Source organism: Acinetobacter sp. 1424608 (assembly GCF_000588255.1).
GTDB classification, from domain to species: Bacteria; Pseudomonadota; Gammaproteobacteria; order Pseudomonadales; family Moraxellaceae; genus Acinetobacter; species Acinetobacter nosocomialis.
Genome location: NZ_JFXL01000010.1, coordinates 57,672 through 115,342 on the forward strand (window position 1 = coordinate 57,672; position 57,671 = coordinate 115,342).

The 57,671-nt window shown below is 40.7% G+C and carries 46 protein-coding genes and 2 tRNA genes (2 of these 48 cut by a window edge); 20 read left to right on the forward strand and 28 right to left on the reverse strand.

Annotated features, from left to right (window positions below):
• The 6 genes from J678_RS14935 to J678_RS14960 all read left to right on the forward strand — a co-directional run.
• Positions 1–29: transfer RNA gene (locus J678_RS14935), tRNA-Met, on the forward strand (it extends 48 nt beyond the left edge of the window).
• Between the two features lie 88 nt (positions 30–117).
• Positions 118–194, forward strand: a tRNA-Met gene (locus tag J678_RS14940).
• A gap of 215 nt (positions 195–409) precedes the next feature.
• Positions 410–934, forward strand: coding sequence for a ribosome maturation factor RimP (rimP, locus tag J678_RS14945; protein ID WP_002157009.1), 525 nt, complete (start codon positions 410–412; stop codon positions 932–934).
• A gap of 37 nt (positions 935–971) precedes the next feature.
• Complete coding sequence (gene nusA / locus J678_RS14950) at positions 972–2,456, forward strand: transcription termination factor NusA (RefSeq protein WP_002156952.1); 1,485 nt, start codon at positions 972–974, stop codon at positions 2,454–2,456.
• Positions 2,457–2,466: 10 nt separating this feature from the next.
• Positions 2,467–5,166, forward strand: a complete 2,700-nt coding sequence (gene infB / locus J678_RS14955; RefSeq protein WP_031996735.1) for a translation initiation factor IF-2 — start codon at positions 2,467–2,469, stop codon at positions 5,164–5,166.
• The gene (locus J678_RS14960) at positions 5,166–5,567 is read left to right on the forward strand and encodes a ribosome-binding factor A (protein WP_002157043.1); all 402 of its coding nucleotides are present in this window, start codon (positions 5,166–5,168) and stop codon (positions 5,565–5,567) included. The genes infB and J678_RS14960 overlap by 1 nt, the downstream gene beginning before the upstream one ends.
• 56 nt (positions 5,568–5,623) lie before the next feature.
• Here J678_RS14960 and J678_RS14965 read toward each other — a convergent pair whose 3' ends face one another.
• From J678_RS14965 to J678_RS15035, 15 genes are all read right to left on the reverse strand, one after another.
• Positions 5,624–6,028 (reverse strand): Na+/H+ antiporter subunit G, encoded by a 405-nt coding sequence (locus tag J678_RS14965; protein WP_031955882.1) that lies wholly within the window; start codon positions 6,026–6,028, stop codon positions 5,624–5,626.
• A 12-nt stretch (positions 6,029–6,040) separates the two neighbouring features.
• Positions 6,041–6,316, reverse strand: a complete 276-nt coding sequence (locus J678_RS14970) for a monovalent cation/H+ antiporter subunit F (RefSeq protein ID WP_002053531.1) — start codon at positions 6,314–6,316, stop codon at positions 6,041–6,043.
• Positions 6,313–6,840, reverse strand: a complete 528-nt coding sequence (locus tag J678_RS14975) for a Na+/H+ antiporter subunit E (protein WP_002156972.1) — start codon at positions 6,838–6,840, stop codon at positions 6,313–6,315. The genes J678_RS14970 and J678_RS14975 overlap by 4 nt, the downstream gene beginning before the upstream one ends.
• 2 nt (positions 6,841–6,842) lie before the next feature.
• A complete protein-coding gene (locus tag J678_RS14980) occupies positions 6,843–8,654 on the reverse strand; it encodes a monovalent cation/H+ antiporter subunit D (protein WP_031959257.1) in 1,812 nt (603 codons plus the stop codon).
• On the reverse strand, positions 8,654–9,022 hold the full coding sequence (locus J678_RS14985) for a Na+/H+ antiporter subunit C (protein ID WP_000624229.1): 369 nt from the start codon (positions 9,020–9,022) through the stop codon (positions 8,654–8,656). Before J678_RS14985 ends, J678_RS14980 begins: the two co-directional genes overlap by 1 nt.
• Entirely contained in the window at positions 9,019–11,868 is a 2,850-nt protein-coding gene (locus tag J678_RS14990; protein WP_031955883.1) for a monovalent cation/H+ antiporter subunit A, read from the reverse strand. Before J678_RS14990 ends, J678_RS14985 begins: the two co-directional genes overlap by 4 nt.
• A gap of 314 nt (positions 11,869–12,182) precedes the next feature.
• Positions 12,183–13,565, reverse strand: coding sequence for an AAA family ATPase (locus J678_RS14995; RefSeq protein WP_006580954.1), 1,383 nt, complete (start codon positions 13,563–13,565; stop codon positions 12,183–12,185).
• Between the two features lie 23 nt (positions 13,566–13,588).
• On the reverse strand, positions 13,589–15,091 hold the full coding sequence (locus J678_RS15000) for a UvrD-helicase domain-containing protein (RefSeq protein WP_031955884.1): 1,503 nt from the start codon (positions 15,089–15,091) through the stop codon (positions 13,589–13,591).
• 9 nt (positions 15,092–15,100) lie between these two features.
• Positions 15,101–15,874 carry a bifunctional phosphoribosyl-AMP cyclohydrolase/phosphoribosyl-ATP diphosphatase HisIE gene (gene hisIE / locus J678_RS15005; protein ID WP_031955885.1) on the reverse strand — a complete coding sequence of 258 codons (774 nt, stop codon included), beginning with the start codon at positions 15,872–15,874 and terminating at the stop codon, positions 15,101–15,103.
• Between the two features lie 162 nt (positions 15,875–16,036).
• A complete protein-coding gene (locus J678_RS15010) occupies positions 16,037–16,435 on the reverse strand; it encodes a VOC family protein (RefSeq protein ID WP_031955886.1) in 399 nt (132 codons plus the stop codon).
• Between the two features lie 26 nt (positions 16,436–16,461).
• Positions 16,462–17,775 carry an FAD-dependent oxidoreductase gene (locus J678_RS15015; RefSeq protein ID WP_031955888.1) on the reverse strand — a complete coding sequence of 438 codons (1,314 nt, stop codon included), beginning with the start codon at positions 17,773–17,775 and terminating at the stop codon, positions 16,462–16,464.
• A 121-nt stretch (positions 17,776–17,896) separates the two neighbouring features.
• Positions 17,897–19,516 (reverse strand): ABC1 kinase family protein, encoded by a 1,620-nt coding sequence (locus J678_RS15020; RefSeq protein WP_002156982.1) that lies wholly within the window; start codon positions 19,514–19,516, stop codon positions 17,897–17,899.
• Positions 19,517–19,528: 12 nt separating this feature from the next.
• Positions 19,529–20,197, reverse strand: coding sequence for a ubiquinone biosynthesis accessory factor UbiJ (locus J678_RS15025; RefSeq protein ID WP_031955890.1), 669 nt, complete (start codon positions 20,195–20,197; stop codon positions 19,529–19,531).
• Between the two features lie 10 nt (positions 20,198–20,207).
• Positions 20,208–21,155: a bifunctional demethylmenaquinone methyltransferase/2-methoxy-6-polyprenyl-1,4-benzoquinol methylase UbiE gene (gene ubiE, locus J678_RS15030; RefSeq protein WP_002156970.1), complete on the reverse strand. Its 948-nt coding sequence runs from the start codon at positions 21,153–21,155 to the stop codon at positions 20,208–20,210.
• A 148-nt stretch (positions 21,156–21,303) separates the two neighbouring features.
• Complete coding sequence (locus J678_RS15035) at positions 21,304–22,011, reverse strand: FFLEELY motif protein (protein ID WP_002157018.1); 708 nt, start codon at positions 22,009–22,011, stop codon at positions 21,304–21,306.
• Positions 22,012–22,220: 209 nt separating this feature from the next.
• Between J678_RS15035 and J678_RS15040 the strand changes: the two genes are divergently transcribed.
• Positions 22,221–23,639: a polyphosphate--AMP phosphotransferase gene (locus J678_RS15040; RefSeq protein ID WP_002157012.1), complete on the forward strand. Its 1,419-nt coding sequence runs from the start codon at positions 22,221–22,223 to the stop codon at positions 23,637–23,639.
• Positions 23,640–23,662: 23 nt separating this feature from the next.
• On the opposite strand, the gene J678_RS15045 is transcribed toward J678_RS15040, so the two are convergent.
• Positions 23,663–24,982 carry an MFS transporter gene (locus J678_RS15045; protein WP_016803963.1) on the reverse strand — a complete coding sequence of 440 codons (1,320 nt, stop codon included), beginning with the start codon at positions 24,980–24,982 and terminating at the stop codon, positions 23,663–23,665.
• Positions 24,983–25,161: 179 nt separating this feature from the next.
• Positions 25,162–25,674 carry a hypothetical protein gene (locus J678_RS15050; protein WP_017393997.1) on the reverse strand — a complete coding sequence of 171 codons (513 nt, stop codon included), beginning with the start codon at positions 25,672–25,674 and terminating at the stop codon, positions 25,162–25,164.
• A gap of 170 nt (positions 25,675–25,844) precedes the next feature.
• Here J678_RS15050 and J678_RS15055 point away from each other — a divergent pair, with 170 nt between their 5' ends.
• From J678_RS15055 to recD, 3 genes are all read left to right on the forward strand, one after another.
• Positions 25,845–29,480, forward strand: coding sequence for an exodeoxyribonuclease V subunit gamma (locus tag J678_RS15055; protein ID WP_017393996.1), 3,636 nt, complete (start codon positions 25,845–25,847; stop codon positions 29,478–29,480).
• A gap of 3 nt (positions 29,481–29,483) precedes the next feature.
• Positions 29,484–33,182: a UvrD-helicase domain-containing protein gene (locus J678_RS15060; protein ID WP_017393995.1), complete on the forward strand. Its 3,699-nt coding sequence runs from the start codon at positions 29,484–29,486 to the stop codon at positions 33,180–33,182.
• A gap of 108 nt (positions 33,183–33,290) precedes the next feature.
• Entirely contained in the window at positions 33,291–35,042 is a 1,752-nt protein-coding gene (gene recD / locus J678_RS15065; protein ID WP_017393994.1) for an exodeoxyribonuclease V subunit alpha, read from the forward strand.
• Positions 35,043–35,759: 717 nt separating this feature from the next.
• Here the strand turns inward: recD and J678_RS15070 are convergent.
• Entirely contained in the window at positions 35,760–37,058 is a 1,299-nt protein-coding gene (locus J678_RS15070) for an EstA family serine hydrolase (protein ID WP_017393993.1), read from the reverse strand.
• A gap of 212 nt (positions 37,059–37,270) precedes the next feature.
• Between J678_RS15070 and rpsO the strand changes: the two genes are divergently transcribed.
• From rpsO to J678_RS15085, 3 genes are all read left to right on the forward strand, one after another.
• Positions 37,271–37,540 (forward strand): 30S ribosomal protein S15, encoded by a 270-nt coding sequence (rpsO, locus tag J678_RS15075; protein ID WP_001229357.1) that lies wholly within the window; start codon positions 37,271–37,273, stop codon positions 37,538–37,540.
• A gap of 257 nt (positions 37,541–37,797) precedes the next feature.
• On the forward strand, positions 37,798–39,885 hold the full coding sequence (gene pnp, locus J678_RS15080; RefSeq protein WP_171057491.1) for a polyribonucleotide nucleotidyltransferase: 2,088 nt from the start codon (positions 37,798–37,800) through the stop codon (positions 39,883–39,885).
• Between the two features lie 84 nt (positions 39,886–39,969).
• Positions 39,970–41,181 carry a magnesium transporter CorA family protein gene (locus J678_RS15085; protein WP_004710786.1) on the forward strand — a complete coding sequence of 404 codons (1,212 nt, stop codon included), beginning with the start codon at positions 39,970–39,972 and terminating at the stop codon, positions 41,179–41,181.
• 230 nt (positions 41,182–41,411) lie between these two features.
• Here J678_RS15085 and J678_RS15090 read toward each other — a convergent pair whose 3' ends face one another.
• From J678_RS15090 to J678_RS15115, 6 genes are all read right to left on the reverse strand, one after another.
• Positions 41,412–41,741, reverse strand: a complete 330-nt coding sequence (locus J678_RS15090) for a chaperone modulator CbpM (RefSeq protein WP_017393992.1) — start codon at positions 41,739–41,741, stop codon at positions 41,412–41,414.
• Between the two features lie 11 nt (positions 41,742–41,752).
• The gene (locus J678_RS15095; protein WP_017393991.1) at positions 41,753–42,715 is read right to left on the reverse strand and encodes a DnaJ C-terminal domain-containing protein; all 963 of its coding nucleotides are present in this window, start codon (positions 42,713–42,715) and stop codon (positions 41,753–41,755) included.
• 149 nt (positions 42,716–42,864) lie between these two features.
• Entirely contained in the window at positions 42,865–43,476 is a 612-nt protein-coding gene (locus tag J678_RS15100; protein ID WP_017393990.1) for a LysE family translocator, read from the reverse strand.
• Positions 43,477–43,612: 136 nt separating this feature from the next.
• A complete protein-coding gene (locus J678_RS15105; RefSeq protein WP_004710781.1) occupies positions 43,613–44,488 on the reverse strand; it encodes an Hsp33 family molecular chaperone HslO in 876 nt (291 codons plus the stop codon).
• Positions 44,489–44,653: 165 nt separating this feature from the next.
• On the reverse strand, positions 44,654–46,495 hold the full coding sequence (locus J678_RS15110; RefSeq protein WP_000008979.1) for a monovalent cation:proton antiporter-2 (CPA2) family protein: 1,842 nt from the start codon (positions 46,493–46,495) through the stop codon (positions 44,654–44,656).
• Positions 46,496–46,571: 76 nt separating this feature from the next.
• Positions 46,572–48,800: a primosomal protein N' gene (locus J678_RS15115; protein WP_017393989.1), complete on the reverse strand. Its 2,229-nt coding sequence runs from the start codon at positions 48,798–48,800 to the stop codon at positions 46,572–46,574.
• Between the two features lie 148 nt (positions 48,801–48,948).
• On the opposite strand from J678_RS15115, the gene gspF reads away from it, so the two are divergent.
• The 3 genes from gspF (at position 48,949) to J678_RS15130 (ending at position 51,303) form a co-directional block, all read left to right on the forward strand.
• Positions 48,949–50,154, forward strand: coding sequence for a type II secretion system inner membrane protein GspF (gene gspF / locus J678_RS15120; protein ID WP_017393988.1), 1,206 nt, complete (start codon positions 48,949–48,951; stop codon positions 50,152–50,154).
• Positions 50,155–50,177: 23 nt separating this feature from the next.
• Entirely contained in the window at positions 50,178–50,693 is a 516-nt protein-coding gene (gspG, locus tag J678_RS15125; RefSeq protein ID WP_017393987.1) for a type II secretion system major pseudopilin GspG, read from the forward strand.
• Positions 50,694–50,958: 265 nt separating this feature from the next.
• Complete coding sequence (locus tag J678_RS15130; RefSeq protein WP_004698999.1) at positions 50,959–51,303, forward strand: hypothetical protein; 345 nt, start codon at positions 50,959–50,961, stop codon at positions 51,301–51,303.
• A gap of 60 nt (positions 51,304–51,363) precedes the next feature.
• Here J678_RS15130 and J678_RS15135 read toward each other — a convergent pair whose 3' ends face one another.
• Positions 51,364–51,624, reverse strand: coding sequence for a DUF2798 domain-containing protein (locus J678_RS15135; protein WP_004710772.1), 261 nt, complete (start codon positions 51,622–51,624; stop codon positions 51,364–51,366).
• Between the two features lie 240 nt (positions 51,625–51,864).
• On the opposite strand from J678_RS15135, the gene J678_RS15140 reads away from it, so the two are divergent.
• Complete coding sequence (locus J678_RS15140) at positions 51,865–52,203, forward strand: tRNA-binding protein (protein ID WP_002156976.1); 339 nt, start codon at positions 51,865–51,867, stop codon at positions 52,201–52,203.
• A gap of 1 nt (position 52,204) precedes the next feature.
• Here J678_RS15140 and lnt read toward each other — a convergent pair whose 3' ends face one another.
• Together lnt and J678_RS15150 are read right to left on the reverse strand one after the other, a co-directional pair.
• Positions 52,205–53,764, reverse strand: coding sequence for an apolipoprotein N-acyltransferase (gene lnt, locus J678_RS15145; protein ID WP_002156963.1), 1,560 nt, complete (start codon positions 53,762–53,764; stop codon positions 52,205–52,207).
• Positions 53,761–54,600 (reverse strand): HlyC/CorC family transporter, encoded by an 840-nt coding sequence (locus J678_RS15150; RefSeq protein WP_017393986.1) that lies wholly within the window; start codon positions 54,598–54,600, stop codon positions 53,761–53,763. The genes lnt and J678_RS15150 overlap by 4 nt, the downstream gene beginning before the upstream one ends.
• Before the next feature lie 184 nt (positions 54,601–54,784).
• On the opposite strand from J678_RS15150, the gene tusA reads away from it, so the two are divergent.
• Both tusA and J678_RS15160 read left to right on the forward strand, forming a co-directional pair.
• Positions 54,785–55,042, forward strand: coding sequence for a sulfurtransferase TusA (gene tusA / locus J678_RS15155; protein WP_002053527.1), 258 nt, complete (start codon positions 54,785–54,787; stop codon positions 55,040–55,042).
• An 84-nt stretch (positions 55,043–55,126) separates the two neighbouring features.
• Complete coding sequence (locus J678_RS15160; RefSeq protein ID WP_017393985.1) at positions 55,127–55,654, forward strand: hypothetical protein; 528 nt, start codon at positions 55,127–55,129, stop codon at positions 55,652–55,654.
• A gap of 41 nt (positions 55,655–55,695) precedes the next feature.
• On the opposite strand, the gene J678_RS15165 is transcribed toward J678_RS15160, so the two are convergent.
• A complete protein-coding gene (locus tag J678_RS15165) occupies positions 55,696–57,408 on the reverse strand; it encodes an electron transfer flavoprotein-ubiquinone oxidoreductase (RefSeq protein WP_017393984.1) in 1,713 nt (570 codons plus the stop codon).
• Positions 57,409–57,592: 184 nt separating this feature from the next.
• Between J678_RS15165 and J678_RS15170 the strand changes: the two genes are divergently transcribed.
• A protein-coding gene (locus J678_RS15170) for a DUF1285 domain-containing protein (RefSeq protein ID WP_002053462.1) crosses the window boundary here: on the forward strand, positions 57,593–57,671 show its start. It continues 533 nt past the right edge of the window; 79 of the gene's 612 nt are visible here — the first part of the coding sequence; its start codon is at positions 57,593–57,595; its stop codon lies off the right edge, out of view.

Below are 57,671 nucleotides of genomic sequence, written 5' to 3' on the forward strand. Positions count from 1 at the left end.
CGTTGGTTCAAATCCAGCTCCCGCTACCAATTTGATTAAGGTGCAACTTAATCAAGCGAATATTGTAAAGTTTACATTGACTTTTTTCGATATTTGTATATAATTTTTGCACGTTGATGCGGGATGGAGCAGTCTGGTAGCTCGTCGGGCTCATAACCCGAAGGTCGTTGGTTCAAATCCAGCTCCCGCTACCAAGTTTCTTAAAAGAGGCTCACAGACAGGTGGGCCTTTTTGCACAGTGGACTATTGTTTTCTGTGCTACATAGGGGCGATTAACGCCCTTTTTTATTGGTTATCGTATCGCTATCGTGTAGTGTCGACATCAATTGGTCAAATAGTCATGCTTCACTATAGTAGGTCTGTGTCGGTTAAAACAACCGATTGAATCGCACGAGAATGACGAGAGTAAATGAAATTATCAAATAAATCCCAAGCATTGTATGACATGATTGCTCCAGCAGTGCAGGCATGTGGTGTTGACCTGTGGGGAATCGAATTCCTTCCACAAGGTAAACGTTCATTATTGCGTATTTATATCGATAGACCGGTTGATGAAAACGCTGAACCAGTGATTAATGAAGATGGTGAAGTAGAACAAGGTCGTGGTATTGGCGTACAAGATTGTGTACGTGTTACACAACAAGTCGGCGCGATGTTGGATGTTCATGATCCGATTTCAGGTGAATATTCTTTAGAAGTTTCTTCACCAGGTTGGGATCGCCCATTTTTTCAACTTGAACAGTTGCAAAGCTATATTGGACAACAAGTTGCTTTGCGTTTAATTGCAGCAGTAGAAAATCGCCGTAAATTTCAAGCAAAACTCCTTGCTGTAGACCTTGAAAATGAAGAGATTAAGGTTGAAGTTGAAGGAAAGCATGTGCTTGATATCGACAGCAACAATATCGATAAAGCAAACTTGATCTATCAAGATTAAATTTATTTAAATTATATAAGAAATCGGTAGGTGACTTATGGGCCGCGAAATTCTTACCGTTGTAGAAACGGTTAGTAATGAAAAAGGTGTTAGTCGTGAAGCGATCTTCGAGGCTTTAGAACAAGCTCTAGTTGCTGCAACGAAGAAAAGATTTTACGAAGGTACGCATGCTGAAGAAGCTCAGCTTCGTGTAGAGATTGATCGTAAAACTGGTGATTACCGTACATTCCGTCAATGGACTGTAGTGGCGGATGAAGATCATGAAATGCCAGCTTGCCAAGATGCGATCTCTGATGTTGATCCATCGAAATGGTCAATTGGTGATGTGCGTGAACTTGAAGTTGAATCTATCGAGTTTGGCCGTATTGCTGCGCAAATTGCAAAACAGGTTATCGTACAAAAAATCCGTGAAGCTGAGCGTGCTTTAGTTGCTGATGCATACGAATCTAAAGTGGGTGAGTTAATCTACGGTGAAGTGAAAAAACAAACCAAAGATGGTTTCATCATTGATTTAGGCGACAACGCAGAAGCTTATCTTGCTCGCGAAGAAATGATTCCTAAAGAAATTCTTCGTCCAAAGCAACGTGTAAACGCTATCTTATATAATGTTAACCGTGAAGGCCGCGGCGCTCAGTTATTGTTATCACGCGCTAAGCCTGAAATGTTAATCGCTTTAATGAAAAAAGAAATTCCTGAAATTTCTGAAGAGATTATCGAAATTAAAGCAGCGGCACGCCAACCAGGTGTCCGTGCTAAAATTGCAGTTAAAACAAATGATCACCGTATCGACCCTGTAGGTGCATGTATTGGTATGCGTGGAACACGTATCCAAGCTGTACAGCAGGAGTTAAACGGTGAACGTATTGATGTAGTGGTTTGGTCTGATGATCCAGCTCAATACATTGCTAGCGCATTAGAACCAGCTGATGTTTCAGGCATCGTGCTTGATGAAGATGCAAGAAGTGCCGATATTATTTTTGCAACCAGCGATCAATTAGCTCGTGCGATTGGCTCACAAGGTCAAAACGTTCGCTTAGCTTCTGATTTAACTGGCTACAAACTCGACATGATGCTTGAAGAAGAGTATCGTGCTCGTCAGCAAAATGAAGCTCAACAATATCTCGACATGTTTGTATCACGTTTAGATATTGAAGAAGATTTAGCAATGGCATTGGTAGAAATGGGCTTCACTTCTTTAGAAGAGATTGCTTATGTTCCTGCTGAAACTTTTGACGAAATTGAGCTTGATGCTGAATTGGTTGAGTTATTGCAAAGTCGTGCAAAAGAAGCAGCCCTTACTGATGCTTTGAAACAGCAAGAAAATATTCAAGAACCGAGCGCAGACCTTCTCACAATGGAAGGCATGACTTCTGAGATCGCTTACTCGCTTGCCGCTCGCGGTATTATTACCGTTGATGATTTGGCAGATCAGGCTACTGACGATATCTCTGATATTGAAGGTCTTGATCATGAAAAAGCAGGTCAATTGATCATGAAAGCTCGCGAATCATGGTTTAACTAGGAGATGAAATATGACGGACAAGTCGATTAAAGAGTTAGCTCTCAGTGTAGGACGTCCTGTTGAGAAGCTCCTAGAACAGGCTCCCGAAGCAGGGTTGCCTCAACGTACAGCAGACGACATTATTACCACTGAACAACAGGACACTTTAGTCAATCATTTGAAAAAAGTGCATGGTCAGGAAAGTGGTAACACAGGAAAAATTGCGTTGAAACGTAAAACAACCAGTACCGCTAAAGTTGCAAGTACTTCAGGTAAAGCAAAAACAATTAACGTAGAAGTACGTAAAAAACAGGTTTTTGCTAAACCAAACCCAGAACAAATTGCAGCAGAAGCTAAAGCGCGTGCAGAAGCAGAAGCTAAAGCACGTGCAGATCAACAAGCGCGTGAAACTGCAGAGCAAAAAGCGCGTCTTCAAACAGAGCAAAAAGCAAAAGCAACTTTAGATGCAATGCGTGCTGCTCATCAACAAGATAGCGCTGCACAGTCAGCTCCTAAAGCTGCCGTTGTAGTGAAAAAACGTGGTGGCGGTACAGTAAAACCTGCACCAAAACCAGCAGAAACATTAGAGCAAAAGAAAGCGCGTGAAGCTCAAACAGCTCAGTTAAAAGCAACTGAAGAAGCTGCACGTCGTAAAGCGGCTGAAGAAGCTCAGCAACGTACGCTTGAACAAATGCGCAAAATGGCATCTAAGTACTCAAATGACGATGCTACTACCACAATTCGTGTAATTGATGATTCTCCACTTGCTTCAGGTCTTGTTGGCCAAGCGTATGAAGATTCATTTAAGCAAGAAGACCGTGAAATTAAACGCGGTGGCGCAACTACTAACCCGCGTGCGGGTAAGAAAGGCGGTCGTCGTGGTCAAGAAGAGCAAAGCTTCGTTAACCATAATAAACGTGGTTTAAAATCAAGCCAAGCAAACAAGCATGGATTTGAAAAGCCAGTTAAAAAGCAAGTCTATGACGTAGAAATCGGTTCAAGTATTGTTGTTGCCGATCTTGCTCAAAAGATGGCGATTAAAGTACGTGAAGTTATCAAAACACTTATGAAAATGGGTGAGTTGGTTAATCAAGATCAAGCTATTGACCAAGATACAGCTGCACTTGTTGTAGAAGAAATGGGACACAACCCTGTTCTAGTTTCTGATACACAGGCGGAAGATAACTTGCTTGAAGCGGCTGAAGAAGCACGTGGTGAGCAAACAACTCGTCCACCAGTTGTTACGATTATGGGTCACGTTGACCATGGTAAAACATCATTGCTTGACCGTATCCGTCGTTCGAAAGTTGCGGCTGGTGAAGCAGGTGGTATTACCCAGCACATTGGTGCGTATCACGTTGAAACAGACAAAGGGATTATTACATTCCTTGATACACCGGGACATGCTGCGTTTACTTCAATGCGTGCACGTGGTGCTAAAGCAACAGATATCGTGGTATTGGTTGTTGCGGCAGATGACGGTGTAATGCCACAAACTGCAGAAGCAATTGACCATGCTCGTGCAGCAGGTACTCCAATTATTGTTGCAATCAACAAGATGGATAAAGAATCTGCTGATCCAGACCGTGTGTTAAATGAATTAACAACGAAACAAATCGTTCCAGAAGAATGGGGTGGTGATGTTCCGATTGCTAAAGTTTCAGCACATACTGGACAAGGTATTGATGAACTTCTTGATTTAATTCTTATTCAATCAGAATTGATGGAATTAAAAGCATCTGCTGAAGGTGCTGCGCAAGGTGTTGTTATTGAAGCGCGTGTTGATAAAGGCCGTGGTGCAGTAACTTCTATTCTTGTTCAAAACGGTACATTAAATATTGGTGACCTTGTTCTTGCAGGTTCATCTTATGGTCGTGTCCGCGCAATGTCTGACGAAAACGGTAAGCCAATTAAATCAGCAGGACCATCTATTCCGGTAGAAATTCTGGGTCTTCCAGATGCTCCAATGGCAGGTGACGAAGTTCTTGTTGTAAATGACGAGAAAAAAGCACGTGAAGTTGCCGATGCTCGTGCTGACCGTGAGCGTCAAAAACGTATTGAGCGTCAAAGTGCAATGCGTCTTGAAAATATCATGTCGTCAATGGGCAAAAAAGATGTTCCTACAGTGAACGTTGTTTTAAGAACTGACGTACGTGGTACTTTAGAAGCATTGAATGCAGCTTTATATGAACTCTCTACTGATGAAGTAAAAGTTCGTGTAATTAGTTCTGGTGTTGGTGCGATTACTGAATCTGATGTAATTCTTGCTGAATCTTCAGAAGCAGTATTGTTAGGCTTCAACGTTCGTGCTGATACAGCTGCGCGTCAGAGAAGTGACCAAGACGGTATCGATATTCGTTACTACAGCATCATCTATGAATTGATTGATGATGTGAAAGATGCCATGAGCGGTAAACTTGCTCCTGAACACCGTGAAACAATCTTGGGTGTTGCTGAAGTACGTGAAGTATTCCACTCAAGTAAGTTTGGTGCAGCAGCAGGCTGTATGGTACTTGAAGGTACATTACACCGTAATAAACCGATTCGCGTATTACGTGATGACGTGGTTGTGTTCCAAGGTGAACTTGAATCATTACGTCGTTATAAAGATGTAGTTGATGAAGTTCGTGCTGGTATGGAATGTGGTCTTGCGGTTAAAGGTTATAAAGACATCAAAGTACAAGATAAGATCGAAGTATATGATGTTCAATTGATTAAACGGAGTCTTTAATGGCGGGTAGCCAACGCTTAAAGCGAATGGCGGATTCAGTACAGCGTGAGCTGTCTGATCTAATCCGTCAGGAGTTAAAAGATCCGCGTCTGGGTGGTCTAGTGACCATCTCAGCCGTGAAAGTCAGTGCGGATATGGGATACGCTGAAGTTTACGTTACTGTTATGGGGCGTGAGCTAGGTGATGAGCAGAGTGAAGCAGCAAATAAAGAAACTTTAGATGTATTAAATAAAGCTTCTGGTTTCTTGCGTCATGAACTCAGTCGTCGTATCAAAACACGTATTACGCCTCGCTTACGTTTCCATTACGATAAGACGAATGCATATGGTAATTATATGTTTGGTCTTATTGAAAAAGCGGTACAAGATTTACCGGAACGTAAGTCAGATGACGAAGAGTAATTTATACTCAAAATAAAAAAGCCACCTTTGGGTGGCTTTTTTATTTGTTCACATTTTTATTCCTGAGGAGGCTCCATCGGAGATTTGTTTTGTGAAAAGCGTTGTCCGATTTTATAGCGATCCCATGGTAATGGACGTTCGATTGCTTCAGGAACTTCACCACTTAATGAGCGTAAACGCAGATGTAGTGCTGCTTGTGCAATTAAATTGGCTGAAACAGGTGCCGTAATGAAAGCTAACAGAGTAATGAGAAGTTCAGCAAAGCCAAAACGACCTTGAAAAGCAAAAAAGATCATTGAAGCAATTAAAAAGCTACCTAGTCCTAATGTACTCGATTTGGTAGGCGCATGTAGTCGCATAAATAAATCGGGTAGGCGTACCATGCCGATAGAACCAACTAACATAAAGAACGAACCAAAAACTAGAAAGATCGAAACAATAATTTCCATTGTAATTTGCATTTTGACCTCCCTCTAATCGATTACATGACCGGTTGTAAAATAACGAGCCAAAGCAGCTGTCGATACAAACCCTAGCATGGCAACTAATAATGCCCCTTCAAATAAAGAGGTGGTTGTCCAATAAATACCTAATACAACAATGAGACAAGTTGCATTTAGAAAAAGGGTATCAAGTGCTAAAAGGCGATCTACAATTGATGGTCCCATCACCATGCGAAACAGACAGAGCAACATAGAGATCGTGATGGCAATCAAGCTAATGCCAAGTGCATAAGGTAGGATGGTCATGTGTTGTCCTCCGATTTGCTTTTCACATCAAAAATTTCCATGAGTGGAGCCTCATAGCGTTGTTTGATGTCTTGCACATCACTTTCAGTATTTTCTGTACTGAGCGAGTGTACCAAAATGTCACCACGCTCTTGATCAATACCAGCAGAGACCGTACCTGGTGTTGTAGTAATAATCATTGCGAGTAAAGAATTTACTTGTTCATGTTCTGTTTCTAATGGAACACGGTACCATTTGGGATGTAATTTTTTAGGTGACCCTAATACCAGTTTAGCAACGCGAAAATTGGAAACAATAATATCCCACAGTACAACAAAGCATAGTTTTACTGCTGGTTGCCAATGAATGTGCGGTGTTCTAGTAATAAAAGGTCGAACCAATCGAGGAATCACAAGCCCCAAAATTACAGCCATAAGCAGGTCACTTGCATCAAGACTATGCGAGAGCATTAACCAAAAAACGATAATTAAAAAAGAAACAAATGGATGCGGAAACCAGCGGTCAAGCAATTTAGATAGCTGCATTGTTATGGCTCCATAGGTTTCAGTTGACTTTCATCAGCAATGGTTGGCGTTTGCAATTTTTCTTGCTGCTGAATTTGGCGGTGTTTGTATTCGGAAATATGTACACCGTTGTATGTGTCTTTAGAAATAATGTCAGGTATCAGATAGGCATTATGATCTTCAACTTCTCCACCATATTTTGTTTCTGGTAAATAAGTTGAATCATAAGGCTGCACACTAATGATTTCGCCATTTTGATCAGTTTTAAGAATAGATTGCTGATATAAGGCGTGATTTTGAATTTGCTGAGCAGTGCTTGTGGTGTAGTGCAACACAGGTGAAGCAAATACGACATAAGCCACTAAACCTGCAAGCAAAATATAAATCACTGAATCATTACGTGGTGGTGCACGTTCAGGTAAAGCCCGATAAATAATATAAGCAGGATTGATCGGATCTTCTTCTGGTGCTGAGGCACGCCAGAATAAAATAAATCCGACACGTGTTAACGCAATAATGCTTAATAGACTGACCACAAGCACAATACCAATTACCCAGCCTTGATATGCTGTTTCAACAGTTGCTTGTAAAATAAACCCCTTTCCAAAGAAGCCACTAAAAGGTGGTAAACCAGCGAGCATCATGGCAATTAAGAAATAAGTCAGCATGGCTGCTTTTTCTTGCTTAATTCTTGGTGCGATTTTTAAGTGATCTTTGAAATCACCGCGTTGCGAAGTCATCCAACCACAGAACAAGTAAAATGCAGCACCGATCAGTGTACTGTGGACTAAATAGAATAGTGCCCCTGACCAAGCTTGCGTATTTGACATAGCAATTGCAGTCAATAATGTACCAATCGAAGACAGCACCATAAAACCAACAAAACGTCTAAGGCGATCTGCACCGATTGCTCCAACCACACCGTATAGAGACGTAATTAAGCCAATTGGAAGAAGCCAACTTTTAAAGATTTCTTGGCTAAGTACATCATTAAATACAGTTCCATTTACACGCAAAATGGCATAGATACCCACTTTAGTCATAATGGTAAAGATCGCTGCGACAGGTGTACTTGCAACGGCATAAGTTTTTGGTAGCCAAAAACCCACTGGTAGCATGGCTGCTTTAATACCAAACACGACAAATAACAGTAGGGCACCAGCGACTGCTAATTTATGTTGATCTGCATCTAAAGTTGGTAAAAGGCGTGAAACGTCAGTCATATTTAGACTGCCTACACTGCCATAAATCATACCAAGGCCAATTAAGAATAGGGCAGAGGCTAAGAGATTGATAATGACATAGTGTACGCCAAGCTGAAAACGTGGTTTGCCTTGTCCATGCAACAGCAAAACATAGGACGCCATAAGCAAGATTTCAAAGAAAACGAACAGGTTGAATAAGTCACCTGTAAGAAATGCTCCGCATAGGCCCATTAAAAGAAAATGGAATATAGCGTGGAAATAGCGACCTCTCGTATCCCAATTCTCACTTGCATACCATAAAACCGGGACTGCTAAGGCATAGGTTAAAACCAGCATAAATGCTGAAAGTCGATCAAGTACCAGCACAATACCAAATGGTGCTGACCACTCGCTCAACTGGTAAACAGTAATTTGGCCTGTATTAGCAACAATCAGATAACTAACAGCAGTGACTAAACCTGCGATTGCTGAGAGCAAGCTAATGCCACGTCGCCAAGGTTGACGCCAGTCTTCTTTTAATGCACCAGCGCCAGGATTGCCTAGAAGCAGTAAAATAAAACCAGTAAATGCCGGGATGAGGATGCTGAAAATTGGTGTATTTGCTTGCCAAAAAGATAAAAAATCAAACATCACGGCTCATCCTCACGTGGGTCGTATGTTGGAGAAATATCTTCTTTTGCATCAACGTGGTCACTACCTGATTCATAACGGCTGCGTAAAGCCAGTTGCACAATAAACGCTGTGGTTGCGAAACCGATAACGATCGCAGTTAAAACAAGCGCTTGTGGAAGCGGATCTGTAATATTGGTAGTCTCCGTTAGGATAGCTGGCGAGCTGACTTGCAGACGGCCCATCGCAAACAAAAATAAGTTAACCGCATAACCTAGTACGGCTAAACCCAACACAACAGGAAAGGTACGCGCACGCAAAATAAGATAGATGCCTGTAGCAACAAGTAGCCCAATGGCAGAGGCCAGTAAGAATTCTAAACTGATCATGATGATTTCTCCCCATGAGGTACAGGACCAGACATACTCGAGTGGCGAGAGTCTCCTAATACAGAAATGAGTAGCATAGTGGCGCCTACCACGGTGATATACACACCCAAATCAAAGCTTGCTGCTGAAGCCAGATGTAGTTTTCCTAAAATTGGTAACTCAACATAGACATGAGCACTAGTTAAGAATGGACGTGCCCAGAACCATGCGGCAATACCAGTTAAGCCCGCAATTGTTAAACCAGAACCAATCCAGATTTCATAAAGACGACCAGATTGTGCTTTTAACATTTGTTCTGCTTGATCTTGACCTAAAGCAATGTATTGAATAATGAGTGCCATTGAGGTAATTAAACCTGCAATGAAGCCACCGCCAGGGTAGTTATGTCCGCGCATAAAGATATAGACACTTACCACTAACGCTAAAGGTAAAACCCAAGAGGCCGTAATACGGAACATAAGCGGAGATGGGTTAAAGCGGTAGGTGAGGCCTTGTGTCATGGTAGTACCGTGTACGCGCATGCCATCCATAAGACATAGCGCACCAATCGCAGCAATGCCTAATACGGTAATTTCACCAAAGGTATCGAAACCACGGAAGTCCACCAAAATAACATTCACGATGTTAGAACCACCGCCAAGTGGTAAAGATTGCTGAGCAAAGAACCATGAAATCGAATTATGGTTACGCGTTAAAATGAGCCACGTAATCCAGCCGATACCTAAACCACCAATAATTGCTAAAAATGCATCTCTTAAACGTCTTGAGCGAGTAGATTCATAAGGTGTCAGCTGTGGTAGTAAAGACAAACTCATCAACAAAAGAACAGTCGTAACCACATCTACCGTAATTTGAGTAAGTGCTAAGTCAGGTGCAGACATCGTAACAAACACCATGGTCACCACGAGACCAATTGCACCGCTAATGAGTACAGCTTTGATGCGTTCATGGTGAAACCAGAGCATCATCCAGCAACCTGAGAATAAGGTTAGCCAAAGCACAACTGCAATCCATGGGGCATGAGTAAGCTCGCGTGTACCAGTGGTAAGCCCTTGATTGAGCAAAGGCATGGTCACCATGATGATGCTAAAAGCAATGATTAAAAACAGGTAGCTTTGCAAAGAACCATTTTCGGTTTTTTGTTTGATTTTTCGGCTCGTTAATAATAAATGCTTTAAGAATAAATCAAATAAAATACGGCCTTGTAAGCGACCGAGCCTTGGATCAAGGTCGATCTTACGAATCATGCCATCTTTTGCTAGGGCAAAATAGAAAAGCGTACCTCCAGCCAAGGCAATAATACTCATGACTAATGGCGCATTGAATCCATGCCAAATTGCAAGATGAGTTCCTGCAAAATCAGGCTGCATAAGACTTGCGCGTGTCACACTGTTAACTAAAGGCTCGACCAGTAGGGCAGGGAAAATACCGACCAAAATACATAGTGCCGCGAGCAATATAGCTGGTGCTCTCATGCCGATAGGTGGCTCGTGGGCATTTTTATTTGGAACTTGTTTACCCAATGGGCCATCAAAAAATACGCCGTGAACTAACCGAATTGAATAACTCACTGCAAAAATACCGGCAAGGGTCGCAATAATACTGGCAAAAATAACAGCCGATCCTGAAAGGTTCGCTAACAGTTCGGTAAAGAACATTTCTTTAGAAATAAAGCCATTGGTAAGAGGAACACCTGCCATTGAGGCTGCAGTGATCATAGTGAGCGTTGCGGTAAACGGCAGTAGCTGCCAAACGCCACTTAATTTTCTAAGATCACGTGTACCTGTTTCATGGTCAATAATCCCTGCAATCATAAACAGGGCAGCTTTAAAGGTTGCGTGGTTAATAATGTGAAAAATTGCAGCGGCAACCGCTAAAGGTGAACCAATACCTAACAAGCAGACAATAAGACCTAAATGACTAATAGTGGAATAGGCTAATAATCCTTTTAAATCTTCTTTGAAGATAGCAAAGCATGCCGCCATACAAAGCGTGAATAGGCCGACAAACGTGACAATGTTGTGATAAAGCGCCGCACCAATAAAGATAGGTGCAAGACGTGCTAATAAGAAAATACCTGCCTTAACCATGGTGGCAGAGTGCAAATAGGCTGACACCGGGGTGGGTGCTGCCATTGCATTGGGTAACCAAAAATGAAAAGGGAACTGAGCACTTTTAGTAAAAGCACCAAGTAGGATAAGCAAAAGCATCGGAACAAAAAGATGATGACTTTGAATGAGCTCTTTCATTCCGACAATATCATTAATTTCATAGGTTCCTGTGATTTGCCCTAATAAGACAAATCCACCTAGCATGGCGAGTCCACCCATTCCTGTAATGGTAAGTGCCATGCGCGAGCCACGTTGAGCAGCTTCGTAATGACTCCAGTAACCCACTAATAAGAAAGATGAGATACTGGTAAGTTCCCAAAACACTAATAAAATAATTAAATTGTTTGAAAGGGAAATACCCAGCATTGCTGCCATAAACAGCATGAGTAATAAATATAATTTACTTAATGAATTTTTAGGGCCTAAATAATAATAGGCATAAATATAAATGAGTGTACCGATACCGGTAATAAGAAGAGAAAATAATAAACCAAGGGCATCAAGTCTAAAGCTCAGATTAATTCCTAATTGCGGTAACCAATCCCAACTTTGTTGAATGCTTGCACCACCAAGCACAGTTTTAGCCTGAGTCAGTAATAAACCAAAACTGGTTAAACTGACTCCGATCGCCCCTAAAGCCGTTACTCCACGTGAAAACCGTTGAAGCAATGAAACAAGGGTGGTGCCTAATATTAACGGTAATAAGATAATTATCGGTAGCACACTCGTATCCATATATAATTTAGACCGAAGCCTAAAGGTGAAATTTTCATTTCAGAATAGATAGGAATTCAAAGAGATTTCCAAAGCTTATATTCTGAAAACCCGACCAAATTAGAAAAATAAAGCGAGAAACAAGTTGTATTGCGCAACTTGAATAATAAAAACGCAAAATGAAATTTATTGTACACTAAAAAATCATTAAAAATCTGATGTTATTACATGTGGTAACAACATCTAGTGATTTTTCAGCTCAAAAAACAGATTTCATCGTATATTTAGCGAATCCGGTTTTTATTATAAAAATTGAGCTATATGGATAATAACGTCTACAGAGATGAGGTTTCTTCCGAAGTATCTCCTGCATGAATCATACGTAATAATTCATTTTTTTGTTGTTCATTTAAGTTTTGAATTTGTTGGTACAAATTGTCGATCTGGGCTGTTGTAGGTTCAGTATCAGGTGGCAAAGTATCTATATGTGGTGCTAAAGCTTCATCTCGATGCAAGAGGGTATAAAGGTGTTCGAGCTGCTGCTGAGTCGTATTTAAATCAAGTTGACCTACTTTGCCATGTTCTAATTTAAAACATTGATAAGCAGTCGCATGCTCAAGTAATTCTTCACGGCTCCCAGTCACTATGATTTGTAAACGCGGAAATGCTTGATGAAGTCGATTTAAAATTTCTGAACAATGTTGAGCATCTAGTTGTGAATCGATCTGGTCAATTAATAAAATTCCTTCGCCTTCAAGGCAAGGATCTAAGCTGAGTGGGTTGAGCAAACAAAGTCTGCGTACAACATCCCCTACGAGTGCGATCCATGTTTTTGTGGTATTGGAAAGTTGTTGAAATGCTAAAGCTTCACCTTTGTAATGTACCATGAGTTGAAGCCGTGGATGATATTGTAGGTAAAGGTCTTCAAGTTCTGGAAATATAATCTTTAACGCTGATTTAAGCGCATATAGATTTGGTGAAGGAAGCTGTTTAGGTTGCCCTGCCAATTCGATTTGAAGCTGATGTAAAAGTTCTTCCTGATTTTGTGGATTAGATTGTTTTGAAATAATTCGTTGTACAACCTGCGCTGCTTGCGCATTTTCAATATCGCTAATTTCACGTAACCATTCAAAAAAGCGAGTAAAAGTTGTAAACGGGATTAAACTAATTTCATAAGCAGAAATAGACTGAGTAATACCTGGAAGGTTTTTATTGAGTAAATTTATATCGTTAACAAATCGTTCAGATGGGTAATAGGCAAGTAGAGGAAGTCCTTGAAGCGGGTCTTTTCTGGTGACTTGATGATAAAGCGTAACAGTTTGATCGAGCTGCTGAGTTTCAACTTGACTAATACCCACACCAGTTGCATTTAAGGTCTTAAATAGTTTCCAACTACAAACGGATGTGTCGGTTTGCTGTGCAGATGTAGTTTCAGGTAATTGCCCGAACTCTGAAGGAATATGGATACTCACTTCTATTTTAGATTGTAAACGAGAATGAGTAATGTCTTGATCGGGCATGACAACACCCGGAGTGCGGACATCTTTAAGACGCGCAGGAAACCACGTTAAAGCATGGTAAATATGCTTGAGTAGCATACTTTTACCGGTTGCCTGCTCACCTAAAATTAAAGTAATCGGTTGCTTATCATATTGAAACTGGATCTTTAGGTCATGAAACAGAGCAACATGTTTAAATTGGATGGATTGAAGTCTCATAGGCTCACCTAATTATGAGCGCTTCAACCAACCGACTTACGAAGACTTAAAGGCGCCCTTACTTTTAATTGTTGTATCAGATCATAAAGATGATGGATGTTTAGACTTACTTTAGCACGAGTACAGGCCACGTAAAGTAATCTTAATTCCTCATCTGTAATCTTGTGTTCTAAGCCATTAATTTTAAATTGATAATCATCTTCAATATGGACGCGGTTCCACTCTAGTCCTTTTGCTTTATGGGCAGTCGAGATGACATAGTCAGCTTGCTCAAGTGGGGTAATCTTTGCAAGTGCTTTTTTCAGTGGGTCGGTACCGTGATCATCCACCAGTTTAACCAATGGTTTAATATCACTTCCCTCATTGGTTTCACAGTATTCATGAACATCATGCCATGAGTTAAACCATGCTAACTCGGGGACGTCAGTAACTCGTTTTCCTTGCTTCAAGAGGCTTGCAGCATCTACAAAACGGTTTAGCTTTTGATGGTCAGCTTGCAAACTCACTTTATCGCCGTGAACTAAGCCTGCCAATAACAGCTCCATTGCGCGAGCATTAGTACGACATAAAATCGCATCACGCATTTTTGTATGCGGTTTATTGACTACGCTTGATTTTTGGTTCGGATTACCAAGTAAAGGAACTGTCTCATTTAAGCCACCTAATAACGCATTGGCAACATCGGCAATTGCCTCTCCAAAACGAAAAGAAGTGGTGAGGCGAGACTCAGGCAAAGGCAGTTGTTGCATGGCATTTACTGCACCACGCCACGCGTAGATTTGCTGATGAGCATCACCTACATAAATAACCTGCGTACTTTTTTGACGTAGCAAAATACCCAACATTAAAGGGTCAGCATCTTGGGCTTCATCAAATAAGACATAATCTGCCGGAATGTTAGGTTCAGACAATGCCCAAAGCTTGAGATAAATATCATGACCAATTCCCGCTTGATGGTTTGGGTCGATGGACTCAAGCCAGCGGCGTTCAACAGCAGGGTAAAGGTGGGTCTGTAGCTCAGTAATATCGTCTGGATGTAACCAGTTTGGCGCCTGAATATGTCGAGGCGCTGGATATTGAGAACTGGTCGAACAGAAATAGCTTACTGCATTTGCGACAAGACTCGCTAATCGACTTGGCATTAAGACGTATTTTTCATAACGTCCACCCATCATGCGTCGTAAGGTAATCGGTTCTAGTCGATATTCTTTGGCAATAAAACTTGGACTTAAGCGAGGTAAGCGTAATTTATCAGTCACACCACGTGGCACACTACGAAACGCGAGTGAGTGAAAAGTACGGCAGTCTACATTGCGATGAAATTTGTTCTGAGCTTCGCCTGCAATGGCTTTGTTAAATGCTAAATACATACCACGCCGTTCAGGCATGGCATCACTAATCATTTGTAACGTAGTAGTTTTACCTGTGCCCGCATAGGCAATCACTTTAAATGATTGCCCAAGACGTGCGTTATCTATGGCAATTACTTGCTCATAGGTGGCTTTAGGTTTTTCGATATTCGACACTGAGTGATTTTAAACCTTATTGCGGTTAGCTTTTTCAACTAAACCAGATAAACCCTGACGACGACCTAACTCGTCAATAATAAGCTGTGGATTAAGATCGAAATAACCCAACATGACAATACTATGGAACCACAAATCGGCAGTTTCATAAATCAAGTCATTTAAATTGCTTTCTGTATTTTGAGCAGCGTAGTCTTTCGCAGCAATAATAGTTTCTACGCTTTCTTCGCCAACTTTTTCTAAGATTTTATTAATGCCTTTTTTGTAGAGGCTTGCAACATATGAAGTGTCTGCTTCTGCTTGCTTACGCTCTTGCATCAATTGCCCTAAGTGAGCAAGCACATCAACTTGTTCAGTCGTGTGAGCATGATCGTGGCTTTCAGTTTTAGCATTATCACCATAAATTGCAGTAGGGTCTTTTAACTGTGCATCGACAATTTCCCAGCCCTGTGGGGTGAGTTTACGGTAGAAACAAGACTCACGACCTGTATGACATGCGATACCGCCATGTTGCTCAACTTGTAATACAATCACGTCGCCATCGCAGTCTAAACGAATTTCATAAACCGTTTGGAAATGGCCTGATTCTTCACCCTTGTGCCAGAGTTTTTGGCGAGAGCGAGAGAAGTATACAGCCTGATTTTTTTCTGCTGTGAGCGCAAGTGCTTCACGGTTCATCCACGCTACCATCAAAATACGTCTGGTTTGATGATGTTGAGCAATGGCAGGGATAAGACCTTGTTCGTTAAATTTTACTTCATCGAGCCATTGCGTGTTATTCATGAGGAATCACCAAAGAAATATGAACTATAAATTGATTTCTGTCAGATGCTAAAAAATAGCTTGTATAGTGTACGGCATCAACGCCACTTTGCGGAAAAATTCTTTGTTCTTTTTGTCTTTGTCAACGTAATGAATAGCTTGCACTTCTTACTTATGAAGAGCCTATTTAGGTGGCTGAGTCGTTATAATATTTGAAATCTCAATCAAATTTTGATCTGGATCGCGAATATAAACTGAAAGGATAGGGTGTATTGCACCAGTACGTTCAACAGGACCTTCTTCAATTTGAATATTTAACTGATTAAGGTGTGCAATCACTTCTGAAATGGGAGTATCTGAAATAAAACATAGGTCGGCAGATCCGGGAGTTGGCTGTAATGCCTTAGGTTCAAACTCGTTACCTTGCTGGTGTAAATTTATTTTTTGATTTCCAAACTGTAGAGCCTTTCTATCACCTTTAAAAGTAATGACCTCAAATCCTAATACGGTTTGATAGAAATTACATGTATTCTCAATACTGGCAACAGTTAAAACAAGATGATCAAGATGGCTGATTTTCATATGCTATTCACTATCATTTGGATGGGTTAATAGTCAGACAAGGATTCATTTTTTAAATGAAACGCACTGCTTTCTTTAGTTAATTGAGCGACTTGATCATAATTAAGTTGTCGAAATGGACCAGTCTTTAAGCCTGAAATCGTAATTGCCATTTCTTTTCGAAAATAAGGAATTTGATACATCCAAGGGAAAACTAGATCTCTTAAACTTCCCGCCCACCAATGGTCAGATTGATATAGTGGTGTTAGTAAGCGACTAAGAAATTGATAAAACTGGATGGATGAACGGCGAAGCTGGTGATAATGCTGCCAGAGCAAGGACCAATCAATATTCTGGTTTTTTTGAGCTTGCCGCAATGATTGAGAAAAAGCCCAAGCATCTAATAATGCCATATTCGCACCTTGTCCTAACTGAGGACTCATTGCATGAGCTGCATCTCCAATTACCCCAATTCGACCTTGACCAAATTGGGTCATGACGACATCACGATAGTTTGCAGATAACCATTTAGGCTGAGTTTGACTGTTATACAAAATTTCTTTGAGCCACTCTGCAACATTGGGCCAACGCTCAGAGACTTGCTTTAACCAGGCTTGTTTCGCCTGCTCATCTTGCAAAAAGTTTTGTAATTGTGTGGTAGGTAAGCTCCAAAATATACTCGAAAGGCGCTGTTGAGGTTCGGTTGGAATCGCTCCGGTAGGAAGAATTCCCATCATAATTTTCGAGCGATCATAAAATTGATGCAGAATTTCAGAATCGAGTACTTTACACTCAGGCACGATACTCCATGCCGCACCCCATGGATAAGCTTGATCAACTTTTACCCATGCTTTAGGGCGTAATTGACTACGAGCACCATTGGCAATGAGTAGGCCATCAAAACAAGCATCAAACTTTTGGTTTTGATGACTGCCGAATAGCCGAACCTCTTCGTTATGTTCTTCAAATTTTTCAACAGAATGGTTCATATGCCAAGTAATCTGGCTTGAATACTCGCTAAGCTTTTGAGTGAGTACATGACACAAAGTGGCACGGTGTATACCTAAACCATAAAGATTTGCTGATGCTTCGTGATAGTGACTGTTAACTAAAAGACGCTTGTCCGGAAGTTGCCCTTCTAGGCCTGTGACTCTTGCACCTAATGTTAAGGCTTTGTCGAGTACACCTAAGTATTCAAAGACTGCTAAACCCGCAGGTTGTAGCAGTAAACCGGCCCCTACTGGAGATAAATCATCAACTTGTTCAAAAATAGTAACGTGGTTGCCTTCACGGGCGAGCAAAATGGCAGTTGCTAAACCTGCTGTACCTGCACCAACAATGGCAAAATGAGGTGTTTTCATTGTTTGTTCTTTTCAAGCATTTACAGCTTCAATTTAGCAATGAACGAATAAACGATCTATATTTTTTTAAAATTAAAGTTTAGGCATAAAAAAATCCCTTGCGAGGCAAGGGATTTAGAATTTATTTCAACACACGCCAAAGCGCTAATAAACTACTCAGCACAATTAAAATAATGGAAACAAACCAAGGGCTAATAATGGCAATGGTTAGTAAAATCAGCATGGTACTGCCAAACATCCAGCTACGACGCTGTTGATGTTCCATTTGCAAACGGAGTTGCTGAATTTCACGTAACTGACGGTCCTGCCAAGCAGACTGATTCTTTAAACCATTTAAGCTATCAATAATTAAGCTTGGGAAATCTTGAGCGCCTAAAAGCAGGTCAGGTAATTGCTGGCCAAGTTCTTTTACATTTTTGACTGGGTTCATGTTGGATTTAACCCATTCTGTCAAAATAGGTTTTGCCAATTTCCAGATGTCGAGTTGCGGATAAAGGTCCGTACCTAAGCCTTCTACATGCACTAAAGTTTTGAGCAGCAGCATGAGCTGTGGTGGAATCTCAAGATGGAAGCGACGGGCAATGTCCATCACTTGAATTAAGATACCTGCAAAATCAAGTTGATCCATTGGTTTAGACACCATTGGCCCAACAGTACGGCGCATCTCACGTGCTAAAGCGTCTTGATCGGTACCCGGTGGAATCCAGCCAGCTTGATGCACAATTTGAATAAGCTGCATAAAGTTGCTGTTCATTACGGCAAGTAACATGCGGGCAACCGTCATCTGGTCATGCTTAGAAAGCTCACCCATGATCGCACAATCCAGTGCAATAAAGCGTGGATTGCTTGGGTTGATGGTTTCTACAAAGACATTGCCAGGGTGCATGTCGGCATGGAAAAAGTTATCGCGGAATACTTGTGTAAAGAAAATAGTTAAGCCTTTTTCTGCAAGTTGTGCGCGGTCCATGCCTAAACGATCAAAGGTTGCCGTGTCTGAAATAGGTACACCAGTAATACGTTCAGCCACCATAACATCTTTGGTGTCCATGTAGACTTCTGGCACATACATCATGGTTGAGCCAGTAAAGTAATGGCGCATACGACGAGTGTTATCTGCCTCAATACTCAAGTCCAGCTCATTTAAAATGATCTGGCGGTAGTCTTGAATAATTTCAGATAAATGTAATGCACGAGCAGCTTCAAGGCGGCTTTCTAGTGTATTTCCTAGCCATGCCAAAATTTCAAAGTCTTGTAAAATCTGGCTACGAATATCTGGACGAGTGACTTTAACAACAACTTCTCGGCCATCATGTAGTGCCGCTGTATGAACTTGTGCAATTGAGGCAGCAGCAAGGGGTTGGTCATCAAAGCGAGCAAATAGTGTATTTACGTCTGCTTTTAAAGAATCTTGAATACGTTGTTTGGCAACATTGCTATCAAACGGTTTCACCTGATCTTGAAGTAAAACCAATTGAGCGAGTATTTCAGGTGGAATTAGGTCGCGTCGAGTTGACAGTAACTGCCCAAGCTTAATTGCAAGTGGTCCCATGTCTTCTAAAGCTTCTTTAAGCTTTAAAGGATTCTTGCGCTCACGACTCGACCATGCTGCCGGATGCATTTTAATAATATTTAATGCATGTTTAGCTTTAACTGGTAGTTCATCCGCAGGGAACAACGTATCGAGTCTATAGTGCGCTGCAATACGCCAAAGTTCGAGTAAACGTGAAACGTGCGGAATCATATACGGTCTTACCTAGTCTTGAGTGGGTTGTAGTTGTGCATTGAGCTGCTGTAATTTAGCTTCTAGACGGTCAATATCTTGATTAAGCTTACGCGTAGCTTGATTTAAATCGTCCATTTCCCAACGTGGGGCAAATAAACCACTGTCTTCTTTTAAAGCATCTTCAGCGAAAAATAAATAGCTTTGAAGAGAGCGTTTTAGATGCTTGGGTGCAAGTTGAATCTTACCAATTTCATGGGCGAGTTGAGGGCCAACCCATTTTGATAAATGCGCAGCTAAATCAGGTTCAGTCTGCTGCATAATTTTTTGAATATCCTGTAATAGGTGATAGTCACCTTGTAGCGGGATATTACCAATCTGGTCGGGATCGCTCACCAATAGTTTGATGAGTTCAACAACATCTTTGACATGTAAAGTAGCTGTTGCTTCAGAAATTTTAAATTGCGGATCAAAAGGGCGTTGTTCAAAAATAGAAGGTTTTTCGCTGTGCCCAGTTGCAGTAGGTTCAAGACGTACTTTTTCTTGGTCAAAGAATACATCGACAGAAAGCTGCGGGCTATCGATGACAACACGCAACATTTTGCCCTGTAACTGATTGAGCTGAATGCGGGTTAATGCATCCAGATCGATCAGATGATGAATGATACGTTCGACTGCACCGAGTGCTAGAATCGACCACATATCGCTTCCCTTACAGTTTGAAACCGCGGTGAACAGCAACAATACCGCCAGTCAGGTTGTGATAGTCACAGTTCTGGAAGCCAGCATTTTCCATCATGCCTTTTAAGGTACGTTGGTCTGGATGCATACGAATTGATTCAGCCAAATATTTATAACTTTCTGAGTCATTGGCAACCAATTTACCCATAATCGGTAAAGCGGTGAATGAGTAGAGGTCATAAAGTTTTGAAAAAGGCTCAAATACTGGTTTAGAAAACTCAAGAATCAGTAAACGACCACCTGGTTTAAGTACACGGAACATAGAAGCAAGCGCAGCATCTTTATCCGTTACGTTGCGTAGACCAAAGCTAATGGTAACAAGGTCAAAGCTGTTATCTGCAAAAGGTTCTAAAGTTTCAGCATTGGCAAGTACGAAATCGACATTGGTACAGCCTGCATCAATCAGACGGTCACGGCCAACATTCAGCATAGATTCGTTAATGTCTGAAAGTACCACATGACCTTGAGGACCAACTTCACGGCTAAATACTTTTGCTAAGTCGCCTGTACCACCAGCAATATCCAACACGTGTTGACCACGGCGAACACCAGACATGTTAATTGCAAAGCGTTTCCATAAACGGTGAATACCAAATGACATCAAGTCATTCATAAGGTCATATTTGCTTGCAACCGAGTGGAAAACTTCAGCAACTTTTTGAGCTTTATCTTCGGTTCGAACTGTTGAGTAACCAAAGTGAGTTGTTTCACCAACATTGCCAGTGTTGCCTGCACCACGTGGTAAATTATATTTTGGTACAGAACCGCTAACAGGTGTATCTGTTAAGGTTTGCTGTAAAGTTTGTTGTTGCCCTTGAGGGGTACCTTGCGGTAAAGGTGAGCTTAGGAATGGGCTAACTTTGTCTGAACTTTGTGCCTGCTCAGTTGGAGATGTTGGCTTTTGGTTTTCGTTAGACATATTGTCTCTCCTAGACTCAAACTCAAGTGAAACGGAATAAGTTTTGCATGATGACAGATTTTGTCTATTTTTACAGGCATCATCATGCAAATATAATGAATAAAATCTCAACTTCGCGAGGTTGAGTTTTTTCTATGTGCCGACCTTATCACACTCTAAACGGATTCGGATGTCCTGAATGTACTTTTTCAACAATCTGACGTTCTTTTTCCGTAAAAGTCTTAATAAAAGCCTCTGCTGATTTTAATGGTTTCATTGCGGTAAAACCATCTTGAATAAAATCATACATCAATTCGAAGTGATATTTTTGTGCAATACCTTTACACATTTTAAAAGCAGTGAACATCATAAATGAACGCATGTATTTATCGAGTGCTATCCCTAAGTCATCAAGAAGGGCAAGTTGCTGGTAACGGGCTTCGGCCTGATCAAGCTTGATTAAGGTTAAACGCATGATCTCATCAGTGAGTACTGTATCTGCTGGATAGTCTTCAAGAAGCTGCATAGCCACTTGTTCATCAAGTTGCGTGGCAAGTACAGCCAAACTTACCGACTTTGTTCCTGTTTTAATTGCGTTTTCAGGTAGGACTTTTTCTGCTTTATGGGCATATTTCAATAATCGTTCAATTTGTGCAGCAAGCGCATCAAACTCTGGGCCACCATATAAACGGTTTAAAAAATACTCTGACATGAGCTTGTGCTCTGGCAGATTAAAAAAGTCGTGATGCGTTTCTTTCATCCGCTCTTTTAACCATGTTTGTACATCTTGCAAACGCTGGGCAAGCACTGGATTATCGTGATAATTAAATGTTTTATATTGTTGTAAAAGATCATCAAAAGCAGCGAGTTTAGACATTTAAGGCTCTAATATTGGGCTATTTGCAAAAAATCATAAAAGGCATTGTAACCTTCTACTATGGCGAGTAGATGTAAAAAAAATGATTTATGCGTCAATTTTTAGACAGAATTTTGCTGCAATGACATAATTTGTATAGCAATTCATCATCTAAGCGCATAAGTTAAATAACAACGAAATTAAACAATAAAAGATTAGAGCAGTGGACTATGAGTGAACAACAACCAAAATTTGAAATTCGAGACGAAGAACAGCTTTCGGTCGATTTGATTGAAGCACAATATGCTTTAAAAGATAGTCGCGGTAAAAAAAATGCTAAAAGTACGCTCATTTTAATGAGTGGCATCGAACTGGCCGGAAAAGGTGAGGCTGTTAAACAGCTTCGAGAATGGTTAGATCCGAGATATTTAAGGGTAAAAGCAGATGCACCGCGTGTGCTGACAGATACAGAAGCTTTTTGGCAGTCATATTCAGAGTTTATTCCGACTGAAGGCCAAATTGTGGTGATGTTTGGCAATTGGTATAGCGACTTGTTGGTTACCGCGACGCATGTGTCAGAGCCTTTGGATGAGGCACGTTTTGATGCATATGTGGAAAATATGCGTTCATTTGAACAAGACCTAAAAAATAATTATGTCGATGTGATTAAAGTCTGGTTTGATCTTTCTTGGAAATCATTGCAAAAACGTTTAGATAAAATAGACCCTTCTGAACAACATTGGCATAAACTCCACGGCCTAGACTGGCGTAATAAAAAACAATATGACACTTTGCAAAAGTTACGCCGCCGCTTCACTGACGATTGGTACATTATTGATGGGGAAGATGAAAAACAGCGCGATCAATTTTTTGCTCAGTATCTTTTACAACATATGCGTCAGCTACCTGAACATGAAAGTGAAGTCAAAGGGAAATGGCAGCAGGCCAAGATTCCCGAGAGTTTATTAAAACCTGCTCAAGAACAGCTTGATAAAGCTGAGTACAAAAAAGAGCTCGATAAACTCAGCAAAAAAATTGCCGATACCATGCGTTTTGATAAACGTAATTTTGTGATTGCTTTTGAAGGAATGGATGCTTCGGGCAAAGGGGGTGCCATTAAGCGAATTGTGAAAAACTTAGACCCACGTGAATATGATATTCATTGTATTGGAGCACCTGAACGTTTCGAAGCAAGGCATCCTTATTTGTGGCGTTTTTGGAACCGCATTAATGAAGCCGAAAAAATTACGATTTTTGACCGTACTTGGTATGGCCGAGTGCTAGTAGAACGTGTGGAAGGTTTTGCGTCACCTTTGGAATGGCAAAGGGCATACGACGAAATTAATCGCTTTGAAAAAGATTTATTTGATAGCCAAACTATTGTGGTAAAAATTTGGCTAGCGATTAGTAAAGATGAGCAAGAACAACGTTTTAAAGCCAGAGAAGAGACACCGCATAAACGCTTTAAAATTACCGCAGAAGACTGGCGTAATCGTGACAAATGGGATGATTATTTAAAAGCAGCAGCAGATATGTTTGAACGAACCAGTACCGAATATGCTCCTTGGCATATTGTTGCCACTGATGATAAATATACTGCGCGTTTAGAAGTGTTAAGAGCGATTTTAAAACAGTTAAAGGCAGACTAACGTCTCCTTTAACTGTTTGAATATTATTGAACTGTTGGTTGTACAAATTGATCCTCAATTGAAGAGGATTTTGTAGCAAGAGTTTGTCGATTGCGAAATACAATAAGCGTTGCAATCAAACTGATGATTGCGGCAAACATTAACCAGAAAGCAGGCATACTTTTGCTGCCAGATTCTTGTACAAGATATGTGGCAATCATAGGGGTTAACCCACCAAATATAGAAGTGGCAAGACTATACGCTACAGAAAAACCAGCAATTCTTACGGAACTTGGCATCATTTCAGTTAGGGAAACAACCAATGCGCCGTTATAGAAACTATAGAGCAGAGATAGCCATAGTAGTGAAAGTAACATGTGTGCCAAACTAATGTTTTGAGTTAGCCAACTTAATAAAGGATAAGCACTTACAAAAATTAAAATGGTTGTGGTGATTAATAATGGCTTTCGGCCAATTTTATCTGATAAATAACCACCAATAGGTAATAAAATAAAATTACTTGCTCCTACCATCACTGTTGCAAATAAGCTTTCTGTGCTTGTTAAGTGTAGGACTTCTTTTCCATAAGTTGGGGTGTAAACTGTAATGAAATAGAACATGGTTGTGGTTGTTGCAACCATACACATTCCAACAACTACAATTTTCCAATTCGCTGCAAGCGTTGACATAATTTGTCTAGTAGTTGGATGCTCTTTTCGAGATGAAAAAGCTTCAGTTTCGGCTAAGGATTTACGTAACCAGAATATAAACGGAATAATTGCACAGCCGACAAAAAATGGAATACGCCAAGCCCAGGCATCAACTTGAGCTTTTGTAAAGGCTAGACTGACTAAATAGCCTAATGTAGCAGCAAAAATTACAGCAACTTGTTGGCTGGCAGATTGCCAACTGGTAATAAAACCACGGTTATGTGGTTCCGCAATTTCAGATAAGTAAACCGAAACACCACCTAACTCAACGCCAGCTGAGAAACCTTGGGCTAAACGGCCAACAAATATTAAGACAGTGGCTGCAAAGCCGATAGTGGCATATCCAGGTGTTAGTGCAATTAACAATGAGCCAATTGCCATAATACTTAAGGTGACCATCAATCCTTTTCGGCGTCCAATTCGATCGACATATGGACCTAAGACGAGTGCACCAATTGGTCGCATTAAAAAACTAACGGCAAATACCAAAAAAGTTTTCATTAGCGCGGCGTAGCTGCTATCAGAATGGAAAAAAGTTTCACCTATCGCTTTTGCATACAGACCGAAGAGAAAAAAGTCATATTGTTCTAGGAAGTTGCCACTGGTCACATTAAAAATGGCACGTAAACGGGATGTTGATTGTCCATATTCCACAATGGCTCTCCGTATTTCATTTGGCATTGTAAACTGAATAATAGACTTTTAAACTTTAGTAAAACTTAAAAAAATAAGTGAAGATTAAAGTTTTTAATATATCTTTTGTTTTATTGTGTAAATTTTAAAAGTAAAAAATAAGGCACAGTCATGTGCCTTAAAATTATGATAGGACTATATTAATGCTCAAGTACTGTTGAGCTGCGTCCTTTTTGTTGGATACGTTTAGCAAGATTGTAGCTGTCATTTAAGTGAGTTTGGGCTATTTTTTTCATCATAAAATAACCTAAACTTGCTGCAACAATTTGTCCGCCTAACGGAATAAATTTCGTCACCTGTTTCGTTACGATTTTGCCAAAGAAACCGTTAAAGGTTTTTTTAACGGTTGTACGCGCGACCACAAAACCTGAAAATTGAAAGCCACGTTTACGCAATTCATCCCAATGAATGGTTTTTGTTTTTGGATCATAGACGCTGACATGTTCAGGTGCTAAACCAAAACGGGAATTAATATCAGGAATAAGCTGTGACAAAATTCCCAAATCTACTACCACGTCAAAAAAAGGAATGGGTACAATTGCTGCACCAGCAGAGACGTAAGCTCTTTTTTGAATGAGATCGTGGCACTCATCGCGAATTTGTTCCAGATTTAGGCTAGGATCAATATAGTCAGGAATGTTATCAATTTTCATAATGTTTACCTGTAATGGGTTCCTTAAAGGTGTCTTCCAAACACAAGGCAAGTGACACCTAAAGTTAGATTATGCTGTGTTTAAACCAACGTGACATAGTCAGATTCAGTTGTATAGTAATGAATGTTTATGATTTTGTGCATAAATTATGCGAGTAGGATATGAAATAAATGGGCATCCATGTTATTCAAAGTCAACGTATTGATGTGTTGTTGCAGGGCGTACTAGCGTCTACGTCCCAACCTTCAACGCATCCTTTACAGGTTTTGAAAGCCCAGCATTTCATTGTGCCAAGTCCTGCCATCGAGCAATGGCTGATACAAAAACTTGCAGAACAGCAAGGAATGAGCGCCAACTACCAGTTCCACCAACGTGTGCGCGGGTTTCAGTGGTATGCCTATCAACAGGTCCTCACGGCGCATAAGGAACAAGTTCGTAAGGCCAATATTCCACGCTTGATTTTTAAATGGCGTGTACATCAAGCCTTACAAGAATTTATTCAGCCTGATGAGATCAGTATAGATGGCTCTCATCCACTGCATTCTATTGTTCAACGTATTTATGACAGCGCAGATCGACTCGAACAAGGGATTGAGAAGCAGCTAAAAAAACAAAAAATGTTGTATTGGGTTGCCGAGCAGGTTGCCGATTTATTTAGTAACTACATGGTCTATCGGGGACAGTGCCAGCGTGGTTGTGAAAATACCTGTACTTGTCCAAATAACTGGTTAGCAGCGTGGGGACAAGGTCGATCACTTGATATCGAAAAGTATATTGCGCAGAAAGATAAAGAAGTTTCGGCATTTACTTTACAGCAAACACAAGAGTTAGAGCGTTGGCAGCGCTGGTTATGGCAGCAGCATTTTCATGATGATTTTATGCAAATGCAGCAAATTGATGAGTTGTTTTGGCAAGAGTTAGAGCATCCTGAGCGCCAGAAGAAGGCATTGGCTCGTTTGCCGGAGCAAATAGTCATTTTTACTTTGCTAGACTTACCGCCTAGCCAGCTTCAGTTTTTGCGCCGTTTAGGGCAATACATTGATGTGTTGATTTTGCACTATAACCCTTCGCAAGAATATTGGGCCGATAGTGTCGACCCACTCTGGAAACAGCGCTATGACTTAGGGGTAAAAGAGCGTTTTATAGCGAAGAATCCCCAAGCGACCGATGCGGAAATTGCCGATTTCTTTAATAAGTTTACGCTTAACTTTAATGCTGAGGCGCGTGAGTCAAGACATCCACTTTTAACCAGATTAGGGAAACAAGCCCGCGACCACTTCTCATTACTCTCAAACTTGTCTACAGGTGAAGAAGGTAAGTGGGTGGATGCCTTTGTAGATGATTTTCCAGAAAGTTTACTTGGTAAAGTTCAGTCAGATATTTTGCACTTGGTGGAGCCCCAAGCCAAGCAATATGAGCTTGCCCCTAACGATGACTCAATTCAGATTCATGTTTGCCACTCGACATTACGGCAACTTGAAGTATTGAAAGAACAATTGATTGGCTGGTTGGCAAAACCGCACGAACAGCCGCGTCGTCCAAATGATATTTTGGTTTTGGTTCCTAATTTGGCTGAGGTAGAGCCTTTAATACGAAGTGTTTTTCCTGCTACAGCGACTGAGCAAGGCGTGCATTTGCCTGTCAAAATAGCAGGTGTTGCCTCACTTGATGCACTCAATGCATGGCGTGCCGTAATTGGCCGAATTAACCTCATGCAAGGGCGATTTGGCTTTGATGACTTTGCTGACTGGCTTGGTTTGCATGCGACGCAGCAGCGTTATGCACTTGAATATGCTCAAGTAGAGCGAATTTTAAATTTACTTGCCGATGCAGGGTTTAAACGTGGGCTTGATGCAGAGCATCTGAAACGTAGCTTATGTGACGGCGATGATGATTATCGATATAGCTTTAAATTTGCTTTAGAGCGGTTAGCGCTCGGTATAGCAATTCCTGAACACGCTACATTTAATCAGGTGCTGAGTTACGCTAAGGTCCAACCGAGTGATTTTGAGCTTATTGGTATGCTCATTCAGATTTATCAAGATTTAAATGAGCGCCGTGACTGGCTCATTATGCATGAGCAGAAAAAAAGTCATACGGTGGAATACTGGCTGCAAATACTCTCGCAAGATATTATCGAGTTTGAGCAGGCCGGTGTGGCTGCTTTAAAAACTGCGCGGGAAATTGTAAAAAAACAAGAGCGTATGTTAACGCTTGCAAGCTACTATGCCGAGACAGAAACAGGCGCCTTACGTAAAATCACCTTGCCTTTGCCTTATATTCTGGATGAGATTCAGCGAACTTTAGAAAATCAGACCGCCCAAGCTGAACCGACCGGACAGATTACCTTTGCCCAGATTGGACAAATTCGTCCCTTACCTTATCGCTTAATTGTGATGTTGAACCTTGATGCAGGGCAGTTTCCTAACCGTGATACCCACGTGCCATTTGATTTGATGGATGCCTTACGTCAACAATTAGGTGACCGTTCCCGTCTTGAGGATGATCAAGGTGCTTTCTTGGATGCCTTACTTTTAGCCCAAGAAAACTTATGGCTGTTTTATAACGGTTTTGATGTTAATGACGGTGAGGTGAGAGATCCTTCTAGTATTCTTCAAGAGTTCCGTGAGCATCTTGCGCTTATTGTAAAACCGGAGCCAAATGCACCTGACCGTGAGGTGATTGAAGGCATTGAAATTCCGTCTCAATTAAAACAGCTCTATCACTTACATTATTTACAGCCGTTTGACCCGAAGGGTTTTATGGCCGAGAAAAGTTATATTCGCTACCAAGATCACTGGTTTAACGTGGCGATGCAAATTCAGCAAGCTTCCGGTGTTCTTAAGCCTTGGGCAAATATATCTTATCCTTTAGAAATACCTGACATGTTGGTTTTAGACAGTCATCAGTGGATACAGGATGTGACTTTCCCTGCACGCCTATATTTAAAAACTTTAGGCGTAGAAAACTTGGGAAGTGTTGGGGAGCTAGATCAGAATGAACCTCTGCTTTTAGATGGTTTGGGTCGTTATACCATTCGACATTTTTTACAACAAAATGAACAGCAGGCACAGCCAGAAGCTCTACTTGATCAGTTGCCTGTAGGCAAAGTTCAATACAGTGCATGGCAACAGGGCATTTTTGAACAGGAATGTTTGCTTGAGCGTCTTCATCACTATGCATCAGCCGTGACACAAACGACTCAGCGTGTGTGGCGAATTGCCAAACAGCTTCATATGAATATTACGGTGCCAAAATCTGAAACTCAGGATTGGGTCAGTATGGAAGCATCAAGTGCTCGGGCAAAAAGACGTGCAAAAGTCTGGTTAGAGTACCTGCTTTGGTTGGCCTATTTAAATGAAGGAAGTGCAGGAGCTGAAAGACGCCGTATTGTGGTTTTTAGTGATCAAACCGTCATCTGTAAAGGTATTAGTTCGGAGCAAGCTCGGCAGTATTTACAGCCTTGGTTTAAAATCTGGCGTTATGCTCAACAGCAGCCGCTCGTGTTACCAGCAGCTTTATTATTAAAACCACTTGAAAAAGCTAAGGCATATCAGTGGGAAACAACAAATCCGACAGAAAAAATAAAACTCGATGAGAAGAGCTATGCGGAGCTGTTAAAATACTGGAATGAAACGGGGACATTTACCTCTATCGATATGACACAAAATGAAGCGTGCAAGTTACATCAAGACTGGCGTTTCATTTTGCAAGAACAAGATGCACAAGCATTACTTCAACATGCTTGTGATGAGTTTGCTTATGACCTGTATCATCCGGTTTTTCAATTTCAACATTCGGAGTAAGACATGAACTCAAGAGTACAGGTGTCTTATCAACCTATTATTGATATTGAATTTAGTGGACTGCATTTAATTGAGGCTTCGGCGGGGACCGGAAAAACCTATACACTGTCGAGTTTAATGGTCCGTATTTTTCTTGAGAAATATTTACCGGGCCAAGTTATTGCAACAACATTCACCCGTGCTGCCGCTGCCGAGTTAAAAAGCCGAATTCGTGCGCGTTTGGTCGAAACCCACCGTTACTTAGATGCCAAGCGGAGCTTGACTGAAAAAGAGATCCTTTTACAGGCTGAGCAAGAATCTGACTTATTACTGCAACATGTTCTCAAGCATTTTGCGACACGTATTGCCTATGCCTGTGAGCGTTTAAAGCTCGTTATCGATCAGCTAGATGAGCTGTTTGTGGGAACACTCGATAGCTTTAGCCAAAAGTTGTTACGTGAGTTTGCCTTTGAAAGTGGCAAAATTGAACGTGCTCAAATTACCGATGATGCCAAAACCTATAGCCGACAACTGATTCATGATGTTTTACGTGAATGGATACAGTCTCAGCCTCAAACCGTGATTGATGCGTTGTATCTGGCAGGTGAGTTAAAAAGTGTCGACAGTTTTGTCAAACTGGTCGAAGACTCACTGAATTTTAGTTCGGCTCATTTTAAACTTCCCGAAAAGCCTACCATTCAGTTTGAACAGCTTGCTCAGCTCAAACAGTTGGCAGCAGAAATTGATATCAGTCTTCTAGAACCGTATTACTTGCTTGATGGCGAACACTATAAACATGTAAGCGGCACAATATTTCGTAATGGCGCATTTAATAAGTTATTTAGTGAATGTGTGCCACAGTTATTACAGGTTTTAAAGCAAAGCGACAGTATTTTAGTTTTTGATGGGTCTTTAGCGGTACAACGCGAACTCGTTTTTAAGTTTTTAGGCCAACTTGCCGATCAGAAAGTTTTCAAGAAATGTCCTGCTGAAATTTCAGATGGATTTTATCAGCATCCTTGTATTCAGCAGATTCAGCAGTTATTTGGTGTGCTGAAAAACTACGCTGAACAGTTCGATCAGCTTCATATTTATTTAAAAGCTTATTTGTGTGTAGAGGTTAAAAAACGTTTACCACAGGTTTTACAAAACAAGGGCGAGACGACTTTTTCTCAGCAAATTCGCACTTTGTCAGAAGCTTTAAAGGGCGAGCAGGGGCAACGTTTCGCCGTATTTGTGCAGGCTCGATACCCCTTAATTTTGGTTGATGAGTTTCAAGACACCAACCAAGACCAAGATGACATGCTCGCCAGCATTTGGCGTCATCCAGAACGTTACCAAAAAGGTTGCATGATTATGGTAGGGGACCGTAAGCAGGCAATTTACGGTTTCCGTGGTGGGGATATGCTCACCTTTTTAAATGCCTACAAAGATATTCAGGCAAAGCATGGCCGTGAATATAAGTTAATTCATAACCACCGTTCAGTCGCTGACTTGGTTGAAGTGGTTGATGCGTTATTTCAAAGGCAAATCGACTTTGGTGAACAGGTTCAATATGATCCGATTCGTGCAGGGACTCGACCTCACCCAGTTTTAATCGATCAAAATCAGCCTAACCCGTACCCTTTACGTTGGCTCATGCTAAAAGACAAGGAAACGGAGGCACAGCAAGTTGCGTGGAAAATACGTGATTTACTCAATCAGTCACATGCTGGACAACTTTATTTTCAAAAAGATGCGCAGACTCAAACCTTAAATGAAGACGATATTGCAGTCTTGTCGCGTAATCATGATGGTCTTGATAAAGTTCAATTTGAATTAGAACGTTTAGGAATACGAGTTAACCGGCCATCAAAACGAAGTGTTTTTGATTGCACAATTGCTCAGGATGTTGGAGCCTTACTCACTGCGATTCTTCATCCTTACGATGAGGCCAAAGTGAAACGAGCTTTGATTAGCCGTTTATTTGCTATGGACCTTAAACAGCTATTGCAACTCGAACAAACGGCCGAAGGTTTAAGCCAGTTTATGACTGGTTTTGATGCTATTCGTGAGCTTTGGTCAGCTCAGGGCTTTTTAGTAGCATGGCAGCAATGTTTAAACCAATTTGGTATTTGGAAAAATCTGGTTGCTGTCCAGAGTAAAGATAATGAGCGGGTTGTGGTGAACTTGCGTCATTTGACCGAAATTTTGAGCCAACATAGCGAGAAATATCAGGGCGCGCAAAATCTCTATCATTGGTATCTCAAGCAACTACAGTCACCGCTTGACCGTGAATGGGAGTTAGAGCGTAGGTTGTCGAGTGAAGCTGGCGTACAGCTCATGACCATTCACCAGTCAAAAGGTCTTGAGTTTAAAATTGTCTTTTTGCTCGGGGCCGACAAGCCATTTCGGGAAAATAACAAGACACTTAACTTCTCGACCCAAGATATAACGGTTCCAGAGTCGGCTCAAACTCTAACACAACGTGTCGTTGCGATTGCCGATAAAACATATTTAAACGAAACCGAGCTGAAGCAGCATGAAGAACGGGCTTTAGCGGAACAAAATCGTCTATGGTACGTTGCTTTAACCCGGGCAAGTCATCGTGTTTATGCGCTCTTACAAGATACGGATGGCAAGTCTGTTTCAGGTTTGGCATTTTGGAAAAACAGAGCTGAACCATTCCAGCACCGTTGTTGTACCGATGAAATAATTTTGGAGCAACCACCTGCTGCAAGGCATTTAAATCAAAACATCAATATTATTGAGATACAGGCACAGCATTTTCCTGATCAGCGCTTTTATTCAAGAGGCAAAACCAGTTTTAGTTATCTGGCACAGCATTTAAGACATAAAGTAGGTACAGATTTACTTGTGAGCCAGAGCCATGAAGCTGTTTTAGCCGAGGATGAACTCGATCAGGTTATTTCTGTTGAGGCGCCCGCAGCACAGCCAATTAGCTGGATCAAAAGCAATTTTCCGAGAGGGACGCTCGCAGGTAATTTCTTACATGAAATTTTTGAACATATTGATTTTCAATGTTCAGATGAGTGGGTAAGTGAAATACGCCGTCGTTTTAAAAATGACTACAGTAGTTTGTGGCAAGATTTATTAATCAAATACCAAGAAAGCTTTCCCGAAGAACAAGAAGCGGAATATTCGCTTTATCACGCTGTGGCCGAATGGTTGCAAGAGATTCTAAGTACGCCGTTATATCAAGGTTTTCGTTTAAATCAGTTACAGCCAGAGCACTATTTATCAGAGTGTCCTTTTTATTTAGCACTGTCAGATCGTGTGCTAGCCATGAAACGTATTCATCAACTTTTTGCTGAATATGGTATGGAAATGCCAGAGTTATTAGAGGCTCGTTCTGCTCGCTATTTAAATGGTTCGATAGACTTGGTTTATTTTGATGGGCAGCGTTATCACATTGCTGACTATAAGAGTAACTACTTAGGTGAAAACCTTGCCGATTACAGTGTAGAAAGCATTGCACAAAGTATGTCTTTAGCCAGCTATTGGCTACAAGCAGGCCTGTATTTGGTTGCGTTACATCGTTATTTAAAAGTCAAAATGCAGAATTATGATATTGAACAACACTTAGGTGGGGCAACTTATCTTTACTTACGCGGTATGAATGGCGAAGCTGAGCAAGGCTATTATTATTGGCAGCCAAGTACAGAATTTGTTCTACGCCTTGATGCTATTTTAGGGTACTTTGCTGAGGATAAAATTGCATAAAAAATGCTGATAAATGATCTAATTTTAGAATTAACAAATACTTGGGGTGTGGATAAGCCTGTCTATAACCATGTGGACAAGCGTGTGGAAAACTAGGTGGATAAGTGTGTGGACAATCTAAATAGCCCTGAACAAAGCGATTTAAGCTGGTTAATGACTTGGAGTACCTTTCTAAATCAAGCCCCGTTTACTGCACAGACACAAGCTCCAGAGGCAGCTTATTTTTTGCAGCAGCTAATTGAAGCGAGCTTGCAGGGTGACAGTTGTATTGAGATTAGCCCAGAGCAAATAGAAACACTTGGCCAACTGGTGATATCTGCTGAACAAGCAAAGTCTCAAGTTGCCCCTTGTGTCCACGACGGGCAGGGGTTGGCATTATACCGATATTGGAACCTAGAGCAACGTCTAGCTGAGCAAATTCGCCGATTAAAGCAACAACCAATTCAACCTGTTTCATGTGAAGAGCATTTAGACTTACTCACTGATCCTCATCAGCAAGCTGCTTTGCAAATGGTGACTCGGCAGAGCTTAAGTATTATTACGGGTGGGCCGGGTACGGGTAAGACCTATACGCTCGCTCGTATTATTGCTGTGCTTAGTCAAGCAATTCCTCATATTCGTGTAGCAATGGCTGCTCCGACGGGTAAAGCTGCACAGCGTATGCAAGAAGCCTTACAAAACTCGTTTAATGACCCAAAACTGCTTGAGTCGGGGCTAATGAGTGATGAGCTAAGAAACCAAAGTACCCAAACCATTCATCGATTATTAGGTATGGGGCATAGTCAAACTCCACGGTTTAATCAAAAACAGCCTTTGCCTTATGACGTTATTGTGGTGGATGAGGCCTCTATGCTGGATTTAAATCTGGCAACTTTATTATTTGAAGCTGTTCCTGAGTCGTGTCGAATTATTTTATTAGGTGATGCCAACCAGCTTGCTTCTGTAGATGTTGGAGCAGTACTTGCAGATTTACAGCAAATAGAGGCTTTATCTGAAAACCGTGTTCACCTTCAAACCAGCCGTCGTTTTGCAGAAGGTGCTTTGATTGGTCAGGTTGCTCGATTTATTCAAATGCAAACCAGTCAAATCAACCATGAGCAAGTTTTACAACAATTTGAAATTGATATTGTTCAGGTTTCAGAATTACGCTCAATTCCTTTAGAAGCTGATATGCCCGATGTAGTTCAGCTTGAATATTTACCTGAAGGATCATTTACAGAGCTGGAAGCTTACTATCAAAAATTGATGGTGGGCTTTCAAGGCTATGTGCAAAGCCTAAAAGCTTATTTACAAGATGATCGATCACTTGAGCATATTGAAAATATTGTTAAGTCATTCGATGACTACCGTATTTTAACGGCAGTTCGTCATGGGCCATTTGGCTTGCAGCAACTTAATCAATATGCTGAACGCTGGTTACAACAACAGCTAGGTATTGTGACTTTAGGAGGATGGTATGTAGGCCGTCCGGTCATGATGACTTATAACGATTACCAGCTTGGTATTTCAAATGGTGACATTGGTTTATGTTTTGAACATAGAACCCAGCCTCAACAGTTTGAAGTCTATTTCCCAAGTTTAAATAAGTGGGTTGCTGCAAACCGATTACCTAAAAGTATTCAAAGTGCATTTGCTTTAACCATTCACAAATCGCAAGGGTCTGAATTTACACATACTGCTGTTGTTCTCGATCAGGCCGCTAAGAATTTGTTAAGCCAAGAGTTAATTTACACTGCGATTACACGAGCGAAAAAAGTGGTCAGTCTATTGGTTCATCCAGAGGCTTTATTACAATCTTTTACAGTTCGTACGACCAGAAAAAGCGGTTTAGTTGAAAAAGTTAATCGGTTAGTTCGTTAAGGCAAACTTAATATTTTTACCCTTGTAAGAAAAAGCTTACATGGATTCGAGATATTTGCTGCTAGAGAACATACCCTGTTTTTGAGATTATAAACGCACAACGAGCTTGGCAAGGAATGTCGGGCAAAATCGCACAATAATAACAACTTAAGTCGAGAGACTGCGAACTTACAATGAAGTAGGTGAATAAAGAGGAAACTTACAGCCGCTAAGCCTTGTAGTTTTGGGAGAGACTACAGGGCTTTTTTATATTTTGAGTTTTTATCACGTTAAATAAATTAAATAACCCCTTGTTTGCGTCACGCTATTTCTTATTCTGATTATCAATAATTTAACTCAAGTATATTAATATATTTATTTGTAATATGATTCTTAAATGGGCATTTTTCGCGTGAATTGTTAAGTTAAATGTTATACAGAACCGTACGTTATTTAGCTATTACAGATAAACGCTAAATATTAGACAGACCTGTACGTTTTTGCTTACATGATGATAAGAAAAATACTACTTTTCTTCATAATTGGATATGACAAAATACATCACATAAGGAAATAGAAATAAAAACAACGGAAGTGAGTAAAACGAGAAGAAGGATGTGGAAAGCATCTCACACATAACAATAAGAACAGCGATAAACACGATAAACAAGAACTACAGCGCCAAAAACCCAAGCAGAAATGCTTGGGTTTTTTATTTTAGCGCTAAGTTATTACGATTTAGACTAGATCTGTTTCATGTGAATCGCTACCAAACAATGAGCGACGCTGATCTCTAGGAATTCGTGGGCATTGGCTAGAAATTTGATAGAGCAAGTTAGCTAGAGCCGGAAGGTGAGTGCCTACTATGGACTTTCCAGTGGTTAACAGTGAAACGCTAATATCTCGCTCTGGGTCGGCCCAACATAAAATATTAGAAAAGCCGAGATGACCAAAAGCTTGTCCAGTCATTGGACCAAATAAACCTACTGGATTGCTACCGAGCATGGGACCTAGTGCATAACGCATCGGTATTAATAAGGTTCGATCAATGTTAACTCCTGTGGTGGGGAGGGTTGCTCTAAAAATTGTTTTCTCACTTAAAATTTGTTTGCCTTGGTAACTTCCTCCACTTAAAAGCATTTCAAAGAAGCGTCCAGCTTGTTCGGCACTGGTATAAATGTTGCCAGCAGGGCAGATGGTATCCATAAAGCGGCTATCATTAGTGACATCTACAGCGAGTTGTAAGCCGCCACCTAGTACATGATTGAGATAATGATCTGTTCCTAAGCGAGGATGTAAACCTGTTGCACAATTGAGTGCAACTTTGGAGCGATACTCTGGCTTCAAACCATAGTTGAAATAAGGCATGTCCATCGGCTTCTCGATGGTCTCATGCACAAATTGGCGAAGGTCTTGCCCTGTGACTCGCTCAATAATTTCACCTAAAATATACCCTGCCGTTACTGCATGATAGGCGAGGTGATTTCCTGCTGGAGAAACAGGTCTTGCTGCATATAGGCGCTTTAAAATTTCATCTTTATCAAAAAGCAGTTCAGGAGTGACTTCTCCATCAACATAAGGAATGCCTCCCCGATGTGCTAACAAATGAAAGATGGTCGCACGGCGCTTCCCATTTACACCATATTCAGGAATGTAATAACTGACGGGGTCAAGTAAGTTGATTTCACCTTTTTCATCTAAAAGATGAATCAACATAGCAGTAATCATTTTGGATGCTGAAAATAAGCAAACAGGAGTATCCGGCGTTGCGATGAGGGCATTATTTTGCAAACCTTCTGGAGAGTTCCCTTGAGCATAGCCAATGCTTCGATTTAATAAAATTTTTCCCTGTCTACGTAAACAAAAAGTAATGAGCGGATAGTTCCCGGTTTTATAGAGCGACTCAATACTCTTCCAGATCTTTTGAACCTGACGTTCACTCATTCCACCTTGTTCAGCAGGTACCTCATCTTTGTGATGAATGACCGATCCAATATCGTCTGGTACTGGACAGGTGTTGGTCGAAAATATTTTCACACGTCCCTCGCGTTTCTTTCTTTTTATTGACGGTCAAGTGTGCAGGGTTCGGATGCGTATGTCAGTGTCTAAAATGACAGGTAACTGAAAACAATTTTGCAATCCATATATAGATACCTTAAAATAGGAAACTTGCTGTAGTGATGCACGGCAGTCAGTTGCGCTCAACTGATTCATATCATTTTATTTTTTAAGCATCTCGGAGAAATCGAATGGCTTTAACTAATGCAGACCGCGCAGAGATCATTGCTAAATTTGCTCGCGCTGAAAACGACACTGGTTCACCAGAAGTACAAGTAGCTTTATTGACTGCTCAAATCAATGATTTACAAGGTCACTTTAAAGCTCACAAACACGACCACCATAGCCGTCGCGGTTTGATCCGTATGGTTAACCAACGTCGTAAATTACTTGACTACTTAAATGGTAAAGACCACGAGCGTTACACTGCTTTGATCGGTGCTTTAGGTCTACGTCGTTAATTCGATTTTGCTTTGTTTTCGGTTTATCGCATGTTGCTATGCTTTGTTTCTGGAAAGAAAGTTTCGCCTAATCAACCGTTAGGCGATTTATAGAAGGGGCGCTTGTGCGCTCCTTCTTTGCGTTTAATATTATTTAAAATTTTTGGTCTAGTGTGATGGCTTCTAAGCTTTGTCATTTATCTACCAATAGTTGTAGCCTGAATGCCAAACCTTAGGGGTCTCACTAGAATAAAATTAGGAAAATACAATACATGTCAATGTTTAACATCGTTCGTAAAGAATTCCAGTTCGGTCAACATCAAGTCGTTTTAGAAACGGGTCGCGTTGCACGTCAAGCAAATACAGTTTTAATTACAATGGGCGGCGTAACTGTTTTAGTTGCAGTTGTTGCTCAATCTAAAGCAAAAGCGGGTCAAGACTTTTTCCCGTTAACAGTTAACTATCAAGAAAAACAATATGCAGCTGGTCGTATCCCTGGTGGTTACGGTAAGCGTGAAGGTCGTGCTTCTGAAGCTGAAACTTTAATTTCACGTCTTATTGACCGTCCAATTCGTCCATTGTTCCCAGAAGGTTACTTCAACGAAATTCAAGTAACAGCAACAGTTGTTTCTTCTGACAAAACTATGGAAGCTGATATTGCTGCAATGTTAGGTACTTCTGCTGCATTAGCAATTGCAGGTACACCATTCCGTGGCCCAATCGGTGCAGCACGTGTTGGTTTAATTAACGGCGAATATGTTTTAAACCCGAATTTTGAACAAATGGCTCAGTCTGACCTTGACCTTGTGGTTGCTGGTACAGAAGCGGCTGTATTAATGGTTGAATCTGAAGCAAAAGAACTTTCAGAAGACCAAATGCTTGGTGCTGTGCTTTTCGGTCATGACGAAATGCAAATCGCGATTCAAGCAATTAAAGAATTTGCTGCTGCTGCCGGTGCAGTGGAATCAACTTGGGTTGCTCCAGCTAAAAATGAAACACTTCGTGAGCAATTAAAAGCAGCTTTCGAAGCTAAAATTTCTGAAGCGTATACGATTGCGGTTAAACAAGATCGTTATGCAGCATTAGATGCACTTTATGCAGAAGCTGTAGCTCAGTTCGTTCCTGAAAATGACGAAACTGGTCTTGCTGAAGAAGTAAACGAATTATTTGAAGACCTTAAATACCGTACAGTACGTGACAACATCTTGTCAGGTAAGCCGCGTATTGATGGTCGTGATACTAAAACTGTTCGTGCAATCGACGTTCAAGTTGGCGTATTAGACCGTGCACATGGTTCTGCATTATTTACACGTGGTGAAACTCAGGCGTTAGTAACAACAACTTTAGGTAATACTCGTGATGCGTTAATGGTTGATACGCTTTCTGGTACTAAAACTGATAACTTCATGTTGCACTACAACTTCCCTGCATACTCTGTAGGTGAAACAGGTCGTGAGTCTGGTCCTAAGCGTCGTGAAATTGGTCATGGTCGTTTAGCACGTCGTGGTGTTCAAGCTGTTCTTCCTGCTGCTGACCGCTTCCCATACGTTATTCGTATTGTATCTGACATTACTGAATCTAACGGTTCATCTTCAATGGCTTCAGTATGTGGTGCGTCATTATCTCTTATGGATGCAGGTGTTCCACTTAAAGCACCAGTTGCGGGTATCGCAATGGGCTTAGTGAAAGAAGGGGATCGTTTTGCGGTACTTTCAGACATCTTAGGTGACGAAGACCACCTTGGTGACATGGACTTTAAAGTAGCAGGTTCTGCAAACGGTATTACTGCACTTCAAATGGACATCAAGATCGAAGGTATTACTGAAGAAATTATGGAAGTTGCGTTAAACCAAGCGTTTGCTGGTCGTATGCACATCCTTAATGAAATGAACAAAGTAATTTCACGCGCTCGTCCTGAAATTTCAATGCATGCTCCAACATTTGAAGTAATTACTATTAATCCGGACAAAATCCGTGACGTAATTGGTAAAGGTGGTGCAACAATCCGCCAAATTACTGAAGAAACTAAAGCTGCTATTGATATTGAAGATAACGGTACAGTTCGCGTATTTGGTGAAACTAAAGCTGCTGCTAAAGCTGCAATTGCAAAAATCCAAGCGATTACTGCTGAAGTTGAACCAGGTAAAATCTACGACGGTAAAGTTATCCGTATTGTAGAATTTGGTGCATTCGTAAACATTATGCCAGGTACTGATGGCCTTCTTCATATTTCGCAAATCTCTAATGAGCGTATTGCGAACGTAACTGATGTTCTTAAAGAAGGTCAGGAAGTGAAAGTACAAGTTGCTGATGTTGACAACCGTGGCCGTATCAAATTGACTATGAAAGATATTGAGCAAGCATAATTGCTTAACTCACTAAAAAAGTCCGCTTGATGCGGGCTTTTTTTATGGCATGATGCAAGTAACACACAAATAGATCGACGTGGTATGCAGGTTTATTATTTTTATCGTCATCAAAAGGATGGCTATGTTTTTTTGAGCCGAGAAAAGCACACTGAACATGTTCTGGAATTTTTCTGGATTGATAGTGTGAGATCTGACGTTGTTAACCATAATGAAGAGTGGCAACAAAAAATTCAGCAGCTTTCAGATGTCGCAATTAATGAATTTCATATGCGAGATATTGCCAATATTGAGCATCCTTGTGCCTTTGATACGCTTGAAGAATATGATCTGCTCATTTTCAAAAAGCTTGTTACACCTGATGATGAAATTAAAAATGGGGAAACACACGAGAGTGTGTTTGGCTTAGCTACCACGCCAATTAGTTTTATTTTTACCCCTAAAGTTCTGATTAGTGTACGTGAGCAGGGCAACAAGTCGATTGAAAATTATATTCAGCGTCTTGAAAATATTTTATGTAAAACCTTAGAAGAACAAAATAAAACCCGTAAGTTGCCTAATTCACCTGTAGATTTGTGTTTGCGTCTGCTCAATAGCATGGTGGATGGTTATCTTGATATTCGTTCGCCTTTAACCAGAAGGGTCGAGCACTGGCAACAACAACTATTACAGGGCAATCGTCGTTTTAAACAATGGCATCAACTGTTTCATGAAAACATGGCCTTTCAGCAGGTCGAAAACTTGTGTGAAGAACAAATCGAAACCCTACAAGAGTTTCGGGATGAAATTGTAGAAAATTATCATCATGTGATTGGTGAGCGTACGCATAGTTCTCAAGATCTTCTATTAGTTCGTTTGAATGATTTAATGAGTCATGTCGAGCGTATTCAAAAACATACTTTACGTTTACGGAGTGCGATTCAATCGGCAATAGATTTGCATTTCTCAGCGATTGCAAACCAGACCAATGAAAATATGCGTATTCTTGCCATTATTACCGCTGTATTTGCGCCTCTCACGCTTTTAACTGGTATTTACGGGATGAACTTTGAGTTTATTCCGGGGCTTAAGTCGCCAGTGGGTTTCTGGATTATGCTCGGTGTCATGTTGCTCAGTACGGTTTTATTGTTGTACTACTTCTATAGACAGCATTTAGTGGGGCGTGGTGAGAAAAGCGTTATTGATTTATTGGCTCAGCAGCACCGCCAAGAGCGTATGAATTTGTTCTGGTTTTTGGAGTATGAACCGATTAAGCAGACTTTGAAGGAAGTGGAGAAAATTACTCGGTTGAAGTAATAGGAATTTTCAAAGATCAGTAAAGTTGATTTGTTAGTACTGCCTCAAATATATGGATTAATTAGATATTTTTTGTATAGGCATATCCTTACTTTTGACTGGGCAAAAGTAACAAAACCCCTTTATTGGACTGACGGTACATCCATGTTACCGCAGTCCAAAAGGCGGCATCCATGCCGCCCATCACGTTAGTTCATACCTATTTTAAAGATTATTTAGAAGAAAAAATCTTAATGAAAATGCTTCAACTGTTTTCTAAGTTGTTGCACTTCATCAATCAAATCTAACATCACCGCAACTGCTGCCAAACTTGCATCAAAGTCACGTTGTAAACGATACGCTTTACGAGCACGAATAACATCTTCACCCAAAAACTGATGTTTTTCAGGTGGAGTATCAATCGCTAAAATATCGTACTCAATGAGCTCTAGAATCCAGTCCGGGCTTTGACCACAGGCTTGAGCAAATTGTTGCAGATCAAATGTACATTGTTCATCAACGACTTCAGCACTAAAGGTGTGGCCGTCACATACAATTTCTCGATAATGGATGGCTGTCATGATCTTGCTCCCTAATGAGATGAACGAGGTTCGAATGAAGCAAAGGCTTCTGCCAATTGCTGATAGGCTTCTTTTTCTTTTTCAGAATGCACAGGTGGGAATACAATATTTAAAATTAAATAAAGATGGCCTGGCGTTTTATTTGGTATCCCTTTGTCTTTTAAACGTAGCTGTTGTCCTTGTTTTGCATTTTTTGGTAAATTGACATGTAAAGGTCCTGCAGGTGTTTTTACTTCAATACCTTGACCTAATGCGGCCTCCCATGGCGCTACATCTACAGTTAAATATACATCACTGCCTTCTACATGAACACGATTTGTATCTTTATATTGAATCTCGATATAAAGATCGCCGTTGGCACCACCATTGATGCCACTTTGTCCTTGTCCGCTTAGACGAATTTGTTGACCTTCCTTCATCCCTTTAGGTATTTTCACCTGTAGGGTTTTGCGCTGTACCTCAGGCTCACCATAAACATTCACAGTCGGAATTTGCAAGGTAATCTGTTGTGTTGACCCATGATAGGCAATATCAAGATCGACCTCTATGCTGGCATGTTGATCTTCACCCCGGTAACTACGTTGTTGCCTTTGGTATTGTTGTTGTCCACCACCAAAGCCTGCACCAAAACGACCAAATAAGTCTTCAAAACCGCTAAAGTCAGCTTGTTCACCGCTGCCGCCTGTAAAGCCCTGACGATAAAAGCGTGCGCCATCAAATCCACCTTGAGCTGCACCTTGGCCAAAGCCGTTGAAACCTTGTGGGTGGTCTAACATTTGGTCATATTCAGCCTTTTTTTCGGCATTGCTTAAGGTGTCGTAGGCGACGTTAATCGCCTGCATCTTTTCTTCTGCATCTTTTTCTTTGCTGATATCGGGGTGATATTTACGAGCTAATTTGCGATATGCTTTTTTAATTTCATCAGCAGAGGCTTCTCGTTTAACCCCTAATTCTTCATAATAATTTTTGGCCATAATGTTTTATCACGATGGTGTTGTTTATTTCATTATGAAACAATTTTTAAGGCTTTCAATGAGCTAGATTGTATAAGAGTTGTTCTCTTACAAAAATGGGAGACTAGGTGGAAGAGACATAAGTCGATTAGGACTATGCCTCTCATTCTTTATATGAAAGTTTGATATAAACCGTATAAGGCAATTAATAAAAGCAATAGACCGCATAAGCCGAGTATTTTAGGATATAAGTGGCTGTTAGAAAGGCGACGGAAGAATACATAAACCAAAGATAGGGTTAAAAAATCTAAAACAACCCATGTAAGTGTAAGAAGGGTCAAACTGAAATTTAGGTTAGGTGAAATAGAGACAAATTGAGGAAAGAAAGCTGAAAAGAAAATAATATCTTTAGGGTTTGAAATACCCACTAAAAAGCCTTTTTTAAAACCACCATTTTGGGCAGAAACGGTTTGTATTGCCTCAGGATGCGGAGCTTGGATGACTTCTTTGAGAATATTAAATCCTAAATAGCCAATATAGAGACAGCCTAAAATACGAATAATATTTAAATAGCTTTCATTAATACCGAGTACTCCTTTAAGTACGAGTACCGAAATAAAAATTAAAACCAGTGAGGCGAGATTTGTACCAAAAATGGTTTCCAGTGCTTTCGTATATCCTCCTTTCAGTCCGGCGCTTGCCACCAAAATCATGACAGGGCCAGGTGTGGCAATCATAATAATGACACTGAAAATAAAGAGAAAATAATCAAAATAATTCATGAAATATAAGCATCTTATTTATTGGGTTATAAAGTAAGCTCATATTAACTGATTTAAAATAACATGCTGAAAATTCTCATCAAAAATTATAGATAAATAAAAAGGCGGTTTGACCGCCTTTTTATAAAGTAAGGGATTAACTCAAATGTTCACCAAACAGACCTAATGCTTCTTCGGCAGTGAATTCATAACGAGTATTACAGAACTGGCAATCCATTTGAATCGGGTTTTGTGCTTCCAATGTTTCATGAACAGCATCAACACCAATTTGAATGAGTGCTTTAGCACAGCGCTCTTTAGAGCAAGTACAGCCAAATTTTAAATGTTCAACCTCTGGCAAGCGTACTTCTTCTTCATTATAGAGACGATACAAAATTTCATTCGCTGAAAGCTCAGTTAGTTCTTCAGGCTTGAGCGTTTCAGTCAGCATGGTTAAACGTGGCCATAAATCTTCATCAACCAGTTTTTGCTCTTCCTCATCATGACGAGGTAATAACTGAATGAGTAAACCACCAGAGCGTTTAGCTGTACTTGCCAATACAATACGAGTTGGAATTTGAGCAGATAAATCATAATACTGCATCAAACAGCCCGCTAAGTTTGTTTGGTCAAGAGGTACGATCCCTTGATAACGCTCACCATGCTCAGGTTCGATGTTAATAAATAAAATTGGATTAACTAAAGCGCCAAGGACTGTACTGCTGTCAGTTGCTTCAACAAAACGTGGATCTGTTTCGTAGTCTGCTAAAGCACGAACTTCACCTAAGTGATTACATTCAGCCATGGCCCATTTGAAAGAGCCGCTAGCCTGGATTTGCAAGCTGATACGGCCTTTGATTTTTAAAGTACTTGCAAGTAATGCAGTCGCGCTCAACATCTCGCCTAATAGAATCTTAACCGCAGGCATGTAGTCGCGTTGAGCTAAAATAGTTTGTAATGCTTCTTCCAGATGAACTACTTCACCGCGAACAGGAAAGTCCTCTATATAAAAGCGTTGGCGTAAATCAGACATAATATTCTCCAGGGCCCTAAGCAGATTATAACAATTTCGGTTTAATCAGGCTTAGGGAATGCAGCGAAGCTGCAAGCAGGACATCGGCAACTCTTGTACCGATTGTCGCAATCATTTAGGCAATGTGAATAAGTCCTTAATATAGCCATTTTGCGAAATCTCAAGTTATTCTTCGTGATCTCGTGTAATGTCGATACGATTTGGTTGTAAATGACGCTTTAAGTTAACGTCGTGCTTCGATGTGGCTTGTTGTGCATCGCTTTCAAATAGGTGTTCAAGTTCTGCCAGAGCATTACGATGGGTTTCAAAAACCTTTTGTTCATCGGTATAAATGCTTTGCTGCTGTATGAGTAATTTCTCATCATAATCCCGAAAGATTTCGATATTGTTATAAGCTTGTTCATCGGAAATACCGAGTTCGCGTAAAGCACGATAAGCCATACCTAATGATGATAAATAGGTTTCACGCCAAATATGTTCAACACCTAAGTCTCTTAATAGGTGCACATGGTGGCGGTCACGGGCACGAGCCAGTAATTTTAGGTTTGGATAGTTCAATCTAAGATGACGTGCGACATTCATAGAATCTTCGACATCATCAATTGCTAAAATAAATACTTTCGCTTTTTCAATCCCTGCTGAGCGAAGTAAGTCAGGCTGGGTGACATCACCATAATAGAGCTTACCGCCGTAACGTCGAACAAAGTCCACTTGATGAAGATTGTTATCGATGGCAGTAAATCCTAAGTGCTGTAAGCGGGCAATACGCGCAATAATTTGTCCAAAGCGCCCAAAACCGGCAATGATAATTGGGTTATCTTGCTGAGGAATCTCATCATATTCAGGTGGCAATTCTTTATGAAAAAGGGGAATGATTTTACAGGCCATAATCCAGTAAATTACTGGGGTAAGGACCATTGATAAGGTCACAATCAACGTGACAGGCTCTAATAAGGCATCCGTTAAAATCTTTTCACTTTTTGCTAGGCTCAAAATTACAAAAGCGAATTCACCGCCTTGAGCCAAGCAAGTCCCGAGTAACAAGCTATTGTTCCAACTGTACTTTTTATAGCGGGCAATGGCAGTTAAAACGAGGGTTTTGATGACGAGTAGGCCAATTGCTCCACCAATAATGAGCCAAGGCATTTCAATCAGTAACGACAATTGTGTCGTCATACCTACGGTCATAAAGAATAAGCCAAGTAAGAGCCCTTTAAACGGTGCAATACTTGCTTCAAGCTCATGACGGAATTCTGAGTCGGCTAAAAGGACCCCGGTAAGGAAAGCACCTAATGTTGTACTAATGCCTAAAGTGTCCATCAGTAACACAACGGCAAGAATAATAAATAACCCTACAGCCGTAATCAGTTCAGTCGCACCACTCTTGGCGACAAAACGGAAAAATGGGCGCATGACATAACGGCTAAATAGGAACAAACCAGTAAACGTCGCGATGATGGCTGCAAAATAAGCAATACCATGATGGGTAGATTCGGTTCCTGCCAGAAGAGGAATCACCGCAAGTAATGGAATTGCTGCAATGTCTTGGAAAAGCAAGATTGAAAAAGATTGCTGACCATAGGTGGTATTGAGTTGTTGTTTCTCAGTCAGAAGTTGTAATACAAAGGCCGTAGAAGACAGTGCAAGCGCAAAACCAATCACAAAGCTGGCAGCGAGGTGTTGTTGAAATAGCAGCAATACGGTGAGCATGAGAATTATGCCCGTAATCACGACTTGTAAACTTCCCATCACGAATATGGAGTCACGCATTTCCCACAAACGTTGCGGGCGGAGTTCTAGACCAATCAGGAACATAAGTAAAATGACCCCAAATTCAGCCAACTCCATAATGGCCTCAGGATCATGGGCAATATTTAACACACTCGGGCCAAGAAGTATGCCCGTAAATAAATAACCTAAAACTGTTGCAATCCCTAGGCGTTTGCCCAAAGGGACTAAAATCAGAGATGCTCCAAGAAAAATAGTTGCTTGCAGTAGGAATGACATTCATTGCCCCGAATGTATTGATCTTTTTTAAGTGTAAAGGGAAAAAGTGTACTTCACACCATGATATTCAAATCATCTAACTAAATTCTTGTGGATCAACATCAATTGAGAGTCTGAGTTGATGCTGTCTTGGCGCATGGACCAACTGAGCCCACCATTGTCTTAAGTAAAAATGCAGACGAGCGCGGTCAGCAGATAAAATCACCATATGTGCGCGGTAACGTCCCGCTTTACGTTCCATTGGCGCTGGAATTGGTCCCCAGATATCAACAATATCACCTGCAATTTGGCGAAGTTGCTCGGCAGCTTCATTTAAAAAATGCAAGGTATAGTCGCGATCTTTCGATTCAGCGCGTATAAGTACGGCATAGCGATAAGGCGGCAGTAATGCAACTTTACGCTCAGCCAATGTTTGTTTTGCGACTGCCCGATAATCTTTTTCGATGAGTGTGTTGAGTAAAGGATGATCTGGCCTTAAAGTCTGTAAATAAACATGGCCTTTATGTTCTCCACGACCTGCACGACCAGCTACTTGTACAATCAATTGAGCAGTACGCTCTGGCGCTCGGATATCGACACTCAGTAAACCTGCATCGATGTCTAAAATAGCAACCAAGGTCACATGCGGAAAATGGTGACCTTTTGCCAACATTTGCGTACCGAGCAAAATCGAAGGTTTATTTTGCTGAATGCGATCATAAATTTTTTGCCAGCTACCGACTCGGCTGGTGCTGTCACGATCGACCCGAATCACATCATGTTCTGGAAATAATTCTTGTAAATGCTCTTCAACCTTGGCTGTACCAGCACCTAAAGTTTTGAGACTCTTTTGCTGACACTCAGGGCAGTGGTCTGGCAAGCGATGAACTGTGCCGCAGTGGTGGCAATGTAAGTAAGAGTAGGGCTGAGTGTGCAACGTAAAATGCGCATCACAATGCGGACAATTCGCTTGCCAACCACAACTTTCACAGACCAGAACAGGTGCATAACCACGTCGGTTTAAAAAAATTAAAACTTGTTCTTTTCTTGCTAGGGTATTTTTAATCTGTTCGATTAAAGGCTGACTAATACCATGCTGTTTTTTGACAATTTTAAGATCAATCAAATGCATTTTTGGTAAAAGCGCATGGCCTGCACGTTGGTTCAGTTGAAGTGCAGTTAACTTGCCAGTTTCGACTAAGTGATAGCTATCAATGCTTGGGGTTGCCGAACCTAAAAGAACAGGACAGCCTTGTAAATGTCCTCGATAAAGCGCGACATCACGGGCATGGTAACGAAAGCCTTCTTGCTGTTTATAAGACAGGTCGTGTTCTTCATCTAAAATGATAAGGCCCAAACGTGGCAGCGGGGTATAAATGGCTGAGCGCGTCCCTAAAATAATAGAGGCCTTTCCAGTCTGTGCCTGTTGCCATGCTTGTAAGCGCTTCGAATCATTTAAGCCCGAATGTAATAAAGCAATGTCACAGTTAAAACGAGACTTAAAGCGTGAAATGGTTTGAGGGGTTAAACCAATTTCAGGAACTAACACCAGTACTTGCTTACCTTGCTTTAGCACTTCATGCATGATGTGCAGGTAAACTTCGGTTTTACCACTTCCCGTTAAACCATCCAACAAAAACGCTTGATATTGATGCTGTGCATTAATGACGTGCTGAGTTGCTTTCTTTTGGTCATCATTTAGCGTGAGTGGCATTTGAGCCAATTGTACGGGTGCTGGGCTAAAGTCATGTGGCTCAAGCGTACAGTCTACCAGTCCTTTCTTTTGAAGTGCTTTAAGTGTCGCAGTTTCTACACCACTCAAATTAAGAATATTTTCTGTAGTTCCGGCAGGGTGTAATTTTAAAATTTGATAAGCGTCTTGTTGTTTGATTGAGCGTTTTAATAAAGCTTGAACATTGTCACATGGAATGATTTTCCATAGATGAAATAAAACATCCATGGGTTTACCCTGACGTAATAACGCAGGTAAAGCAGTCTGCATCACCTCACCAATCGGAAATTGGTAATATTGTGCTGACCATGTCAATAAATTTAAAACTTGTTCATCTAAAATAGGTTCATTATCTAAAAGTTCAGAAATGGCTTTAAGTTGAAAGTTACCTGTAAATGATTCTTGTGGGTCAACTTTTTCAGTAATGATACCAATCAGGTTTTGCCGTCCAAATGAAATTGCGACGCGTGAACCTACTTGAGCCCGTTCATATTGTACTTTGGTGAGTGTATAGTCAAAAGTGTCGTACAGATGCACAGGTACGGCAACACGCACACGATAAACAGCTGAATCAGGCTTTGGCGTTATGGTCATAGAGGCTCATTTCGTCAATTTTAAAAAACGGCATAGCGTCGTGAAGAGGACTTGGGTATTCTACACAGGCTATAGAATGAATATGAATGATTGCGTAGCATAGATGCAACAGCAGCGACTATTATTTTTGGAAAATTAGAACATTACCATGCCTGCATATCAATTTACTGCTATTGATGCTTCAGGGAAGCAGCAAAAGGGGGTGCTTGAAGGAGACTCAGCACGTCAGATTCGCCAACAATTACGCGATAAAGCATGGACTCCGATTAGCGTTGACCCTGTTGAACAAAAAGATAAGCATCAAAGCCACGGGTTATTCCAGAAAAAGTTTAGTGCTTATGATTTGGCACTGATGACCAGACAACTCTCCGTTTTGGTCGCTGCTGCAATTCCTTTAGAAGAAGCTCTCCGCGCCGTGAGCAGACAAAGTGAAAAAGCACATGTGCAAAATCTTTTACTCGCGGTTCGTTCAAGAGTATTAGAAGGGCACTCACTTGCGCAAGGCATGCAACAGTCAGGTCGTTTTCCTGACCTTTATATTGCAACGGTTGCAGCAGGTGAGCGTTCAGGTCATTTAGATCTCATTTTAGATCAGCTATCAGACTACACTGAGAACCGTTTTGCCATGCAAAAGAAAGTTCAAGGTGCCATGATTTACCCGATCATTTTAATGCTGATGTCATTTGGTATTGTGATGGGATTAATGACCTATGTGGTTCCAGAGATTGTAAAAACCTTCGATCAAAGCAAAGATGCCTTACCATGGATTACAGTCGCTTTAATGAAAGCAAGTGATTTTATTCGCCATGCGTGGGTCTTTATCATCCTTTTTGCTGTGATAGGCGTTGTTGCCTTTGTGCGGTTTTTAAAAACAACGGCTGGTCATTATGCTTTTGATCGCTTAACACTCAAATTGCCATTATTCGGTAAACTGTCTCGTGGTATTAATGCTGCACGCTTTGCCAGTACTTTATCTATTTTGACTCGTTCGGGTGTGCCGTTGGTGGATGCTCTAAAAATTGGTGCTGCTGTGACCAATAACTGGGTCATCCGTGACTCTATTGCCCATGCTGCTGAGCGTGTTACCGAAGGTGGTAACTTGGGTACGCAATTGGAGCGCAGTGGTTATTTCCCACCAATGATGGTACAAATGATTCGAAGTGGTGAGGCATCAGGTGAGCTTGACCGTATGCTGGAACGTGCATCAACTATGCAAGACCGTGAGGTGACGACATTTATTTCCACCTTATTGGCATTACTTGAACCGCTTATGCTGGTATTAATGGCAAGCATTGTGTTGGTTATTGTAATTGCAGTTATGCTGCCAATCGTAAATATGAACAATATGATTTAATAACTTTGATATTAGAGATAATGATGAAGATGGTCATGAAACAAAAAGAGCACGTTAAGGATGCTCAAAAAACCTCAAGCGTAGCTTTCAGACTTTCGGCACGTTCGAGCGGTGCTCGAATGAAACGTGCCTCAGGCTTTACCCTTATTGAAGTCATGGTCGTGATTGTTATTTTAGGTGTGTTGGCGGCTTTAATTGTGCCGAACGTCATGGGTCGTAGTGAAAAAGCTAAAATCGATACCACTCAAATTACGTTGAAGGGGGTAGCGGGTGCTTTAGATCAGTACAAGCTCGATAACGGACATTTCCCAACTATGCAAGAAGGCGGACTAGATGCACTTATTAATCAACCTGCTACAGCAAAAAACTGGATGCCAGGTGGTTATGTGAAAGGTGGTTATCCTAAAGACAGTTGGAAAAATGATATTCAATATGTCATTCCTGGAAAAGACGGTCATCCTTTTGACTTATATTCATTTGGTGCAGATGGTAAAGAAGGTGGTGAAGGCAACGATGCCGATATTTACTATCAGCCTTAATTAAAATATAAGAGAGATTATCGATTCGGTTAATAAGATAAAACGATAATCCGAATTGATAATCTTTCTTAATCACAAAAATATAATAACTAATTGAAAATAAGGTAAAAAAGTTAATATTTAATTTTGAGATTTAAAATAAGAATTATTCCCATATTTAATAGTTACAAGAAAGTTAAAATATGAGAGAAAATAAGCTATATATTTAAATAAAAGCTTTGCATAATAAATAAAAACCACTTTATAAAACTATGGGAGAGATTAAATGAAAGCATTTCTCGTACTTGATGAACTGAATCAGTTTCATTGGGCGATGCTTAAGTCTGTCCTATTGATTTTAGCATTATTACCAATTGCTGAAGTTTCATTAAAACTATGGCTGAGTACAGAAGGTAGCAGCCAAATCATGATTGGTTTCTTCGCATTAAGTATTGTCAGTGCATGGTTAATGGTGAGCTTTTTCACTGCATTAAAAGCGAGCGTATGGCAAGCGAAACAAATATCATCTAAATATGAGCAATTAGTTTTTAAAGCTTATCGCTATGTACCAATGGTTTTTTTATCAAGTCTAGTTGCTTATTTATCTTTGCAGTTATCTATCGCTTTTTAATACTGATAGCTAACTTCATTTTTGAAAAAGACGTAGATATTAAATCTACGTCTTTTTTGTTTAAGCAGGCTGTACCAATAGTGTCGTGATTTTACGGACGATCGGTAAGACTAAAAGTAATGTTGGAAAAGCGATTATCCAAGAAATTGCCCATGCAGACATCCATACATATAGGGAAAATTCTTCTAATCCCAAACTTCGTAATGTACTAATCATTGAAACCACAAAAGTCATAATGATCGATAAAAGAAAGGGTAAAACGATAGAGGTATAGCGATTTGGAAGTTTTCTAAAACTAGATAAAGATTTTGAGTTTTTCATTTTAACTCCGTAAACCAACAAACGCCCGTGCCATTCAAAATATAAAAATATTTTGAATAAATAGCTCCAAGCATTGTTGGAGGTATGTTGGCACGTTGATTGACGTAAACGTTTACGGCTTTTGAGTCAGCAGATTTAATTTAACATGAATTTTGAGAGCTGAAAATAAAAAGAGGGTGTTTCTTTATTTGTACATATTATATGCTTCAAATCAGATATTTAAGAATATGAGAAAAGTAAATGGAACAAATCGAGTGGAATGATTTTTTAAAAGTAGAGCTTCGTGTAGGTAAAATTATTCAAGCTGAGGTTTTTGAAAAGGCGCGTAAACCTGCTTATATTCTGCATGTAGATTTTGGTGAAGAATTGGGTGTACGTAAATCGAGTGCCCAGATTACTAAACTTTATCAACCGCAGGACTTGATTGATAAATTAGTAGTTGCCGTCGTGAATTTCCCTAAAAAGCAAATAGGGCCTATTCAATCAGAATGTTTAGTGACAGGGTTTCATAACGCAGATGGGGATGTTGCACTTTGTATCCCAGAGTTTGAAGTTCCTCTGGGTACAAAGCTATTATAACTTAGCGACGTGATTTATAAGACACATCAACTTTACGTGGACGATAGATCCAACCTAAAACCAACAGTAATACTGCAAATCCTAAAATTGGATAATCACCTAAACGGTTATAGAGAGTTTGGCCTTGCATAGCCGGTAAATCACCTCTCAAGACAAACTCTTTATCAATCGGTGCTTGTTCAGTGATATGACCATTTTGATCAATAAACGCTGTTACACCTGTGTTGGTTGCACGAATAAACCAGCGACCATTTTCTTTTGCGCGCATTTGTACCATTTGTAAATGTTGCCATGGGCCAGCAGTACCCGTAAACCAAGCATCATTAGATACAGTCACCAAGAAGTCGCTATCTTCTGCATTACGTCGTGTTAGGTTCGGGTAAGCCACTTCATAACAAATTGCAGCAGCAAGCGCATGCCCTTTAATTAAAAGTGGTTTCTGATTGCTCTCACCACGTGTAAAACCGCTCATGCTAATATCATTTTGCATGGCTGGTAACACCCAAGAGAGTAAACCTGAAAGCGGAATATATTCACCAAACGGCACAAGACGCTGCTTTTTATAAAGGCCGCTTGAATCGCTGCCAGACGCCATAATACTGTTGTAATACAGAGGACTGCCGACTTGATGTGATTTTGCAACATCCCAATAAGGAATACCGGTTACCCAAGCAGTATGGTTCTTTTTCGCTTGTGCATCCATGGCATCCAAAAACGGTTCAATATCGGTTTGGAAGAGTGGAATTGAAGACTCAGGCCATACAATGAGGTCACGGCCCCATTCAGATTGAGTTAAACCTGCATAAATTTCTAATGTTCTAACTTGATATTCGGTTAGCCATTTTAAATCTTGTGGAATGTTACCTTGAATAAGCGAAACACTAAGCGGTTTAGCCGCTTTAGGTTGTACAAACTGAATATATGATGCTCCCCATGCACCTAAAACTAATAGGGCAGAAGGAATAACCCAGAAAATACGCTTACGCAGAACTTCAACTAAAGCACATGCTAGTACAATTGCCACGAAAGAAATTGCATAAATACCAAATAGCGGTGCATAGCCATCAAGTAAACGTTCGGTAAAAGCGTACCCTACAAATAGCCATGGGAAACCTGTAAACACCCAAGTTTTAGCCCACTCAAAAACAATCCAGAGAGGGGCGAAAGTCAGCGGTGTTTCAGGGAAGAAGCGTCGATAAACCCAAGTTTGGAATGCTGTAAATAACCCCATCACAAGAGCCATAACAGCAATCATACATACGCTTAAAAAGGCATTGGTATCGCCGTATACATGGATAGATGTATAGAGCCAGAAAGCCCCTACAAACCATAAACCAAAACCATAACTCCAGCCAATTGCAAATGCTTGTTTGGCTGAGCGTTTATGTAATGTTGCATAGAGTAGGGCAGGAGACAAAATTGCCAGCCACCACCAATAATAAGGTGCCAGTGCAAAACTGAACACGGCACCTGAAAATAAAGCAATGAGCAATGGAAAAATTAAAGGAAGCTGTTTTTGTTGTTGCGAAGAATCTAACAGCTTTTCAAAGTATGCTCTCATTGACGTACAGCTCGAATCAGATGAATAGTGCGGGCATCTGCTTCAACAATCGTAAATAACCATTTTCCAAGTTCAACTGTCTGACCTTGTAAATCACTGACTAGACCAATTTCTTGAAGCAATAAACCGCCGACAGTTTCTACTTCATCGTCAGAAAAATCAGCATCTAAAACAGTGTTGAAGTGTTCAATTGGTGTAAGTGCCTGCACCATCCATGCATTCGCTACAGTATGGTCGTTATCTGGAACAATGTACTGTGCATCTTCATCAGTAGTATCATGTTCGTCTTCAATTTCACCAACGATCTCTTCAAGAATATCTTCAAGCGTAACAAGACCAGCCGTTGAACCATATTCATCAATGACAATTGCGATATGGGTTTGGGTATGTTTGAGCATACGAAGAACTTGATCTGAACGTGCGCTTTCAGGCACAAATAATGGCTGGCGCATAAGCGAGCCAATATCTAATTTGGTATTCGGTTCAGTCAAAAATGGCAGTAAATCTTTTGCCAATAAAATACCGACGACGTTATCGGGTTGGTCAGCTGAGAAAACTGGAAAACGTGAGTGAGCAGACTCAACCAATACGTGAAGAATATCAAGTAACTGATCATCTTCTTGCATACTGATCATTGCTGTTCGTGGCGTCATGACTTCACGAATTTTTGTAGCAGGAAGGTCAAGAACACCTTCAAGCATGGCAACAGTATCAGGTTCTAAAAAACGACGTGAATTTTGGACTAGTTTTAATAATTCATCTCGGGTTTCGGGCGCTGTACCTAACCACTTTCGTAAGCCTCGCATTCCCCACGACGGACTCGGTTCCTCTTGCATGATCTTTCCTAAAGACTCAATGTATCAAATGAATACATTGATCATACCGAAGAAAAGGCCCTTATGCATCTATAAAACAAAGTAAAAGACAAAACACATATTGTTATGTAAACACCAGTTACAGTTCATAAGTCAGTGATCAGTTTATGCTAAAATGTGAAAATTCTATTTGTTCGAGTTTGTTATGTCAGAACAACCTATTTCACCTACTGTACAACTCAATACGCGTGGTTTACGTTGTCCGGAACCTGTTATGATGTTACATCAAGCCATTCGTAAATCTAAGTCTGGAGATGTGGTTGAGGTCTTCGCAACAGACAATTCGACTTCGTGGGACATTCCTAAATTTTGTATGCATTTAGGTCATGAGTTGCTTTTGCAAGAAGAACGCTTAGATGAAAATGGTCATAAAGAATTTCATTATCTGGTGAAAAAGGGTTAAAGCAAATATCTAAAGCTTTAGCTCCATGTTCTTGAATCTAATAAAAACTAAAACACTGAATACACTTCATTTCAGGACGTAAAGATGAAAAGTTCTCATCTATGCTTAGGGCTTGCTATTTGTGTCTTATTTAATTCAATCGCATATGCAAAAACCTGTGAAATTCCTATACAAACTATGAATGTCGCAGGTTTAAAGGTTGGGCAAAATATTCGTGAGTTTCAAAAGCTTCACCCTTCAGTAAAGCAAGTGGTATTAGGAGGAGATAGTTACCATTTAGAGTTTGCCGATGGGGTTGATGCCCAGATCAAAAAAACAGGCGTGACTTGGATTGATCATATTGCTTACGATCTGGATAGCGAAGTGATTACTTCATTTAGTTTGAATTTTCTTGATGGCCCTATGGCGAGTTATGAGACGGACTTAGATCTTTTTAAAAGTAGAATTCTCAAAAATTTTAAGGTTCCCCAAAAAGGTTGGGTCCAAAAGAACAATAAATATATCTATCAATGTGATGATTATCGAATTGAGATTCATCAGGACTATGGCGCTGCACATACAGCCATTGGACCAACAGTTATGGTATTTGGTAAAAAATCGAAGATATTCTAATAAAAAAACTCCCCTCATTTGAGGGGAGTTTTTTTAAGGAATTACATATTTGGATAGTTTGGACCACCGCCGCCTTCAGGCGTTACCCAAGTAATGTTTTGAGATGGGTCTTTAATATCACAAGTCTTACAGTGAACACAGTTTGCTGCGTTAATCTGGAAGCGTTTAGAACCATCATCATTTTCCATGATTTCATAAACACCAGCAGGGCAGTAGCGCTGTGCAGGCTCATCCCATTTTGGTAAATTTACGTTCACTGGAATTGAAGGGTCAGTAAGCTTCAAGTGAGCTGGCTGGTTTTCTTCATGTACAGTGTTTGAAATAAACACCGAAGACAAACGGTCAAATGTAAGCTTGCCATCTGGTTTTGGATAGTTTGGTTTGAAGCTCGTTGCATCAACAGTTTTCAATGCAGCAAAGTCTTGCTTCAAGTCATGTAAAGTAAATGGAACTTTAAAGACGTTTTGGTCGATAAAGTTAAATGCACCACCAATCCATTGACCAAATTTATGCATTGCTGGGCCAAAGTTACGAGAGTTAAAAAGCTCTTCTTTTAACCAGCTGTTGTTAAATTTGTCAGTGTATGAAGTCAATTCTTTAACGAATAAATCTTCGCCTTCAGTAACACGTGCAATTGCAAGGTCACCGCCTTTTTCTACACCAGCAGCAATCGCTTCAAATACAGCTTCACCACATAACATGCCTGATTTCATGGCAGTGTGTGAGCCTTTGATTTTTGCAAAGTTTAAGAAACCTGCGTCATCACCAATTAAGCAACCACCTGGGAAAGTCAATTTAGGCAATGAGTTGAAACCGCCTTTCACTACAGCACGTGCGCCGTAAGAAATACGCTTACCACCTTCTAAATACTGTTTAATAAGTGGGTGAGTTTTCCAGCGCTGCATTTCCATAAATGGATACATGTGTGGATTTTCATAAGACAAGTCCACAATCATACCCAAAGTCACTTGGTTGTTTTCAGCATGATATAACCACCAACCACCAGACGAACCAGTTTCAGATAATGGCCAACCTGCACCGTGCATCACTAAGCCCGGCTTATGTTTTGCTGGGTCAATTTCCCAAAGTTCTTTAATCCCGATACCGTAGTGCTGAGGGTCAGCATCTTTATCAAGATTATATTTTGCAATTAGGCGTTTACCTAAGTGACCACGGCAACCTTCAGCAAAGAGGGTGTATTTAGCGTGAAGCTCATAACCCGGAGTAAAGTTATGCGTTGGTTCGCCATCTTTACCAATACCCATGTCGCCAGTTTGAATACCTTTTACAGTACCGTCTTCATGGTAAAGCACTTCAGATGCAGCAAAACCAGGGAAAATAGAAACTTCTAATTCTTCAGCTTTTTGACCTAACCAGCGAACAACGTTACCTAGCGAGATAACATAGTTACCGTCATTGTGCATGGTTTTTGGAACCATCCAGTGAGGTGCTTCTTTAGACGTAGTTTCTGAAAGCAAGAAGAAAGTTTTGTCTTCAGTTACAGGCACGTTAAGAGGCGCACCTTCTTCTTTCCAGTTTGGGAAAAGTTCATTAATAGCACGCGGTTCAAGTACAGCACCAGATAAGATATGCGCACCTACTTCAGAGCCTTTTTCAACTACACAAACTGAAAGATCGGGTAAGTTATTCTCAATCGCTAATTGACGGATCTTAATCGCAGCAGATAGACCTGCAGGTCCTGCACCTACGATGACAACGTCAAACTCCATCGATTCGCGTTCGATGTGTTCCATGTAGGACTCCTCAATACTTAAAGGTGGCAACCGTAATGTCAGATCATCCGGTGCTGCCGTGAGTTTTAATCCATAGGCGCAAATATGCTATTGTGCCTTTTATCGTTTTGGCTAGTATAGTTTTAAACCATGATCTAGCCAATTGGCTGAGTCGTCATATTTTCTCGTCAGCAAGGCATAAACTATGGTAAATCAAAATAATTCCCCATCGGATATGGGAAAAATACCGTTATCTGATGATAAAAACTTAATGAACATTGCAC

Bases quoted from the DNA above. Each gene is read 5' to 3' on its own strand.
- J678_RS15090 (WP_017393992.1), bottom strand. From the start codon at position 41,741: ATGACAGCCATCCATTATCGAGAAATTGTATGTGACGGCCACACCTTT.
- rpsO (WP_001229357.1), top strand. From the start codon at position 37,271: ATGGCTTTAACTAATGCAGACCGCGCAGAGATCATTGCTAAATTTGCT.
- J678_RS15060 (WP_017393995.1), top strand. From the start codon at position 29,484: ATGAACTCAAGAGTACAGGTGTCTTATCAACCTATTATTGATATTGAA.
- J678_RS15100 (WP_017393990.1), bottom strand. From the start codon at position 43,476: ATGAATTATTTTGATTATTTTCTCTTTATTTTCAGTGTCATTATTATG.
- infB (WP_031996735.1), top strand. From the start codon at position 2,467: ATGACGGACAAGTCGATTAAAGAGTTAGCTCTCAGTGTAGGACGTCCT.
- J678_RS15040 (WP_002157012.1), top strand. From the start codon at position 22,221: ATGAGTGAACAACAACCAAAATTTGAAATTCGAGACGAAGAACAGCTT.
- J678_RS15050 (WP_017393997.1), bottom strand. From the start codon at position 25,674: ATGAAAATTGATAACATTCCTGACTATATTGATCCTAGCCTAAATCTG.
- J678_RS15140 (WP_002156976.1), top strand. From the start codon at position 51,865: ATGGAACAAATCGAGTGGAATGATTTTTTAAAAGTAGAGCTTCGTGTA.
- gspF (WP_017393988.1), top strand. From the start codon at position 48,949: ATGCCTGCATATCAATTTACTGCTATTGATGCTTCAGGGAAGCAGCAA.
- J678_RS14965 (WP_031955882.1), bottom strand. From the start codon at position 6,028: ATGCAAATTACAATGGAAATTATTGTTTCGATCTTTCTAGTTTTTGGT.
- J678_RS14995 (WP_006580954.1), bottom strand. From the start codon at position 13,565: ATGAGACTTCAATCCATCCAATTTAAACATGTTGCTCTGTTTCATGAC.
- J678_RS15165 (WP_017393984.1), bottom strand. From the start codon at position 57,408: ATGGAACACATCGAACGCGAATCGATGGAGTTTGACGTTGTCATCGTA.
- J678_RS14975 (WP_002156972.1), bottom strand. From the start codon at position 6,840: ATGCAGCTATCTAAATTGCTTGACCGCTGGTTTCCGCATCCATTTGTT.
- rimP (WP_002157009.1), top strand. From the start codon at position 410: ATGAAATTATCAAATAAATCCCAAGCATTGTATGACATGATTGCTCCA.
- J678_RS15105 (WP_004710781.1), bottom strand. From the start codon at position 44,488: ATGTCTGATTTACGCCAACGCTTTTATATAGAGGACTTTCCTGTTCGC.
- J678_RS15150 (WP_017393986.1), bottom strand. From the start codon at position 54,600: ATGCAAGAGGAACCGAGTCCGTCGTGGGGAATGCGAGGCTTACGAAAG.
- J678_RS15020 (WP_002156982.1), bottom strand. From the start codon at position 19,516: ATGATTCCGCACGTTTCACGTTTACTCGAACTTTGGCGTATTGCAGCG.
- tusA (WP_002053527.1), top strand. From the start codon at position 54,785: ATGTCAGAACAACCTATTTCACCTACTGTACAACTCAATACGCGTGGT.
- gspG (WP_017393987.1), top strand. From the start codon at position 50,178: ATGAAGATGGTCATGAAACAAAAAGAGCACGTTAAGGATGCTCAAAAA.
- J678_RS14960 (WP_002157043.1), top strand. From the start codon at position 5,166: ATGGCGGGTAGCCAACGCTTAAAGCGAATGGCGGATTCAGTACAGCGT.
- hisIE (WP_031955885.1), bottom strand. From the start codon at position 15,874: ATGAATAACACGCAATGGCTCGATGAAGTAAAATTTAACGAACAAGGT.
- J678_RS15130 (WP_004698999.1), top strand. From the start codon at position 50,959: ATGAAAGCATTTCTCGTACTTGATGAACTGAATCAGTTTCATTGGGCG.
- J678_RS15115 (WP_017393989.1), bottom strand. From the start codon at position 48,800: ATGACCATAACGCCAAAGCCTGATTCAGCTGTTTATCGTGTGCGTGTT.
- J678_RS15110 (WP_000008979.1), bottom strand. From the start codon at position 46,495: ATGTCATTCCTACTGCAAGCAACTATTTTTCTTGGAGCATCTCTGATT.
- J678_RS14985 (WP_000624229.1), bottom strand. From the start codon at position 9,022: ATGATCAGTTTAGAATTCTTACTGGCCTCTGCCATTGGGCTACTTGTT.
- pnp (WP_171057491.1), top strand. From the start codon at position 37,798: ATGTTTAACATCGTTCGTAAAGAATTCCAGTTCGGTCAACATCAAGTC.
- J678_RS15015 (WP_031955888.1), bottom strand. From the start codon at position 17,775: ATGAAAACACCTCATTTTGCCATTGTTGGTGCAGGTACAGCAGGTTTA.
- J678_RS15095 (WP_017393991.1), bottom strand. From the start codon at position 42,715: ATGGCCAAAAATTATTATGAAGAATTAGGGGTTAAACGAGAAGCCTCT.
- J678_RS15160 (WP_017393985.1), top strand. From the start codon at position 55,127: ATGAAAAGTTCTCATCTATGCTTAGGGCTTGCTATTTGTGTCTTATTT.
- J678_RS15010 (WP_031955886.1), bottom strand. From the start codon at position 16,435: ATGAAAATCAGCCATCTTGATCATCTTGTTTTAACTGTTGCCAGTATT.
- J678_RS15035 (WP_002157018.1), bottom strand. From the start codon at position 22,011: ATGTCTAAACTCGCTGCTTTTGATGATCTTTTACAACAATATAAAACA.
- J678_RS14980 (WP_031959257.1), bottom strand. From the start codon at position 8,654: ATGTTTGATTTTTTATCTTTTTGGCAAGCAAATACACCAATTTTCAGC.
- J678_RS15135 (WP_004710772.1), bottom strand. From the start codon at position 51,624: ATGAAAAACTCAAAATCTTTATCTAGTTTTAGAAAACTTCCAAATCGC.
- J678_RS15055 (WP_017393996.1), top strand. From the start codon at position 25,845: ATGGGCATCCATGTTATTCAAAGTCAACGTATTGATGTGTTGTTGCAG.
- J678_RS15085 (WP_004710786.1), top strand. From the start codon at position 39,970: ATGCAGGTTTATTATTTTTATCGTCATCAAAAGGATGGCTATGTTTTT.
- lnt (WP_002156963.1), bottom strand. From the start codon at position 53,764: ATGAGAGCATACTTTGAAAAGCTGTTAGATTCTTCGCAACAACAAAAA.
- J678_RS15025 (WP_031955890.1), bottom strand. From the start codon at position 20,197: ATGTGGTCGATTCTAGCACTCGGTGCAGTCGAACGTATCATTCATCAT.
- ubiE (WP_002156970.1), bottom strand. From the start codon at position 21,155: ATGTCTAACGAAAACCAAAAGCCAACATCTCCAACTGAGCAGGCACAA.
- J678_RS14970 (WP_002053531.1), bottom strand. From the start codon at position 6,316: ATGACCATCCTACCTTATGCACTTGGCATTAGCTTGATTGCCATCACG.
- J678_RS14990 (WP_031955883.1), bottom strand. From the start codon at position 11,868: ATGGATACGAGTGTGCTACCGATAATTATCTTATTACCGTTAATATTA.
- nusA (WP_002156952.1), top strand. From the start codon at position 972: ATGGGCCGCGAAATTCTTACCGTTGTAGAAACGGTTAGTAATGAAAAA.